This is a genomic window from Burkholderia sp. PAMC 26561, assembly GCF_001557535.2.
GTDB lineage: Bacteria > Pseudomonadota > Gammaproteobacteria > Burkholderiales > Burkholderiaceae > Caballeronia.
Map to the genome: position 1 here is coordinate 976,277 of NZ_CP014315.1, position 56,216 is coordinate 1,032,492.

A 56,216-nucleotide genomic window follows, 5' to 3' on the forward strand; every position below is an offset into this window, starting at 1 on the left:
ACCGTGTGCCCGCACTGGTATCGCAAGGCGCCTGCCGGCATGAGCGAAGCACAGTTCGTTTCATATTGTGTCGACGAACTCGAGAGGCTGATCGCGCGTGAAGGCGCCGATACCATCGCGGCGTTCATCGGCGAGCCGGTCATGGGGACGGGGGGCATCATTGCGCCGCCGGAAGGCTATTGGGCCGCGATCCAGCAGGTGCTGAAGAAACACGACATCCTGCTGATCTCCGACGAAGTGGTATGCGGCTTCGGCCGGATCGGCTCAAAGATGGGCGCGCAGCACTACGGCATGCAACCGGATTTGATTACCATCGCGAAGGGCCTGACGAGCGCATATGCGCCGCTCTCGGGTGTGATCGTGGGTGAACGGGTATGGGATGTCATCGAGAAGGGCTCCCAGGAACACGGTCCAATGGGTCACGGCTGGACCTATTCCGGCCATCCCATCTGCGCAGCGGCGGCCATCGCCAACCTGAACATCCTGGAGCGCGAAAATCTCACGAAGAATGCTGCAGACGTCGGTGCTTATCTCGGCGCTCAATTACATGCGGCGTTCGACCAGCATCCGCTGGTGGGCGAGGTGCGCAATACCGGCATGCTGGCGGCGCTCGAATTCATGGCCGATAAAGATGGCCGTAGGCCTTTCGAAGCCGCACTGAAAGTCGGCGTGAAAGTGTCGGCGGCGGCCTTGAAGCGCGGGGTGATCGCACGCGCGATGCCGCACGGTGACATCCTCGGGTTTGCGCCGCCGTTGATCACTACGCAGGCGGATGTCGATGAGATCGTGGGTATCGTGAAGCAGGCCGTCGACGAGGTCGCGACGCAGACGATCGCATAGTGAATGAAATTCGCCGGGTTCGCCCGGCGTTTTTTCCGCCGACGGTTTCAGGATTCCGGGTTGGCGATATCGCTCTTGACGATCAACTCACCATGGTCCGCGGCCGCTTCCTTGGCCTCCTGGCGGGACGGATAGGGCCCAAGGACCGGCGCGCCCTGGAACGGAAACAGCATGCGGCCATCGGTTTTCCGGACGACCTTCAGTGTTCCAACGAACAACCCACCCGCATTGATCTGATATGACGCATAGATCGCAAAATCCTCGGCGCTCATGGCGCCGCCTGGTGACCTGCTCTTGAGCTGGTTCATCGATAAAACGAGTTTCGGCTTCTTCATTGCGTGGGCTTTGATTTCAAACGGGGTTGTGGTTTGACGGCGTTCGCGTCGGGATCTGCTTATAGGTAGAACGCAGCAATCGTCAGTCCGAAAGCTTTCATGCATCATGATGCTTTCCAGCGGTTACATCGCGGTGAGGCGCGCAAGGCATGCCCTGTATGGGGTGGATATGGTCGCGACGTTCAAAATCCGGGGTTTATGGACGCCTGCAGCTATTCAGACGCTCCTTCGCCGCGCGAACATGCGCGGATCGCGTTAAACAACCGCGTAAGACGCACACGCAGACCCCTATCGAGTGACAGACAGCCAGCGCAGACAAGTAACCGGGCATTTTTACTGCTACCGGAAATTCGATTTTGCCGCGATGACAAAGGTAAAATAACGTCCAATAAACAGAGCTTTCAGATCTTTCGATTCTTGGTCATCCGAACCGCGAGTTTTCCGCGTCCGTTATTAAATACGTTGCCTCATGAACGACAGACAACCGACCGCCAGCCCCAGTCACGCCTTTCTCGCCGGAGGCGGGGAGGTCGCAAAAATCATTGCTTCGAAGGACTGGTCAGGCACGCCACTGGGTCCGATCGGCGGCTGGTCGACGACGCTCACGAACACGATCTCGCTGATCCTGCAGTCGCCCGTTCCCATCGTGACGTTGTGGGACGAGGAAGGCGTCATGCTCTATAACGACGCTTACTCCGTGTTCGCCGGCGGCCGGCACCCGCAATTGCTGGGATCGAACGTGCGCGAAGGCTGGTCGGAGATCGCCGATTTCAACGACAACGTCATGAAGGTCGGACTGTCCGGCCGGACGCTGCGTTACGAGGACCAGGAACTCACGCTGCACCGGCATGGCCGTGGCGAGCAGGTGTGGATGAACCTCGACTACTCGCCCATCCTCGGTGAAAACGGCGTCCCTGTCGGCGTCATTGCGATCGTGGTGGAGACGACCGCGAAGGTGCGTGCGGAGCGCTGGCTGAGCGGCGAGCGCGAACGCCTGCGCCGGATGTTCGAACAGGCGCCCGGCTTCATGGCGATGCTGACCGGTCCCGAGCACGTCTTCGAGTTGACGAACGCGGCTTTCACTCAGTTGGTCGGCGACCGCATCGTCATCGGCAAGACGGTGCAGGAAGGGTTGCCAGAACTCGAGAAGCAGGGCTTTGTGCAGATCATGGACCGCGTGTACGCCTCCGGCACGCCGGTATCCGGCAGCGCGCAAGCCATCGTGCTGAACCGGCTGCCCGGGGCGCCTGCCGAACAGCGCTATGTCGACTTCGTCTATCAGCCGGTTCGCAACGAAGCGGGCGAAGTGATCGGTATCTTCATTCAGGGAACCGATGTCACTGACCGGCTGATCGCGGAACGCGCGGTTCATGAAAGCGAAGAGAAATTCCGTACCTTTGCGCAGGCCATGCCGAATCAGGTCTGGGCCGCTCGCAGCGACGGCGAACTCGAGTGGTTCAACGACCGTGTCTATGAGTACAGCGGCGAGAAGCACGGCGATCTGGACGGCGGGGCGTGGGGCAGGATCGTGCATCCGGATGACGTCGAGTCGGCTGTTGCGTACTGGCGCGAGGCGGTGGCGTCGGGCACGACCTACGAGCGCGAGTTCCGGATTCGCCAGGCCGATGGTGTGTACCGCTGGCATCTGGCCCGCGCGCTTCCCATTCACGACAACGCCGGCTACATCGCGCGCTGGGTCGGAACCAACACGGATATCGAAGACCAGAAATCGGCATCGCGCGCACTCGAGCGTCTGAACAAATCGCTCGAGCAGCAGGTCGCCGAGAGCATCGCGGATCGCGACCGGATGTGGCGCCTTTCAACGGACATCATGCTGGTTGCGGATTTCGAGGCGAACATCGTGTCGGTGAATCCTGCGTGGAAGCAGCTTCTCGGCTGGGACGAAAAGGCCTTGCTCGGCCGCTCGTTTCTCGACTTCGTGCATCCGGAAGACCGCGCCCGCACGCTCAGCGAAGTGGGCGAGCTCGCCGAGGGCGTGCGTACATTCAAGTTCATCAATCGATACCAGCGGCGCGATGGTTCATACGTCACACTTTCGTGGACGGCGGTGCCGGACGAGCATTTCATTCATGCAGTCGGTCGCGATATCACCGCGGATCGCGAAGCAGCAGAAGCGCTGAAACGCACCGAACTGGCGCTCCAGCAAGCGCAGAAAATGGAGACCATCGGCAAGCTGACGGGCGGCGTGGCGCACGACTTCAACAACTTGCTGCAAGTCATCTCCGGCAATCTGCAACTGCTCGCAGCGGATGTCACCGGCAGCGAGCGCGCCGAGCGGCGCCTGGGTAACGCGATAGCCGGGGTCAACCGCGGCGCGAAGCTCGCCAGCCAGTTGCTGGCATTCGGCCGGCGGCAGGCGCTTGAACCTAAAACCGTCAAGATCGGGCGCCTTATCGCGGGCATGGAGGACATGCTGCGACGCAGCCTCGGTGAAGCGATCGAGATCGAGACGGTTGCGTCGGCGGGGCTGTGGAATACATTCGTCGATCCAACGCAGGTCGAGAACGCCATTCTCAATCTTGCGATCAACGCACGAGATGCCATGGACAACTCGGGCAAGCTGACTCTGGAAGTCGGCAACGCGCTGCTCGACGACACCTACGCCCGCGACCACACAGAAGTCACGCCGGGCCAGTACGTGATGCTCGCCGTCACCGACACCGGTTGCGGCATGACGCCCGAGGTCCTTGCACAAGCCTATGAACCGTTCTTCTCCACGAAGCCGGAAGGCAAGGGTTCGGGACTTGGGCTTTCTATGGTCTACGGCTTCGTCAAGCAGTCCGGCGGCCATGTGAAGATCTATAGCGAACCGGGTCATGGTACGACGGTGAAGCTCTATTTGCCGCGCACACACGACAAGGAAGACCTCGGCGTGGCTGCCGAGATGGCGCCGGTGCTCGGCGGCGAAGAGACCATCCTGGTTGCGGAGGACGACGAACAAGTTCGCGCGACAGTCGTTGAGATGCTCTCGGAGCTTGGGTATCGAGTGCTCAAGGCCAACGACGCAAGCAGCGCGCTTGCCATCATCGACAGCGGCATGCCTATCGACGTGTTGTTCACCGACGTGGTCATGCCCGGTCCGCTGCGCAGCCCGGAGCTTGCCCGCAAGGCGCGCGAACGGGTGCCCGGGATTGCTGTGCTGTTCACGTCGGGTTATACGGAGAACGCGATCGTGCATGGCGGCCGCCTGGATGCCGGCGTCGAATTACTGAGCAAGCCCTATACGCGCGAGGCGCTCGCGAGGAAGTTGAGGCACGTGCTGTCGAATCAGCGGCAGCGCGTAGTAAGCGCTTCTGCGGAAGCCGCCGGATCGGCGAGGGCGTTATCTGCCGTGGCGGCAGGTGCTGCAAGCTCGCCTCCCGTACGTGTGCGTCATATCCTGTTCGTTGAAGACGATGACCTCGTCCGCTCGATTACCGGCGAGCTGTTCGAAGCGCTCGGGCATGTCGTTCATCAGGCTGCCGACGGGCCCGCTGCGCTTGCGCTGCTGCAGAGCGAGCACATCGATGTACTAATCACCGATGTGGGGCTTCCCGGTATGTCGGGTGAAGAGCTGGCGCTTCGCGTGCGTGCGTTGCGCAGCAACCTGGATGTGGTCTTCGCAACGGGCGATCACAATCATGTATCGAAGGTGCCGGGGGCGACGTTCCTCACCAAGCCCTACGATACGGTCAGCATTGAAGCGATCCTGCGGCGGCTTGAGGACGCTTGATTCAGGGTTCGGCTCTGTTGATCGGACGCCGGTACCACAGTGCCGGCGTCGGCAATTAATGCAGCGCCAGCACCACGCTTTCAATCCTGATACATACAGTTCCGGGGATACTTACCGTTTGTGATCGGGCCCTGCCAAACCCGCCAAACATTGGCGGATGACGGCGATACTTTATCGCGTCCGCGCGCTCGTTCTGCACGTAGCCTCTCTGAACTCCGTTCGGGAATGCGCCATGAATGCAAGCTTGAATGTCAGCCCGATGTGCCGCCGTTGCGGCGACCCAGTCGATCTCGATGCGGAAATCTGCCCGTCTTGCGGGGCCATCGCTTCGCCCACGGCAGTTCGCGCGTCCGCATATTCAACGATGTCCGGCAGAACCAAGGGACTGATCGCCACCGCGTTTGTCTGCGTGCTTGGCCTGGCGGCATACACGTTGATGCCCGGCTCGATGCACACCGCTCCCGTCGATACCACCGCCAGCGACGTCGCTCGCACCTCCGGGGTGGAGGGCAACCGGGTGCGCGAACCGGCACTCGATAGCCGTCACGATGCAAGCATGTCCGCTGCGCTCGATGCGGTGCGCGAGAGCCTCCAGCGTCACGACATGGAGTCGGCGAAGGTGTTGCTCGCGGCAATCCTTGCGATGCATCGGGACAATCCCGACGCGCTTGAATTGCGCAATGAAGTGATGGCTGGCCAGAATCCGGACAAGCCGGCTGCGCCTGTCGCGCGTACGAGCATGCCTCCTACAAGACTAGCCGATACACGGCATACGTCGGCCGTCGTTGCGGCGACTTCCCGTCAGCCCAGGAGCAGGGCGGCCACACACGAACATGCAACGCGCACGTCGAAAAAGGCGCCGGTAGTGGCAAACAAGAAAGTCGCGACGCATAAAGTGGTAATGGCCAAAGCGACCACGCCGAAACCTTCGGCCGTGCACAAGCCACCGGTGCTGGTGCGTGAGGCGCAGGTCAAGGAGATCCGGTCCGAGACGCCAGCGTCGACGCACGGAGGCACCTCGAGGTCCGTGCAGACGGCGAGTGGCGCACCGCTCGTCTCGAGCGGTACTCAACAGGCGCCCTCGTCCGGACACCAAGACGAAGGCGGTGCTTTGCAATCTCAGCGCTGGCGTGATCGAGGTGGCATGCGTTGAGCCGTGACCGTTGAGCCGAAATCGTCAAGCCGTTCCGGACGATGTACCCGTGATCGCCTCGCTGTCTTCTTTCGTCGTCATTTTCAGGTAGGCTGCGGCCAGCCGCCTGAGTTCCTCTTCAGATGCATCCTCGATGCCGATCAGATGATTGTCCGCTTGCCGGTGAGAGGCGAGCAGTTCATTGAGCTTCAGATGCAGCGCTACGCTGTCCTTGTTCTGGCTTTGCTGAATAAGAAAGACCATCACGAATGTCACGATGGTCGTGCCCGTGTTGATCACGAGTTGCCAGTCTTCTGAGTAGTGGAACACGGGCCCGGTCACGGCCCAGACAACGATGCTGATGACCGCCATACCAAACGCCACAGGCGATCCTGCCCATCGTGTGACCGCGCTTGCGAACGTGTCGAACGCGCGGGTGAGCGGATGCCTTGCCGCGTAAGCGGGACTCGATGTATCAGGTACGGTGTCGAGTGTGTCCGTCGACGAGGGGAGCGTTTCCTTACGCATCGCTTTCTCCTTATGATCCGATATTGCTCCGACGCAAAGTCAGCAATTAACGTTCCGAGGTCGACGATTTCTGGACAGGAATCAGAGGCGTGGATAGTTTCAGTGTGGAGGTTTGTCGGGCGTGCGGCGGAGGGGAATTTGACGCTGTGGCGAGAGCGCAGAGGGGTAAGCTGTGTAACTTGACAAGGCACGTCACATGTCTTCAAGACCGTACAAGTGCTCAGTGATAGTCGTCTTCCAACTGATGACGCACGGCCAGGATCGTCACGGTATCGCTATCGTCTATTTCAAAAAGTGCGACGTACCCGGAGCCGCCAAAAGGAATAATCAGCTCACGCAAGAATGGCAACTGCGAGTGCGCTTTACGACAGGTGAACGGCGAGCTGCGCAGCGTCATGATCCCGGCGTGGACAGCGCTTAGCGCACGCTGGGCTAAAAGCAAATCTTGCGGATCACGGGTGAGAATGAACTCATAGAGCCGTTCGAGATCGTCTGCTGCACTACCTGTGAATCGTATTTCGAACGTCATCAACGCATCTTACCCCGCGCTTTAGCAGCATCGAGCCGCTTGCTCAAACGCGCGAGCACCTCTTCAGCCGGGACATAGTCGCCGCTTCGCTTAGCTTCGTCGCGCGAGGCTAGTCCTCGGGCCACGAACTCGCTATGGTTCTGGCGACGAAGGATGTTTTCGCGGATCGCCTGCTCGACAAATCCGGACAGGCTTTCGCCTTCCTGCAAGACGCTCTCCGCCGCCTCACGCAATTCCGGTTCAACTCGCACAGACGGAAACGTCGCTGTTTTCATTACCTTTCTCCATGCATCGCAATTGCAATGCATTGTGCGCGAGTTTCCGTCTCGGTGCAAGGGCGCAGATTGCGCCTGGCGTTGCGAAATTGCTTCAGCAGCGCACCACCTTACTTCCCGCTGGTCACCCCAAGTGCGGCAACCTTGCGAATCGTATCGGCGCACGCCGTCGCCGCTTCCACGCCCTTGACCACGAAATGCTCGCGGAAGAACTTGATATGTTCTTCGCCCGAATGAAAATGATGCGGCGTCAGCACCGCCGACAAAACCGGCGTACCGCTTTCCAGTTGTACCTGCATCAACCCGTTGATGACCGCTTGCGCCACGAATTCGTGACGATAAATTCCGCCATCCACGACCAGCCCCGCTGCGACAATCGCCGCATAGCCACCGCGCTGAGCAAGCAGCTTTGCGTGCAGCGGGATCTCAAATGCGCCGGCGACTTCATAGAGGTCGATGTCATCGCGTGCGAAGCCTTGCGCCTGGATTGCATCGAGGAACGAAGCCTTGCACTGGTCGACGATATCGCGATGCCAGCATGACTGGATAAACGCAATACGTGGACGGGGTTTGCCCGCGGCCTGAGCGACCGGCGTATTTTCGAGCGTGGTGGAGAGTGTCATGATTCAAATCCTGCCTGTTTGTGTGAACAGGGCGAAGGACGGCATGGACGAACGCGCGCGGGAAATCCCGCACGCATCCACACACGCCGTCCCGTTCTCTTTCATCCGGACTATGACCGTCGGCCCCGGAATCAAACCGGGTCTGCTGACCTTCGCGTTTCAGGCGGCCCGAAGCCAGACCCAAATCAAAAAGCGCTCGCGGGCTACGCGCTCAATCAAACCGCGCGATTACCGCCGGTGGGGAGTTGCACCCCGCCCCGAGAACTCGTTCGTATCGAACGGAACGTAAATTATCACGATTCCTGTTGCAGTGCACAGACCCCGCTTGGCTGATAGCGATATCTATCGCAAGCGCCTTTCGAACCAGCGGGTGAACCACGAGATCGGATAGCAGTAAGCGAAGAAAATGACGAGCGTCGCGACATACGTCAGCACGGTAAAGCTGCTGCGCGCAACGGTGCTGCTCGCGATTTGCGCGGTATCGAGCAAGTCGTGAATGCCGACCAGCGAAGACAAGGCCGTGCCCATGGTGATGATCGCGTACACGTTCATCCACGGCGGCAACATGCGACGCATGCATTGGGGCGCCACGATCTTCATCAGGATCTGCGTGCGCGAAAACGCCATGGAAGCCGCCGCTTCCCATTGCGCCGACGGTATCGAAGCAACGGCACCGCGAAAGACTTCCGCTATGTTTGCGCTCGCCGGCAGCGCGAGCCCCAGCGTCACCTTCAACCAGTCGGGAAACGGCACGGTAGTGCCGAATACATGGAGTTCGAACGGGAACACGTAGGTCGTGAAGTAGACGAGCACCAGCCAAGGTGCATTGCGAAACGCGGTGATCCAAATGCGTGCGAGCCGTCCGGCGAACGATCGGGATAACGCGACGGCGCCTGCAATCAGACCGATCACCGTGCCGATAAAAATCGCGCCGATGCTGATGAGCACATTCATTGCAAAGCCGTGCGCCAATGCGGGTGCCCATTCTGCGAGGCGTGCAAGCGTCTCGCCGCGTGATCCGCTTTCAGGCGCAAGCGACCAGAGCACCGCGCCTACGACAAGAACCCCGAGCACGCCATACACGCCCGGCGGTACGCGGGTGATATCGAACTTCCGGTGAGTGCCGAACGAGGCGCGCGTATCAGTAGCCATAACCGGGCACCTTGAAGCGTTGTTCGAGCCAGCGCCCCGCGAGCGTGACCATCCACGTCACGACGCCGAAGAACGACAGGATCAGCAGCATCAGCGCGAGCACGTTGTCACGCTGCGTCCAGATCATGATGGACTGGTAAGTTATGTCGCCTACTGCGATTGCGGACGCCACCGCCGACGCCTTCACGAGATCCACCATGTTGTCGAGGGTTGCATCGGCATGAGCGAGGAGGGATGTGGAGAGTGCCCACGCAATCGTGACCGCTGTCATCAAGCGGCGGATGTTCGTTATGGTCATAGCAAGGAGGCCACGCCGGAAATCCGGGAGCCTCAAAGAATAGACAAGCGTTGACACGCCGCCAAGGGAGCGAATCTGCTAAGCAAATGATGCATCGCGTGGAATGGAGTCAGGCACACGAATCAGGCAAGCTATAGCAAGCGGGATGCTATCGATTCTACGAATGCTTGGTTATGAAATAGGGAGGCTCTTCTTAGAATCTCCGTTCCTGCATGTTTTCGTGAGCCCTGGGAGACCCGTACGGGCCACGGGAATCCCAACAATGCCTGTGGAGGCAGCATGAATCGCCTTGCGCTTGCGGTTGATCTGCTTGAACATACGCCGCCTTCAGTTGACCGGGAGGTCAATGAAAGTGCCGACCCGGTATTGGTTTTTTTAAGCGACGTCCATCTCTCCTTTGGTGCTGCGCCGGTGCTCAACGGAATCAATCTGTCGGTGCGGCGCGGCGAAGCGGTATCGATCATCGGGCCGTCGGGATCGGGAAAATCGACCATCCTGCGTTGCATCAACGGACTGATCGCGCCACAGCGCGGAGAGATCCGCGTGGATGGAATCGATGTTCGCGCGCAGTACACCGATGCGCAGAAGATCGCGCTGCGCAAGCGCATTGGCTTTGTGTTCCAGCAGTACAACCTGTTCCCGCACCTGAGCGTGCTGGCGAACCTGACCATTGCGCCTGTGAGCGTGCTCGGCCGTAGCCGCGCTGAGGCAGAACACGACGCGCATGCATTGCTCAAGAAAGTGCGTCTCGCCGATAAAGCCCACGCTTACCCCGGAGAGTTATCTGGCGAACAGCAGCAGCGTGTCGCGATTGCACGCACGCTCGCCATGCGTCCGGACCTGATTCTCTTCGATGAAGTCACGTCCGCGCTCGATCCGGAGACCGTGGGCGAAGTGCTCAACGTGATCGGCGAACTCGTCGATGATGGCCAGACCTGCGTGCTCGTCACGCACGAGATGCGCTTCGCGGAGGACGTCAGCGACGAAGTGTTCTTCACCGAACGCGGTGTGATCGTCGAGCATGGCGAGCCATCGCAGATCTTTGGCGCACCCGACAACGACCGCACGCGGCTCTTCCTGCAACGCGCACGCGGCGAAGACCGCCGCGCATTGCGCAAACGCTCACGCAGCAACGCGGCACTTGCTCTCGCCACTCTTTGAACGAAATCACACCATGACAACCCTCTCCGCACCGCACCTCATCAGCGAACGCCAGACCGCCGTGACCGCATTGATCGACGACGTCCGCGCCATTCTCGCGACCGAAGGCGTGACGCGTACCGCGCTCGATGCAATCAGCCAGCGACTGCTCGCGCTTGCATCGAAGGATGCTGCGTTGTTTTCCGCCGATGACTTCCCGCCGCCGCAACCGGGCAGCGGCGATACCTCGACGCGTTACAGGCTGAACCCGGGGGAGGACGGTGTGGCCCTCTACCTGAACTCCTTGCTGCCGGGCAAGACGACCGTTCCGCACAACCATGACACGTGGGCGGTAATCGCGGCGCTGAAGGGCGAGGAATTGAACCGCGTGTATCGGCGTACCGATGACCGCTCGGACCCCGATCAGGCGTCGCTCGAACTGGAACGTGAAGTGGTGGTTCAGCCCGGGACGCCGATCGCTTTCCTTCCAGAAGATATCCATAGCATTCACGTCACGGGCGATTCGCCGACGTTGCATTTTCATCTCTACGGCCGTCCGCTCGAAACGCTGACCGGCCGCCTTGGTTACGAACTCGAAACGGGACGCGTGGTGCGCTACAACGCAACGCACATGCAGCGTGGTACGCAGGCGGTCGGCTGATGAGTCTGCCAGTGGCAGCAATTGCTGAAGTGGCATCGGCAGGATTCATCGAAGTGAACCTGGCAGTGCCCGACTTGCATGAAGCCGGGCACTCGACCACGCTTAGAACTTGGCGCGGATCCCGCTGAACACCGCAACCTGGCGATTCGTGGATGACGCCGTGCCCGCATCCGCAATCGCGGCAATCTTGCTGTAGCCGCTGCCGACCCGCGTGGAGGCGTCGCCGGAAGCAAGCTGATACACGCCCGAAAGATACAGCTCCGTACGCTTCGACAGCGCGTAGTCGAGACCCAGCGTGAACTGATGCCAGCGCGGCTTGAGCGACGCGCCTCCGGTTCCCGGCAAGTTGTTTGCGCGGCCATCGGTGAAGGTGTAGACGCCCAGTACCGTGACGGCGCTCGTCACGAGGTAGCGCAGGTTCGCATCGTAGTTATTGAACTTGCGCGACGAACCGTCGTTGTAGTCGAGTTGTGTATGGCTGAACGCGATGCCTGCCGTGGCTTTGCCGAGCACATAGTTTGCGCCCGCGACCGCGATCTGCTGGCGCAGCACACCGCCGTTAAGGCCATAGAAGAGGGCGCCGCTGTAGTCATCGCCGCTTGTTGTCGTGGCGCCACCCACCGCGCCGGCGGTGTTGGTCGTCGTATCGGGATGATTGAGCACCACGTACCCGCCGCCGGCTGACAACGGACCCGCGGTGTAGTTCGCCGAGACACCCCAAGCGCGGTTGTTGCTGAAGCCCTGGCCCGTGCCGTTGTTCGCCTGGTTGCTGAATGCGTACAGCGTGTCTAGCGTGAAGCCTGAAATGGTGTCGCTGCGAAACTTGATTGCGTTGTTGATACGGAACGTCTGGTTCAGGTTGTCGTTGTCGCCAACGTGCGTGGCCGGTGACCAGAATCCCGAGCCCGCGTATTGCGCGACCAGATCGGATAGCGGTTCGTATTGACGGCCGAGCGTGACCGTACCAATGCCTTTCTTGGCGATGCCCACGAACGCCTGCCGTCCAAACTCACGGCCGCCTTGTCCAAGCGTGCCATCGTTGGGACGAAAGCCGTTCTCCAGCGTGAAGACAGCGCTAAGACCGCCGCCCAGGTCCTCAACGCCCTTGAGACCCCAGCGGCTGCCGCTCAGCTTGCCGCTCGTCTGCTGGAAGTTCTTCGCGCCCTTCTGATTGTTCGTGTAGGTAAGCCCTGCATCGACTATCCCGTACAGCGTGACCGAGCTTTGCGCCTGCGCTAGTGCAGGGGCGATAACCATCATGCCGGTTGCGCCGGCCAGTACGACTCGTTTCATCGGTGTCCTCTTGTCAAAGTAGTTGTGTTGATCAAATTTGAGGATCCCGATCTTAGAGTTCTTGACCAACTGACAGAACGATGAAATTTAGCTTCGTAATACAGATGATCGTAATTTGTAAAGATGGGACAAAGTAATTTGAAAATGAAACCGGGCTGCACGGGATCTCATGCAATCCATAAAGTGCGTCGCCTGATAAACATATGGCAAACGAATCATTGTTAAGCGCGCAGTGCGTCGTTAGTCTTTTGCTTCTCGCACCATTCGCTACTTCTCACAACACGAGGGTCTTGCAGATCATGTCCGGTACTCCAAACTATGAACCGGCTTCGGATCGTTCCGGCACCGTGTTCACGCCTGCGCCCAAGGTTCGCGCGAAGACTGTTCGGGTTACTTCGGCGCAAGGTCGCAGCGCAACGCGACATGTCGTGCCTGCGGCGCTTGCTGCATCGGCATGGGTCGCAAGCGCGGCGCTCACGCAATGGTGGCCCGATGCTGACGAGTGGCCTTATACGCGCCACTTGCTGGTTATAAAACTGGCGCTTGCGGTAGTGGCTCTGTTGATCGGTGGGAGCGCGTATGCAAGCGTCTCGAATCGCCAGGCCGATGCCCCGCCGAGCCGCGCAGAACGCTGGCTTGCGGTCATGCCCTGGTTGGTCGCGCTTGCCATAGCCTTCACCGTCTGGGACGTGCTCACCGCGAAACTCGAAGTGCTGCCGCGCCCGTTCTTTGCGCCGCCGCAGGCGTTGATCGCAGTCTTCTTCGACGACTTCCCGCGCCTCGGTTCCAGCGTCGTGCACTCGTTCGGGTTGCTTGCGTACGGTTATGTGATCGGTGCTATCGCGGGCTTCGTGACGGGCGTGGGTATCGGCTGGTCGAAAGCCGTTGGGTACTGGCTGCATCCGGTGTTGAGGCTGATCGGGCCGTTGCCCGCTACCGCTTGGCTGCCGCTTGCATTCTTTTTCTTCCCGTCGAGCTTCAGCGCAAGCGTGTTTCTCATTGCGCTTGCCACGGGTTTTCCGGTCGCGGTGCTGACATGGTCGGGCGTAGCCGGTGTGAACAGCACGTTCTACGACGTGGCGCGCACGCTCGGTGCAAGACCCGGCTTCCTGATTCTCAAGGTCGCTGTCCCGGCCGCGTTGCCGTCGGTGTTCGTCGGGCTTTTCATGGGACTGGGGGCATCGTTTTCCGTACTTATCGTGGCTGAGATGATGGGCGTGAAAGCGGGCCTCGGCTGGTATCTGCAATGGGCGCAGGGATGGGCCGCGTACGCGAACATGTACGCCGCGCTGCTCGTCATGGCGCTGATGTGCTCGGGTCTCATCACGTTGCTGTTCCGCTTCCGCGATCGTTTGTTGGCCTGGCAAAAAGGATTGTTGAAATGGTAAGCACGCAACTCAGTCAGTCCACGCGGGGCGCACGTATCGATGTGAACGAAGTCAGTCACCGGTTTTCATTGCATGGCGCAGCCTTGCCCGTGCTCGATGACGTCAGTTTCTCCGTGGACCCGGGCGAGTTTGTCGCGTTGCTTGGGCCAAGCGGTTGCGGCAAATCGACGTTGCTCAGGCTCGTGGCCGGCCTCGATTCGCCGGCGCAGGGCTCGGTGTCCTCCAATGGCGTAAGCATCGGCGGTCCGGACCCGTCGCGCGTTGTCGTGTTCCAGGACCCGACCTTGTATCCGTGGCGCACGGTGCGCGCAAACGTGGGGCTTGGACCGGAAGCGCAGCGAGACGGTCTGCGGTTTCCGTGGAGCAAGCGCAAGGCAGCGTGTTCGTTGCCCGAAGGCGCTCGCTCGGCTGAACAGCGTATCGATGCCGCGTTGCAACTCGTTGGCCTGACCGAGTTCGCCGCGGCTTATCCGCATCAACTGTCGGGCGGCATGGCGCAGCGCGTCGCGTTGGCGCGCGCCCTCGTGAACGACCCGGAGTTGCTCGTACTCGATGAACCCTTCGGCAAGCTCGATTCACTCACACGCCTGCGGATGCAAAGCGAGCTCGTTAAATTATGGCGTGACGCGCGCTTCTCGGTGCTGCTCGTGACCCACGATGTCGAAGAAGCCTTGTTCCTTGCAAACCGCGTCATCGTATTCAGTGAACGGCCCGCGAGAATCACGGCAGAAGTGCGCAACGATGCGCCTTATCCGCGGCATCGTGACGATCCAAAGCTGGTCGAACTGCGCCGTGAAGTGCTCGCGCTGCTCGGCCTGGTCGCGTAAGTAGAAATAGAAAACGCCAGCAAAACCTATAACCAACGACCTGTGGAGAATTACCGATGAACCGTTCAGATTCCGGCGCCGGCGAAAGCGCCTCGACGCCGGAGAGCATTTCACGCCGGGCATGGTTGCGCAAGACTGCATGGTCAGCCGGCGCCGCTGCGTTGGGCGGCGCGACCTTCGGTCTGGCCGGCTTGCCCGCCCGCGCCGACGACGCCAGGTTGAAGCCGCTCAAGTTGTCGTGGAATGCAAGTGCGATTTGCACGGCCCCGGTACCAGTCGGCATCAAGCAGGGGTTCTTCGCCAAGCATGGACTGGATGTCGAACTCATCAACTTCGCGGGTTCGACTGACCAGTTGCTCGAAGCAATCGCCACGGGAAAGTCGGATGCGGGCGTTGGCATGGCGCTGCGCTGGATCAAGCCGCTCGAGCAGGGCTTCGATGTCAAGCTCACCGCCGGCATTCACGGCGGCTGCATGCGCTTACTTGCAACGCGAACATCAGGCATCGTTGATTTGCCGGGACTCAAGGGCAAGACCGTGGGTGTCAGCGACATGGCGAGTCCCGCGAAGAACTTCTTCGCGATCACGTTGAAGAAGATTGGCATCGATCCGGATAACGATGTTCGCTGGCGCCAGTATCCCGCCAACCTGCTTGGCGAAGCATTGAAGAAGGGCGAGGTTCACGCCATTGCGGACGGCGATCCAACCATCTGGACGCTGCGCGAATCCGACCACCTGTACGAGGTGTCGAACAACTTGTGCGGCGAATACCAGACCCGTGTCTGCTGCGTGCTCGGCGTGCGCGGCAGTTTGATAAGAAAGGATCGTGCGACCGCGCAAGCGCTCACGCAGGCCTTGCTGGAAGCGACGGAATGGACGGCGAACAATCCTGCAGAGGCCGCGGCAATCTTCTCCGTTCACGCACCGCAAGCGGACGTCGCACAGCTTACGGCCATGCTGAAGAGCCACACGGACCATCATCATCCGGTTGGCGATGCGTTCAAGAAAGAGATTTCTCTTTACGCCGATGACCTCAAGACAGTTGGCGTGTTGAACAGCGGTACGGACTCGACACGTTTCGCCAACAAGGTGTTTTCCGACGTACTGGCTTGACGTCTACAACGCCAGCTTGTAACCCTCATGGCTGGCGATAAAACCGAGTTTGTCGTAGAAACGGTGGGCATCGGCGCGAGTCTTGTCTGTCGTGAGCTGCACCAGATTGCAGCCACGCGCCCTGCATTGCGCGATCGCCCATTCGAACATCTTCTGCCCCAGGCCTGAATCGCGGCGGTGCGCGGCTATGCGCACCGCCTCTATCTGTCCCCGCCATGCGCCCATGCGCGCAATGCCTGGAATAAACGTAAGTTGCAACGTGCCGATCACTTCGTCGTTACCCGTGACGACCATGAGGTGCTGATTGGCGTCGGAGTCTATGGCTTCGAATGCAGCGACGTACCGCCCGTCGAGCGGCGTGCCGACTATCTCGCGCTGGCTGCCGAGCGGGTCATCGGCGAGCATTGCAACGATCGCGGAGATGTCGGCCAAGCGCGCCGACCTGAATTCGATGTGTTCCATTGAGCTTCCTTCAATACTTGCCGAGCGATGAACCTGGCTCGCGTCGAATGCGGCCGTCGATTTGCCGACCGGGCTAGCGAGACCTTCGATAGTCCGCCTCTTCCCGATCATGCCGAGTATCCGTCGGGCCGGACGCACTGGAAAGCACCATTGCATTCTACGGACGAATTCAGGGAGAATCGTGCGAAATGGCGCCTCCGGATCGACGAGACAGGAACGGATGTCGCGGTGACGGGGCTGATTGTTGAGTACTATAAGGCGGCCAGGAACAGATAGTCCCGGGCGTTCGCGGTGAAGCAGAAGCATCTCTGACGGGTTCTCATGAAAAAATATCGCCCGCGTCTTCCGCAAGACCATTCGCACGTGGCATGGCGGGAGCTTTCACTGACATCGTTGCCGATCGCGCTGGTGTTCGTCGCGCTGGTCGGGCTGGCTGTCTGGGTTGCCGATCCCGCACCGCCGAAAACCATCACCATCAGCGCAGGTCCGCTCGACAGCTCGCTGCTGAACACCGCGAACACGTATAAAAAGATCCTGGCGCGCAATGGCATCACCCTCAACGTGCTTCAATCCGATGGTTCCGTACAGAACCTGCAGCGGCTGATGGATCCCAAGCAGCACGTCGATATCGCGCTCGTGCAAGGCGGCGTCTCCGATGAAGCCGCGAGGGCTTCGCTGATGTCGCTGGGAAGCATCTTTTATATTCCCATCGTGGTGTTTTATCGCGGCAAAGGCCTGACGCAACTCTCGCAACTCGATGGCAAGCGCATCGCAATCGGGCGCGAGGGCAGCGGCACGAGGATGTTGTCGCTCAAGCTGCTGGAGGCGAACGGCATCTCCTCCCACGGTGACACGCAACTCGTGCCGGTCGACGGCATGCAGGCGGCCGAGCAACTCGTGGCAGGCAAGGTCGACGCCGCCATGCTCAGCGGCGATTCGACCACGCGCACGCTGATGCTGCGGCTGCTTGGAATCCCGGGCATCTCCGTCATGGATTTTGCGGAAGCGAGCGCTTATACGCGGCTCTTTCCCTATCTCAATCAAATCGATCTACCCGCCGGCGTTCTCGATCTTCGCAGAAAATGGCCGCCCGATACGCTCCACCTGATTGGTCCGACCGTTGAAATCGTGGCGCGGCCAAATCTGCATCCGGCCATATCGGATCTGCTGATCGAGGCGGCGCAGGAGATCCACGGCGCGGCTGGTCTGCTGCAGCGCGCGGGCGATTTTCCGAGCACGACTGCGCACGAATACCGGATCAGCGAAGACGCGACGCGCTATTACAAGTCGGGCAAAAGCTTTTTGTATCGCGTGTTGCCGTTCTGGGTCGCGAGCATCACGGACCGGATCCTGGTGCTTTTGTTGCCCGTGGCCGTGCTGCTGTTTCCGGCATTGCGGCTGATTCCCGCGCTTTACGGATGGCGCGTGCGTTCGCGGATTTATCGATACTACGGTGCGCTGATCGCGATCGAACGCGGTGCGCTGAGCACGTCGACGGAGGAGCAGCGCATGGCGCTGCTTGTGGAACTCGATGAAATCGAGGCGTCGCTCAATACGCTGCGCATGCCGCTCGCTTATGCCGATGCCTTTTATGTGCTGCGCGAGCATGTCGGATTCGTGCGGATGCATCTGACCGCAACGCAGCGTGAACCTGCGCACGTGTGACAAAAAATACCCCTGCGAAAGCAGGGGTACGGTGTGCAATTGCGAGGTCAGCAGTAACAGGTTCAGGCCGGCAGGCAGGCCGGCTCCGGCTCTCGCAGTACTTCCGCTTCGCCAGCCGCCTTGCTGCCGCCCGACGAGTTGACGTAGGCGAGCACGTCCATGGTCGTCTGGTACGCCCAGATTGCGAAGCTCGCGATCAGCTCGGCTGCCAGCGTTGCACCGGCTGTAGCCGCGCCGCCCAGCACCTTCGTGAGAATGGTGACGATGGCAAGAGAAAGACCCCACCAGCCGGCGAGACTCAGCACCAGCCGTACAAGCGGCATGAAAACGCCGGCATCGTAGACGCCTTTCAGCACGACCAGCAGTGCACCGGCCGTAGCTGCACGATTGGTCCGGATGGCGGTGACAAGCGTATTGATCCGGCTCATCACGCTCGGATAACCCTGCAGCAGACGATACACCCCCGGGCCGAGTTTCTCGGCGTTGCCAATCAGCGGTCCAAGGCCGATGGCGAGAAAACAGCCGCCTGTGAGATCCCAGATCACCTTGACGAGAAGCGGATCGATATCGACGTTTTCGGCTTCCGGCGGCGCGAAGGCCATCATGTGATTATCGAGTCCCGTCTGCGTGGGGTTGAACAGCAGATTGAAACAAGTCGAGAAGTCGGCGTTGTAGGTTCCGTTGACGGCGATTGCGCCGGCCGGGTTGACCGCCATGAAGGGTGCGCCGGAGCTGCCGACGAGCCCGAGATTGATGGTCCCGTTCGATTGCAGCGACGGGATCAGCTTCGCCGCGTTTTGTGCCGTGCCGCCTGAATGCAGCGTGCCGTCGCCGCCGACGACCACAAAGCTGCCATCGTGACATTGCAGGGTAATGGCCGCCGAGCCCGCTGCTCCTGGAACGCCAATGGTGAACGATTCCGCTGCATCGCTCGACGTCCCGCTGGTCGTGATCTGACCGCCCGCCGATACCGCCCAGTAACCGCCCGCGCCCGTTTGCAGTTTCATCTGGTCGCCGCTGCCGAAGAGTCCGGCCATCGATACAAAATTCTGGTCAGTCGGGAACAGCGGTTCCAGCGCCGATACCGCGACAGGCTGATTTTCAGCCACGACCAGACTCGATACCGCCGCCGATCCCCATGTGTAGACCATGGAGAACGACTTGATGTGGTTGATCCAGGAATCGCTGAAGGTGGCATTGTTGGCCGTGATGTTCAACGACTGGTTCGCGATCAGCGAGGCCACCTTGCTGGTCACGTCCGCACGGCAATATGCCGCGGCGATGACGTTGAGCGCACTGGCATCGACGGGTGGCTGGTACGGCGGCACGGTCGCGTCGTAGTCCACCGTCAGCGTGCTTCCCTCGGTTGCGATCGCCTGTTGCGGCTTGCACTCGGCGTATTGATAGACCACGTTGAGGGTCTTGTTAATGCCTGGCCAGCCGTCGCCAAAAACTGAATTCGATGCCGCGATGCTCAGGTTGCGCCGGCTCACGTTGGCCTGGACTACGGCCGTCACATCGCTCATGCCCCAGAACGCGCTCAGGACCTGCAGATGGGGGCGGTACTTGAGCGAATACGGGCTGCCTTCCACCACGATATCCGTGAACGGAACCTGGCCGGTGTAGCTCGCCACGATCACGAAGGCCTTGCGGTGGTTGACCCATGTATCGGTGAAGGTCGCGTTGTTCGCGGTCAGGTTCAGCGTCTGGCCGGAAGGCACCATTCCCTGTACCTGTTGACTGACGTTTTTCGGGCCGTAACTCGCGCCCCACACAGTCAGGGCCGGCTGGGTGTTGTTCAAAGCCGAAGCTGCGGAGGAAAGTTCGAACTCATGCGCGCCAATCGTCAGTGTCTGGTTTTCCATTGCGGTTGCGGTTTGCGGCAACCCGCCGTCGTAGCTATAAACCACGGTCAGGGTTTTACTGACACCCGGCCAGGTATCGGTGAATACCGAATTACTCGCCTGAACTGAGAGTGTTTCGGGAGTGGTCTGCCGGTTCACCAGTAACGTGACTTGCCCGGTAACCTGCTTTAGCCCGTAAGCCGCGCCGATGATTGTGAGAACGCCCGTATTTGCGGTTGGCATGCTGATCCTTCTATTGAGTGATTAAGCAGCGTGGATGTAATGAAGCGTAAGGCTGGCGTATAGGTCGATACGGCCGAAGCCCTTTGCCAGCAGTGATGCGAGCATGTGTCGCATCTCTCTCAGACCTGTTGGCGGAGAGACGATATCACGCGTTAAAGCCATGAAACAGTTTGCTCATACAAATAAAATTTCCGGCTGTTTTTCTGCAGTTTGATTGGAATTAAGTCGCTCTGGAATCGGTACCCACGATTCATTTAATTGTTTGAATCTGATTATTCAGAGCGTTTTCGCCATGATGTTTTAATCAGAATTTAAATTAGTCGATATGTGTGAAAAATTGTCATAAGAACGTGTTCGGGGATTTATTTTGTGATTAACGAGATAACCGGACCAAGCCTGAGTCCAATGATCATGTCCTAGTCTCTTCGCATGTTTTTGGCTCTGTAAGACCGCGTCGTAACGGGCTATCGTGAATTCCTCTTTGAAGGAATCCCATGATCCATTCCACCGCGTTTCAACATCTCGAAGGTCCCGCCGAACTGACAGAAGCCTTCAGCGTGATGCAGGAATTGCGTCCGCATCTCACCACTTCGGATGCCTTTGCGAGGCAGGTCAATCGGCAGTTTGCGCAGGGTTATCGGCTGCTTGCGGCGAACCATGGCGAAGCACCCGTCGGACTTGCGGGTTACCGGTTCGTGGAGAACCTGATCTATGGGCGGTTCGTTTATGTCGATGACCTCGTCGTGACTTCGCGTCTGCAACGCTCAGGCGTGGGCGGCGAGTTGCTGGCGCAGGTCCGCCGGATCGCGCAAGAGGCGGGTTGCGATCACTTCGTACTCGATACCGGCCTGCACATGGCGCTCGCGCAGCGCTTTTATTATCGGCAAGGGCTGTTGGCGAAAGGCATGCATTTCGTCGAATCACTGGAGCCCGCTTTGCCGTCATCACCGGCGAGGACACGCTGATGCGCGCGCTCTTGTTGAACAGCAGCCCGCATGGCGAAGCCAGCCACGCGTATCGCCTTGCACGGGAAATGGTCGGCACGCTCGGGGCACACGACCAGCAGATCACTGAACGGGATCTGGTCGCTGATCCGCTGCCGCCGATCGGCCGTGATTATGCAACGGCGGTGACATCGGGAAACTCGCAGGACGCTGCCTTCGGCTGGTCCGAGCGCGTCATTCGAGAAGTCGAGGACACCGACCTTCTGATCATCACCACGCCCATGCACAACTTTACGGTCCCGGCCGCGCTGAAACTCTGGATAGATCACGTCTTGCGGATCAACCGGACGTTCACATCGACGCCGGACGGCAAGGTCGGACTGATGCGGGACCGGCCGACTTTCGTGCTGGTGGGCTCAGGTGGTTTTCATAGTGGCGAACGCGCCCGGCAGCCGGATTTCCTCACGCCTTATCTTCGGTACGCACTGGAATCCATCGGCATTCGCAGCGTGAATTTCGTTCTGATGCAAGGCCTGGTTGGCGGCGATGTTGCGGTGTCCAAAGCATTATTGGAGGCTCGCAACGCTTTGCTGATGCATGCGCCGTTCAACACGGTCGCGTCGGTTTCCGCATAGATCTACGCGTCGGCTGCACGCTTCAGTTCGTGCGCGCGGCGCATCGCCTGATCTTCGTCGACGATGTTGGCAAACCCCAGCACCAAACCGCTTTGCGACGGCACGCCCATATACCAGCGCGATAACGCCTGTTCGCCAAAGCCCTTGGGATTGGCGCGGCCGGCCACCGCTACGTCGTCCGTGCCGTCGACGAAATGCGCCGCCATCTGCAAGCCTCCCGGCGGGAGATCGATGGCGAGGCGCTCGCCGAACACTTCGGCAAGGGCGCGCGCGGTGATTTCCCGGCGATGCGCGTATAGCAAACGCATCTTCTTCAGATGCCGCGCAAAGTGGCCTTCCGCCATGAAGTCGGTCACGCTTGCTTGCAGGAGATAGGGGGACCCCGCGTTCATGCTTGCGCAGACTTCGTGAAAACGCTGCGTTGCGCTGACCGGCGCGACCACATACGCGAGCCGCAATCCAGGGAACATCACCTTGCTGAACGTGCCGCTATAAATCACGCGGTCGTGCTGATCCAGGCTTTTCAGCGCGGGAAGTGGTCGGCCCGCATAACGGAACTCGCTGTCGTAATCGTCTTCGATCACCCAGCTTCCGTTGGCTTTCGCCCAGTCGAGCAATGCCATCCTGCGTTCCAGCGATAACGTCACGCCCGTCGGACTTTGATGCGATGGCGTGACTACCGCGAAGCGCGCATTCGCGTTGAGGGCGAGGCCGCGTTCGACCGAGATGCCGTGTGCATCGACGGGAACGGGCACGAGCCGCGCATTCACTTCGAGCAGGAAACGGCGGGCGAGAATGTAGCCGGGGTCCTCGAACCAGAAGGCATCGTCGGGCGAGGCGAGACTGCGCAATACGAGTTCGAGCGTCGCACGATAACCCGTCGTGACGAAGACCTGCTCGGGCACGCATTCGACTCCGCGCGACAACCCCAGGTAAGTGGCGATCCGTTCGCGCAATGGCCAGAAGCCGGCAGGATCAGGGTACGCAAACGCGGTTGCGTCGCCGCTGCGCAGCCGATGCGCGACCAGCCGGTTCCAGACCTTGCGCGGGAATGCATCGATTGCGGGCAAGCCCAGTTGATACGGCCGAGGTGCGCCGCTGCCATAGGGCGACAACGCAGGCGCCGCTGCCGGCAAAGGTTTGCCCGCTGCACGCCGGGTGCCGCTTGCCGAAACTGGCAGCGCTGGCGAAACAATGGTTCCTGCCGCGCCGCGAACCTGCAGATACCCTTCATCGGCGAGGATCCGGTAGGCCATCTCCACCGTTCCGCGCGCCACGTTCAGTTCCATCGCGAGGCCGCGCACCGCAGGCACGCGATCACCGGAGCGCAGATGCCCTTGCGCGATCGCGGTCTTGAATCGCGTGCAGATCTGCAGATAAACCGGCACGGAAAGCGCACGATCGATATCCAGCTCGAGCTTCGGTAACGCGGGCTTCATGGACTAGTCATTGTGATGATTCTTGGCTCTTCTAGGCAGGCCATGATTTTCGCATACTACTTCTGTGGCCCGATACAGCGATACCCGCGCCAGCAAAATCAATCACGAATGACTGACTTTTCCCAGGAGCGTTTCATGACTTCCCGTCTTGATTTCTACAAATCCAATCCCGCCGACATCAAAGCCTTGATGGGCGTTGAAGAACAGATCAACAAGAGCCCGCTCGAACAGATCCTGAAGGAACTGGTGCGCTTGCGTGCATCGCAGATCAATGGCTGTGCTTTTTGCCTGGATATGCACGTGGCCGACGCGCGCAAGGCTGGAGAATCCGAACGCCGTCTGGCGACGGTCTCGGCATGGCGCGAAACGCCGTTCTTCACCGAGCGCGAACGCGCTGCGCTGGAGTGGACCGAAGCGCTGACGCTGGTCGCGCAGAATCACGTGCCGGATTCTGTCTGGGAAGCCGTCCGCCCGCATTTCGACGACAAGGAATTGACCGACCTGACGTTGCTGATCACGTCGATCAACAGTTGGAACCGCTTTGCGATCGCGTTTCGCAAGATGCCTGAATAACGTCGTGTCAGCGTTTTAAGCTTCCGCGCGTGCGTCCAGCAACAAGGCCACGCGCGTGCGGGCGAAGGCGGGGTCGATGGGTTCATCGTCGAAAAGCAGCCGGTACATGATCGGCGCGACCACGCTGTCCATTACATCGTGCAACGCCGGCGGCACTTCGCCGCGTTCGACCGCGCGCTCCAGGATCATCTGAACCTGCGAGCGCGTAATAGCCGCACACTGGCACGCAGGGCCGCTGCCGTCGGCGTTCATTCCCGCGAGCACGTCGCGGGTCATCGCACGGCCCGGCGCCGATGACATCTCGTCCTGGTATCCCTGCGCCCACGTTGCGAGATCGCTTTGCAGCGAACCGGTATCGGCGGGACCGTTGTCGGGGTAGAAACGCTGCACGGCGACATCGGCGAGAAGGGTTTGCAGGTCGCCCCAACGCCGGTAAATGGTCGACGGCGTCACGCCCGCCCGCACCGCAATCTGCGGCACGGTGATCGCGTCGCGCGGCATTTCCGCCAGCAAGCCGTTGACCGCCCGGTGGACCGACTCCTGAACCCGCGCGCTTCTGCCGCCGGGCCGCAAACCTTCTCGTGCTGCCATGTGCTCCACTCCTGCTGCGAACCAGCGTTAAAGCTAAAACGTTGCATTAACGCCGGACAACGCGCACAATCCGCTAAAGCAATTATTTTGCGTTTATTCGACGGAGTGTGCAATGGCTATCGATACCAGTCCGAGTTCGTCCCGTTCGTCGTCCCAGGCGCTGGGGCTCTATGCGTTCGCCTCGGCCACCTTTTTCGCGGCATCCAGCGCCCCTACGCCGCTTTACAGGGTGTACCAGGAGGCGTGGGGATTTTCGTCCGCCATGGTCACGCTCGTGTTCGCCAGTTATGCGTTCAGTTTGCTGGCCGCGCTGCTGACAACGGGCGCGCTGTCGGATCACATTGGCCGGCGTCCGGTGATCATCGGCGGGATCGCGCTGGAAGTCGTGGCGATGCTTGTTTTCACCGATGCCCACAGCGTCGGCATCCTGATCCTCGCGCGCGTGCTGCAGGGCTTCGCGACCGGCGCGGCGACAAGCGCGCTGGGCGCCGCGATCCTCGATGCAAGCCCTACGCGCGGCTCCCTGGTCAATACCTTGTCGCCGCTCTTCGGCATGGGCGTGGGTGCGCTCGGATCGAGCATGCTGGTGGAATATGCGCCGGCGCCCATGCGGCTGGTCTATCTGGTGCTGGTTGCATTGTTCGTGGTGCAGGCGGCCTGGGTGCTGGTGCTGCCCGAAACCGTGAGCAGGCTTCCGGGCACGCTCGCGTCACTGGTTCCGCGTGTGCGGGTTCCACTGGCGGCGCGCGGGGCGTTGCTGCGCATTGCGCCGGTCAACGTTGCGGTGTGGGCGCTCGGTGGTTTCTATTTGTCGCTCGGACCATCGCTTGCGCGCGCTGTCACCGGCGCCGACGATGCCACCACAGGCGGCTGGGTCGTGTTCGCGCTGACCACCGGGGGTCTCGCCGCCGTCATGCTCTTGCGCTCCATGAGCACGTTGCGCTTGCTGCTGACCGGCGCAATCGTGCTGGCGGCTGGCTTGCTTATCACCCTGACCGGCGTGCACACGGGCAACGCGGGAATCTTCTTTGTCGGGACGATCATTGCGGGGATGGGTTTTGGCGCGGCGTTCCAGGGCGCGTTGCGCTCGGTATTACCACTCGCAGAGGCGCATGAACGCGCAGGGCTGATGGCGGCGCTGTACGTGCTGAGTTATCTGGCCTTCAGTGTGCCGGCAATCCTCGCAGGTACGATGGCCCATGTGGTCGGCTTGCGGCTGACGACCGACGTGTACGGCACCGCGCTCGTCGTGCTCGCCGCAATGACTGTGGTTGCGAGCGGCCTAAACAAGGGCGCGAGGATGGCGCGTGAGGGGAGCTAACCGCTCTTACGCGCCGCAGGCCCCGTCGGGCCGGGCCCCGTTGGGCTGAACCAGTAAGCAATCGCGCCGATCACGAGCGGCACGGCCGTGACCAGAAACAAGCGCGAAAACAAGTCCGCGCTCGATAACCCCGCATGACGCGCATGCTCCGCGATCATTCCGAAGATGCTGCTTGCCAGCGCCACGCCCAGGAACACGAGGCTGTTCAGCAACCCGAGACCAAGCCCGAGTTTCGCGGGCGCGATGATGCCGCGCGCTTGCGACATCACGAGCGGATGAATCGCGCCTACTGACAGCAGCAGGCAGATCGCGCCGACACTGATGACCGGGCTTTGCGCAGGTGTCGATGCCAGCACGAGCGCGGCACACACGCCGGCCGCAAGCCATCCGAGCGTCAGCGTTTTCGGCGCCATTCGCCGCACGAGCAGCGGAATGGAGAAGGACGCTGCGATCCCCGCAACACTCGTGATGGTCATGGCATTGCCCCGGGCGATGACGTCGAAGCCGAATACATCGGCGAGATAGGGGCCGCCCCATGACGTACGAAACGTCGCGCCCACCGACATGGCAAGACATACGGGCATCAAGGTCCACATGCCTTTCTTGTTGCCCGATGCTGCCGCTGCTCCGGCCGCGCGAACCGCGTAGGAAGCGCTATGTTCACGACGACGCACGAAAAACATGATGCCGAGCGTCGCGATCAGCATGAACATCGCCGATAACCCCATCACCGGCCGCCATCCATAAACCGATGTTGCGCGGCTCAGCGGAAACGCCGCCAGCAAGCCGCCGATCATGCCGATTGCACTCGCTGTAGTAACCGCGGTAACCGCGCGAACGCTGCGCGGACTGCCGCCTTCGCTATTGCGCAGCACGTGGTTCAGCAAACCCATGAAGACCGGCGCGCATCCGAGCCCGATTCCCGCCTGTGCGACGATCGCGAGAACGGGATCCTCGGTCACGGATAACAAAGCGACGCTCACCGTACCTATGCTCATCAGCACGGCCGTCGGATAACGCACTCCGAAGCGGTCGAAGAGTATGCCGACGGGAATCTGCGCCGCCGCGAAGACGAGAAAAAACGCGCCCGAGAACCAGCCGAACATTTGCGGCGTGAAGTGAAAATCACCGATGAGCTGCGTCGAGATCACCGCCACATAGCTGCGGAAAAACTGGCTGAGCACGTAACTGAAGGTGAGCGCCCACAGGCCGAAATCGGCGTTGTACGCGGATGTCGATGCGCGGGATGTGTTCTCGATATCGCTCATTCGCAAATGGTCATGCTTCCCCGCGAGCCTTCGCGATTTCGCGCGGCGTGAGTCCAAGCAGACGGTTCATCCAGTGCGCCATATGGCTTTGATGCGCGAACCCCGTATCGAGCGCGATCTGGCTGGTGCTGAGTTTGCCTTGCATCAGCAGCGCCTTTGCTCGTTCCACGCGCCGTTCAATGACATATCGATGCACGGGCAAACCGAGCGTTTCACGAAACAAGACCTTGAAATGCGGAACGCTGAGCTGCGCGAGCGCGGCGAGGTCACCCAGCGTCAGGCGCTGATCCAGATTGTCTTCAATGAACTCGACGATCCTCGCCGTCGTTTTCGGCGCCAGTGTGCGGCGCTTGTTTTCGAGCGCTGCGCTCGTCACGCCGCCATCGACAAGACGCACGACCATCGCGGTGCAGAGGCTTTCGGCATACAACGGGTCGGAGCAATCGTCGGCTTCGAGTTCGGCGCGCAACGCCCAGGCGAGATGCTGGAAACGTGGATCGCGCATCTGAAGCTGCGGACGAATCTGCGCACGGCTCGGGCGCAGGTCGAGTTGTTCCAGCGTTCTGCCGGCAAACGGCTCGCTTATCCAGATGCTCAGGATCGTGCAGTCGGATTCGTCCGTCCATTGACCTTCGAGTCCTGCCGGGATCACGTCGGCATCGCCGTGCGCCTGCACGCGCGAAAGCCGGTATTCGCTCGTGACGCAACGCGCCACGACCGGTGGCCCGACATGGACGCCGACCCTGTGATGCGGCATCGCGGGAATCCGATGCACACCTGCCGATACACCGAGCAACGCCGCGCCAAAACCAGTCCAGCCGTGGTCTTTGCTGGAGCGCAGATTGACCCGCGAACTATTGGGTTGCGGCGTTGCTGTGTTCATGACGACTCCTTCAGCGAGAGGCAGGCTGCATTGTGCGTGGTTTTCCGCGGGTTCGCTTGATAGTCGAAGCCATGATGCAAGGCACAAAACAATCATCCGGTTCTGCGCATTGTCATCCATGCGTGCGCGCCATGAGTGCCGTTCTTTCCTACGATGCCAGCATTCAGGCAAACAAACGGAGCGGCGCATGATCGTGATTTTTGGAGCATCGGGAAACGTGGGAAAGGCGACGGCGGCTGCATTGCGCGGCGCGGGGCATGCGGTCCGGGCGGTGGTCAGGAACGAGCAACAGGGCGCGGATCTGGCGCAACTCGGATGTGAAATTGCACTCGCAGACTTGCTGGACCGAGCGTCGGTTTCGAACGTGCTTCGCGGCGCCGACGCGGTGCAGATCCTTTGCCCGGTGCCAGTCGGCGACCCGCATCCGGCCGCTTCCATGCATCGCATGATCGACATGACCGTCGAGGCCTTGCGCGCCAATCCACCGTCGCGGGTCCTTGCGTTGTCCGACTACGGCGCAGAGCTGGAAAGCGGCACGGGCATCACCATGCTTTTTCACGCGCTGGAAAACCAGTTGAAGCCGGTGATGCAAAACCTGACGCTGTTGCGTGCCGCCGAGCACATGCAGAACTGGGCGCGGGTGCTGCCGGTGGTTTTATCGACGGGGATCTTGCCTTCATTGCATCATCCGCTGAGCAAACGCTTTCCGACGGTCGCCGCTCAGGACGTCGGGCGGCTTGCGGCGCAACTGCTGCTCGATCACGGCTACGCCGACGGGCTGCGCACGGTGAGCGTGGAAGGTCCCCAACGCGTCAGCGCACTCGATGTCGCCTGCACGCTGAGCGAAGTCATCGGCCGGGAGATCAAAGCGCACGAGCTGCCGCGGGAACAATGGACGCCAACGCTGCATCGCGCTGGCTTGAGCGCGGACCACGCAACGCTCATAACGGAGCTGTACGACACGCACAATGCGGGCCATATTGACGTCGAGGCGCACAGCGAACGGCGTTTCGGTACGACGGAATTAGCCGAAGTGCTGGCTTCGATCCTGCCTTCGAACGCAACGGCAGCGCGTTAAATGTGCAAGCAATCCATGCTTGCACGCATGTGCCTCGCCCTTGTGATCGTGCTTGCCGGATGGTTCGGCGGCCGCCGGTTGCAGCAAGTGATCGACGCCATTCCTGATAGCAACGATGACTTCATCTTCTTTTGATGCGGCCGCGTCCCGATGAAAGGCGAGCCACGGGTTTTAGCGCGGCGTCTTTTCCACACGCATCGCGCGCGGTGAATTTGTCATGACCGCATCGATTCCCAGATTCGTCGCCGTTGCGTATGCTTCGGCCGAGTCCACGCCGAACACCACGATCTTCACATCCCCGTTCGTCCTGAAGCATTTCACGGCGGCGGGCGTCCACCATTTGGCGTAGACCCTTGACACGCCGGTCCCAAGCGCAAAGCGCTCGACTATCTCGACCTGTCTGCGCAACTCGATACCCACCCAGCTTCCGGCGGGCGGCGGGTTGTCGCAGGTACCGCCCAGCGAGAGGTTGAGCAGACGGTCTCGCGTCGCATCGCGCGTTTCGAACACTTGCGCGTTCGGGTAAGACCTCATTTTCTGGATGGCTTCTGCGTCGGTGGAATAAAGGCGCACGCGCGACCACGCGTTGGACTCCTCAAGAATTCGTGCGACGGCGATCACGAGGGGCGCGACCGGCGTTTGTTTCATGTCGAGCATGATCGGCACGGACGCAGGAACAGTTTTCAACGCTTCTTGCAGAGTGGGGATACGCAGCGGCGTGTGACGATATGGGTAAGTGATCTTGCCCGACGCGTCTTTCGACTCGAAGGAATAACCCGCGTTGAGTTTTTTTATCTTGCCTAGTGTGATGTCGTCAATATGCCCACGCCCATCCGTCAGTTCGCGAAGATCGCCGGGGCGGTACAGCACTGGAACGCCGTCTCTCGTCACCTGCACGGTCATCCACAATACATCCGCGCCGTTATCGAGCGCTGCGTGAAATGCCTGAAGCGTATTCTCAGGCATGTCGCCAGCACCGCCCCGATGCGCGACGATCAAAGGGGCCGCGAGCGCCACCGTTGCCGGCAGTGCGGTCAATACAAAAAGTGCGGCTGCGTTCATGAGTTTGAAAGTGACTGGTTTCATTATTTTGTCGTCCGAACAAATAAATTGATTTGTTATCCAGAACAAATATTTCAGATGAGCCAAGGACACTATAGTCCTTTCACTGTGAAGCAAGGGCTGATTGTCAAGACTTTATATTGAGATGGAAAATGCGGTTTTCGATTCGCAACTTCTGGCTGCCAGAGCATTTTTCCAAGGGTGCGCAATAATGTAGGCGGAGAAACCTCTTGGCGGACTTGACCCATGACAACGTTGTTAGCCCTCGATCCCGATTTCTGCAAGTTGCTCGTCAGCAGCCATCTTCGCGTTGTCGGTACACCTTTGATCGATCAGAATGCATTGCAGGAAGATGCCGCTCGGTGGCTATACGAAGACGCGCCGTTTTGCGTCGTCGCACATGACACCGACGCGGACCCGCGCTTCGTGTACGCAAATCGCGCGGCACAAAAGTGCTTCGAGTACTCATGGAGCGAATTTACAGCGTTGCGTTCGCGTTTGTCGGCTGAACATCCTGATCGCGACGAGCGCGACGCCTTGCTGGAATCGGTACGCACCAAGGGCTATGCAAGCGGTTACCGCGGCCTCCGCATTGCAAAGTCGGGCAGGCGGTTCTGGATCGAGAACGTGACGGTCTGGAACCTGATCGATGATGACGGTGTGTATCGCGGGCAGGCGGCGACCTATCGTCAATGGAAGGACGTTTGACTGGGCGGCGAGGCCAACTTGGCAGGCGTTGATCTGAAATTGGCAATGGCAGTCTTGCACTCGCCAGCAACAGCCGACGAGCACAAGCGGCGGATATTACCTGCTAGTTCCGCCAACCGACCGCTTCGGCAAAGCGCGATCGGTTCGCAAGATGTTTGGTCGCCGAGTGCCGTAAGGACGCGTCGCATGTCGGTGTTGCGCCGGCCGCATCTCGCGCGCATCAAAGTATTCCGGGCATTGGCTGGGCGCTAAGCCTTGGCACACGACGAGCAGGTTTTCTCCTTGAGCCACGCGCGAAGCTTTTCGATGGATATGCCGATGCCGTCGGGTTTCTCAAGCAAGCCCACGACCGCAGTATCCCCGACCGGATCGACTTCGACCCAGGCGTTGCAGGAAATGACATGGGCATTGCCTTCTTCAAGACGGACGCAAACGCGAGGCCATAAATCCATGAGCCAGTCGAGCGAAGGATCGCGATACGTCAAACGCACCGCGCCGTGCACTGCAACGAGCTGCGTTCCCGCGCGTTGACGGCTGGCGTGGATCTCACCGGAATGCAAATGGACGGTCTTCATGACATAAGCTCGCTAAAGGCTTGAACACCTTCGAGCTTATTGGCCGGCACGCTTGTGCGACAGACTCAGCGCGGTAGAATCTGTTGCGCAACAGATCATGATTCGTTGATCTGTATCCGTCAATAATTGGCGCGTCTGTATCTGGCGCACGCACTCGCGCACCGGCAGCATGAGCACATGACCACGTCTTCAGACATTCTGCCGCGCGACCTTCCAATGGCAGGCGAGCCGCTCTACGAGCGCCTTGCCGAGCATTATCGCCGGGTCATCACGTCCGGAACGCTGGCGCCGGGCGATCGCATGCCTTCGGTGCGGGTGCTGATGACACGGCATCACGTCAGTCTCTCAACGGCGCTTCAAGTGTTCCGTCGGCTCGAGGACGCGGGCTGGCTGCAAGCGAAACCGCGTTCAGGGTATTTCGTGCGAAGGCGCACGAGTCCGTCCTTACCTTGCGTGGATGAACCGGCTAATACCGCATCACCCGGCGAGGCGCACTTTGTCGGGTTGCATGAATCCATATCGAAGGTCATTGCGTTGGCGCAGCAATATCCTGACGCGTTGAATCTGGGTGGGGCGACTGCCGCGGCCGCGCTTTATCCCACAGCGCGCCTGCAAGCACTCACCATCAAACTCCTGCGCCAGAAACCGACGCTGCTCACCGAGTCCGGGCGTGATTCCGGCGGCGCGTCATTCAGGCAAGCCGTTGCCAGGAGAGCGCTTTCTTCCGGGGTGGTGGTGTCGCCGGAAGAGGTGGTCGTCACCAACGGCGGTGTGGAAGCGGTGAATCTCGCGCTGCGCGCGGTCACGCAGGCCGGCGATACGGTTGCCATCGAATCACCGGCGTTCTTCGGTGTCTTGCAGATTATCGAGAGTCTTGGGCTCCGGGCGCTTGAAATATCTACCAGCCCGTCCACGGGGATATCCATCGAAGCGCTGGAAATGGCATTTCGTGCTTATGGAAATATCAAGGCGCTGGTCGTCGTGCCGCATTTGCAAAATCCGCTTGGCTGCAATATGCCCGATGACCGCAAGGTCGAGCTTGTGCGACTCTGCGCTCAGCACAAGGTCGCACTGATCGAGGACGATCCCTACCGCGAACTGCTCGATGAACCCGACCAGCACAAACCCCTTAAAGCGTGGGACAAAAGCGGCGGGGTGATTCATTGCGTGTCGCTGAACAAGGTGCTGGCGCCCGGCATGCGGCTGGGATGGATGTCTGCCGGCCGATGGCACGAACGCGTAAAGATGCTTAAGTTTTCGCAAAGCCGGAACAATGAAGCCTTGTCCCAGTTGGTCGCTGCCGAGTTCATGGGTTCAGGGGCCTATGACCGGCATCTGTTTCAACTGCGTGAGCGCCTCGTGACTCAACGGATTGCGACCGCGGAAGCCATTGCGCGGTATTTTCCATCCGGTACACGGCTGAGCGCGCCGGCGGGCGGCGTTTTGCTATGGGTGGAATTGCCTTCGGGTACGGACTCGGAACGTCTTTTCGAAGCTGCGCTCGCGGAAGGGATTCGCATCGCGCCAGGGACCATATTCTCGAACTCGCGGCGCTTTGCCTCCTTCATTCGCTTGAGTTGCCCGCAACCCTTCGATCAGACCCTGGACGACGCGTTCCAGCGTCTCGGACGACTGGCCCTGGAAGCGCATTAGCTGTCGCGCTTCTCGCGTGTTTCGCCATTCGACCGCAGGCCTGGAATTTCCTTGGGGCCTCACAATCAAGGTTGACGTGCCGCTTCGCGGCTGCCTAAAATCCGGGCATCGTAAAAATTGGGGCTGACGCCTTGGACACTTGCAGTAATCGACCTTCGAAGTATCTCGCTGCCTGACCGGCAGGACCCACGCTTTTATCTCGAGCCGCCGTCCTGCCAGCAGGCAGACGGTGCGCGTCTTCATACCTCGCCCGTGTACTTTCTATCTGCGCGTTTATTTGGCGCAGTGATCAGCCACGTTCCGGGCATTGGTTTGCCCGCTGTCATTTGACTGTCATACGCAGTCAATACGGTGGCGCTGGGTCCGCGTTGCCGCGGACCGGGAATACCCGCGCGACAATACAAGTTAAAGAATCGCTCATGTTGGATTATCTTCTCCCTCTCCTCGCGGCATTGGCCTGTGGCATCGGCATTGGTCTTGAAAGACAAATGCGCCAGCGCACCGCCGGACTTCGCACCATCACGCTCGTCACGTGCGGTGCGTGCCTGTTCGTGCTGCTCGGCGCGATGACCGGTAACGGCACGACCACCCTTACGCAGATCGCGGCGTACGTGGTGTCCGGTGTCGGCTTCCTTGGTGGCGGCGTCATCATGCGCGAGCAGGGTGCTATCCAGGGCATCAATACGGCGGCTACGTTATGGTGTTCCGCTGCGGTGGGCGTGCTGTGCGGCGCGGGACACTATGGTCCTGCGCTTGCGGGAACGGCGGTGATCCTTTTCATCAATACCGTGCTGCGAGAAGTGGGGCGTGCCATCAATACCGCGCCGGTCGCGTCCGCCGATCTTTTGCGCAAGTACGTGCTGACCGTCGTCTGCCGTGAGCAGGACGAGGTGAATGTCCGCGCGCTCATCACCAATTCCATGGTGTCTGCACCGTTCTCGTTTCAGGGGCTGAGCAGCCGCGATATCGACGATGAATCCAGACGCGTCGAGGTCATTGCCACGCTTGAAACGCACCCCAAGTTTCAATCGAAAGTCGAAGCGGTTGCGAGCCGGCTCAGCATGGACAAAGGGGTCTCGAGTGTGAGCTGGGCAGGGCTCGATACGGTTCCGGTGACCGACTGACTCCAGCGGATAGACCACGGCATGCGTTTTGAAAGAATGAATCGGTAGTATCAGTCCGACGATGTCGCCATTGGTGCGTGACATCCGGGCGCAGACTTTTTCGAGCGCCGCCTCACATTCTTCAAGGTTGCGGATGAGCACTTACGTGTTGTTGGCTTGCGGGTTTGGAATCGGACTGTCGATAGCAATCTGGGGCATCTTCGACGCGCGCAAACACTCGCGGCGTGAATCGGCAGACGATAAGCGCTGACGCGTTGATCGCCCCGCGCTGAGCGCTGCACCGCGATTACAGATCCCTTGTTTCAAGCCTTCATCTGCCGCAACATGGCGTCCTTGTCATTTTGGCGTCAGCATCAGGTCAGCGTGAGTCCCTCAGAATCGAGTCATGGTCATCGCGGGTTGAACAGCGCATGACCATGGGCTTCTTTCACGCCGAGCGAAGCCGCACGTTTCATTCGCATAGAGGCAGACCATCATGAAAACACTTATCTACGCAACGCTGGCCGTTGCATTGGCCACGCCAGTTGTGTCGTTTGCGCAAACGGCCGAGCCGGTTACCCGTGCGGAAGTACGCGCAGATCTGGTCCAGCTTGAAAGCGCGGGGTATCGGCCGGTTTCGCAGGACGCTACTTACCCGTCGGATATCCAGGCCGCTGAAGCGCGTGTACACGCCGGTAATGGCGCAAGCGCCTATGGCGGTGTATCGGACACGGGAACATCCGTGTCTCCGGTCAGCAGCCCCGCCGGCAATCAGTGACCGGCATTGATTGAATTGGCGCCAAACGGATCGACGTTCGGCGCCAGATCCTCAGACCGCCGAGGACACGCTCAAGTGCGTTGTCCTTGAGCGGCAGCATTGTCGCGTTTTTCCAGGGGCATCGCTTTCGCCTTTGTTCTGGCCGGCAGGAAGGGATAGATAAGCAACTGATAAGCCCCGCCGCCAATCACACCGCCAAGCAAGGGCGCAGCCACCGGAATCCACCAGTAGTTGTCGGGCGACGGCAGCGCCGACGATCCCCAGCCTGCAAAGTAGGCGAACAGTCGCGGACCGAGATCGCGTGCGGGGTTCATGGCCCATGCTTCGAGATATCCCATCGATGAACCCAGGATCGCTACCAGCAGGCCGATCATGAGCGCGCCCGAATTGGCTTGCGGCGCCATTTCGTTGAACTGCTCGGTAATCGCGAAGATGCCGAAGAGCAGCAGCGCAGTGAGAATGACCTCGTTGGAGAACGCGTGCATGGGCGTGACCGCCAGGCCCGGATGCGTAAAGAACACCCCGGCGGCCCCGCCTTCCGCCCTCGTCAGATGATGCGTCAGGTTGTAATGGTCGATGACCGGTCCGAACAATGCATACACGATCACCGCGCCAAGAATGCCGCCAAGCAGTTGCGCCGCCCAGTAAGGCACGACCTTCTTCCACGAAAAGCCGCGGAACAAGGCAAGCGCAAGCGTGACTGCCGGATTTGCATGCGTGCCGGATATCGACCCCGTGACATAGATGGCAAGCGTGACCGCCAGTCCCCAAGAAATGCAGACGCCCCAATATGCGTTCGCGTAAGGGCTCGGGTCATAGAGGGTGTACATGCACGCGACGGAATCACCAAACGCGATGACGATGAAAACCGCGACCGCCTCGGAAATTAGTTCTCCGATGCATTGTTTTTTCGTGAAGGGTATTGCGGTAGAGGACACTAGAGATTGCTCCGGGAAAGATTAATGCAGTGGCTGTCATCCGGGCGATCCGCTCACCCGGATGAAGGCAGGGTCAGGACGCGTCAGCCCAGACCTTGGCGGCGTCCACCGCGCGGTGCCACCCCTGCATGTGACGCCTGACGTCTTCGGCAGGAAGGGCCGCCGAGAAACGCCGGTCGAGCTTCCACTGGCTCTGCAACTCATCCACATCTTTCCAGTACCCCACGGCGAGCCCGGCAAGATAGGCCGCGCCGAGTGCGGTCGTCTCGCTGATTTGCGGGCGCACCACATCGACACCGAGGATATCGGCTTGGAATTGCATCAGCAGGTCATTGGCCACGGCTCCCCCGTCCACGCGCAATTCCCCGATGCGCATGCCGGAGTCGGCTTCCATGGCCTTCAATACATCGATTGACTGATACGCGATGCTCTCCAGCGCCGCGCGCGCAAGGTGTGCAGAGGTCGTGCCGCGTGTCACGCCGAACAACGTGCCGCGTGCGTGGGCGTTCCAGTGCGGCGCGCCAAGGCCGGCGAATGCGGGCACGAGATACACGCCGTCGCTGTGCGGGACGCTGCGCGCGAGCGTTTCGATTTCCTTCGCAGTCTTGATGATGCCCAGGCCGTCGCGCAGCCACTGCACCACCGCGCCACCGATGAAAATGCTGCCTTCCAGCGCGTAGTCGACCTTGTCGCCGATCTGCCACGCAATGGTCGTGACGAGGTTGTTGCTCGATTCGATGGGTTTGTCGCCCGTGTTCATCACGAGGAAACAGCCTGTGCCGTAAGTGTTCTTCACCATGCCGGACTGCGTACACATCTGGCCGAAGAGGGCAGCGTGCTGGTCCCCGGCAATGCCGGCCAGCGGAATCTTCGAGGCAAACACCGTTGTCTTCGTCGGCCCATAGACTTCCGACGATGACCGCACCTCCGGCAACATGCTGCGCGGAATATCAAGTGCATCGAGCAGCTCGTCGTCCCACTTGAGCGTATGGATGTTGAACAGCATGGTGCGCGATGCGTTCGTCACATCGGTGATATGCAGCGCGTGTTTGGTGAAGTTCCAGACGAGCCAGCTATCCACCGTGCCAAACGCCAGACGTCCGTTCCGGGCTTTCTCGCGCGCGCCTTCCACGTTGTCGAGGATCCAGCGGATCTTGGTCGCCGAGAAATATGAATCGATCGGCAGTCCGGTCTTTGCGCGAACCTTTTCTTCGAGACCCTGCGCCTTGAGCTGATCGCAGAGATCGGCGGTGCGGCGATCCTGCCATACGATCGCGTTATAGATCGGATGACCCGTTTCGCGGTCCCAGACAATGGTCGTCTCGCGCTGATTGGTGATGCCGATAGACGCAATCGACGCCCCGTTGAGCCCTGCACGCGTCACGGCCTCCGCGGCAACGCCTGCCTGCGTGGACCAGATTTCCTGCGGATCGTGTTCGACCCAGCCCGGCTGGGGATAGATCTGCGCGAATTCCTTTTGCGCGACTGAAACCACGCTTCCCTGGCGATCGAACACCATGGCGCGTGAGCTTGTCGTGCCCTGATCGAGCGCGAGGATGTATTGCTCCTGCATTGTCTTCTCCACTTTCCTGGACGAATCGCCTAGTCTTCCCGGCGATATTAACGGCCTCTTGTTTTAACCATCGGTTCGGGGCGGACTGCGTTCCGACACCGTGGTTTCCCAGTATCTGTCAATAAAAGAAAACTTATCGAACCGATAATGTTCGAATTCGAATGCTAATGAACAGATTCGAAAATGTAAAGGCACATTTGGTGACGTCGCTCAAGCACAGACGCCAAAAAACAGAACGCCGGCCACATGAGCATGCGGGCCGGCGTATGCGGCGAGTACTGTCGGGTTAAAAGCTATTCAGGCACGTTCGGCTTCGACCTCAACTGTCGACGCTGCGTGCACGCGCGTTTTCATTTTCGTTTCGAGCAGCCGGTTGACTGCGATCGAACCGGCGACAGCGCATAGCATCGGCACGATGAAATCGTGATCGATGCGCGTGAATTCGACCATGAGGACGAGGGCGGTGATCGGCATGTTCATCGATGAAGCCAGGAAGGCCGTCGCACCCACCAACGCAAATGCGCCCATGGGGGTGCCGGGCCACATGAGCGTCCATGCACCGCCCAGCACGATGGCGAGCAACGCCCCGTTGGACATGCCCGGCGTCAGCAGACCGCCTTGAGCGCCTGCCCTCAGGCTGCTCGTGGTGATGGCCACCTTGATCAACAGCAGCGTCGCAGCGAGTCCGATGGTCAGCTCACTGCTGAACCCCAGTTGCGCGGGCGTCTTGCCGTTGCCGAGAATCTGCGGAAACAAGACTGCCAGCAGGCCGATGACAAGAAAGTTGGCTATCGATAAAACGGGCAACGTCCATCCCTTCGGCGCGGCCGCGCGTGCACGGCCGGTCAACTGGACGAAGGCGAACGCAGCGACGCCGAACACCGGTCCCATCACGATGGACCATATGACCAAATTCGCGCTCAGCGCGAAATGCGGGACGATGTATTGCGACTCGTCGCCCAGTCCCAGCCACGCGACAACGGCGGCAATGACGGACGAGGCCAGCGCGGGAATGACCACGCGCAACTCGAACGAACGGAGCAGGACTTCGAGCACGAAGATCGCGCCGCCAAGCGGCACGTTATAGACCGCGGCAAGCCCGGCGCCTGCGCCGCAAGCCACCATCAGGCGCGTTTGTTCCAAGCTCAGGCCGGCGTAATGCGACAGCCAGCCTGCTATCAGCGAACCGATCTCGCGCGGCGCGACTTCACGTCCGAGCGGCGAGCCGAGCGCCACGGTAACGATCTGCAAAAGCGCATGCGCGGTGGTGGTCACGGGCGGCATAAGCGGATCTCCGGACGTGATCGCCTTCTTGATGCTGACGAGCGGCCGGCCGTATCGGTACACCACGAGCCAGCCGAATCCCGCGATCGCGCCGCATGCAAGCAACACGGCAATGCGCCGCTCGGCCGATGCCGCGGCCACGCCTTCATAGAAGCTTTCGTGTCCGACCAGATGCGCGATGCTGTATCCGTACGCCAGATGCTGGATGAGGTGGAGCAGAAGGGCGAGTGCCATGCCGCCCAGTCCGGCGCCGATGCCGGTGAGCACGGTGACCGTTGCAAGCCGGAAGAGCGGGATTGCCGGGGCAGGGCGGGAGGATGGAGCGTGCATCGAAAGAGCCGTGAATTCGAGACATGCGGCCGCCGCAAAGTTGCAAAGCCGGCTGCATCCGCACTAATCGAAAAATAACAATTAGCATGAACCCGAATCTACCGGCTCAGAAGTAAGTCGTCAAATTCATTTGTTGTATCGATTGATGTGTCAAACGCATGATGTCCATGGGCCGCAATCATGGCCGGGCGCCAGCGCGAGTGGCAGATCAAGTCAGGCTCGCGATCGTCCGACAAACGCAGCGAGCGCCAGGCCGGCGCCTAGCGCGGCATAGATCGGCAAGAACGAGCGCTGCGGGACATGCGCTTCAAAGCCGGGCGTCACGCGCTCCGGCACGACGTGATAGTCGACTACGTACGCAAGCGCAGCCGTCGCTGCAGCGGTCCCGACGATGCGTGCCGGCGAAGCCTTGCGTCCGAGCAATACCTCGAATGCCAGGCCCCAGAATACGCCGCTTCCCCAGTGGATAAAAACGCCTGCGCCGGTGAGGCGAAAACTTGGCCGCTCGTCGAGCATTGCTTCACCGGGCCATATGCAATGCGCAACCGCGTTGATGGGTGCGATCGCGCTCGACCCATTATTGACGGCCTCGCGCGACACGACGACAGCAGACAGGGCCGCGGCCATTGAACCGGACCAGAATGCCCGGCGGACAATTGAAAAGATGTTCATGGTTTCCTGTTGGCGAACGTGTCCTGTCCGCAGATTGGTTCTGTTATTAAAAGGCTCAAAAAGAACGGCCCGAAGGACATCTGCAAGATCACTCCCGGTCATCCTCACGTCCACTTCCGGTTCTTCCTGTACCGCGGCGTCTGGTTCTTATCGGCTTGCACACCGTTTGGGACAAGAGCAGACGCCGAAGCGATCAGATGTCCCGTCCGTGCAATGCAGGTGCGTCCGGTCTTTGAGCAAACGCTATGCCGCGGATGGATTGCGTCGCATGCTTTTGGTGAGAAGAGGGTCCCGGGCAAAGACCTCCCGCGCCGGTGCTGGTGATGGGATGTATCGGCGGAAGTTTCAGACCTTCCGATCCCGGCGCAGGGTTGTCGCGTCGCGTGTTCAGTCGTGACGCGTCAGCCGTAATGCGTAGGTGAACCGGTCGGCGGGAAATACACTGATGGTCGCCTCGAACACCAACTCGCGCTGATCGACGTAATGACGCACGATCTCGAGCGCGTGCGAATCCGCCGCGACGGCAAGCGTTCCGGCAACCCTTTCGGGCACGCCGACCGCACGAATCTCCTGGCGCACTTCGCGGACCGCGCGTCCACAGCGTTCCTCGACCATCTCGCAGATCAACCCGGTGTTCTTGCGTAACTCGCGCCTGATCGCAGCACCGGCGACCGGATCCAGATAGACCTCGGTCCAGCAGATCGGCTGCTCCGGTTTGGCGGGGTCGACCCGCAACATTTCGATGCGCAACCATCGCGAGCCCACTTCCACACCGATATGCGCGGCAAGCGAAGGACTTGCCGAGATCTCGCCGATAGACTGGACGTGCCGCTCAGTAAGCACCGCAAACTGCATCAGGTCTTCGACATTCGACATCGACTGTTCGAACGCCACGCGCGGCTTCGAAGCTTCGACGCGAATACCCGCGCGCTTGCGTCGCGAGATGAGACCGAGATCCTGCACCTTCTGCAGCGCCGAGCGCACGGTCGCGCGGCTGACGCCGTACTGCGCGGAGAGGTCCATTTCACTCGGTAACGCCGCGCCGACCGCGAACGTCCCATTGCCGATCGCTTCGATCAATTGATCTGCCAGTTCGACATAGCGCGGTTTCATAAACCTTTCCTGTAATTACTATTGTTCAAAGCATGGCCTGGGGAAGCCGAGCGCGACATCGTATCTTGGTGCGCGGCGGGTTGCCAAGGCAGCGCAGTTGAGAACGCACAGATCCGGACGGTCATTCGCGTAAACCCGAAATTGACGTGTTTCCACTTACGCCAATATAGTCCGTACATATTGAAAATGTACGGACTTATAAGCGGATCGTCCGGATATGTTCAAGCGCCACGATCCTCACGAAAAAACGGAGACCGAAATGGCTGTTCAAACGAATGTGTCGCACCCCACGGACAGTGAGGCCGCGAGCGCGAAACCTCGTCAGCCGTTCTATGCGCGGCTGGGGTTTCAGATTGTCGTGGGGATCGTGCTTGGTCTCGCGCTGGGTTTTATCGCGCCGCATCTCGCCGTGCAGATGAAAATCCTCGGCGATATCTTCCTGCGGCTCATCAAGATGATCGTTGCGCCGCTCGTGTTTCTGAACGTCGTGCTCGGCATTGCGGCGGCCGGCGACCTGAAGAACGTCGGACGGATCGGTTTGCGTGCACTGATCTACTTCGAGATTGTCTCGACCATCGCGCTCATCATCAGCATGGTGATTGCGAATCTCTCCGGTGTCGGCGCGGGCATGCATCTCGTGCAGAGCCCGGAAGCTGCAGCGGCCGCGCACGAGACGTATGGCAAGGCTGCACACGTGTCGTTCGAGCATTTCCTGTTGACGCTCTTCCCCGACAACTTCGTCGGCGCGTTTGCCAACGGTTCGCTGCTGCAAGTCCTGGTGATCTCCATTGGCTTTGGCGCCGCCGTGCTCATGCTGAACACCGAGCAGCGCGCAAGCGTTGAGCATGCGTTATCGCGGATGTCCGACTGCTTTTTCAAGTTCGTCGATGTGATCATGAAGTTCGCCCCGCTCGGCGCATTCGGTTCGATCGCGTTTGCGATCGGCAGCAGCGGCATGAGCGCGGTGATCTCGCTCGGCTATTTGCTGATCGTGATGTATCTGTCGCTCGCGTTTTTCGTGGTCGTCGTGCTCGGCCTCGTGTTGCGGCTGTACGGCTTCAACGTGTTCCGTTTCCTGCGTTACTTCAAGGAAGAGATCTTTTTGTTATTCGCCACGGCTTCTTCAGAAAGCGCATTGCCGCGGCTCTTCGAAAAACTCGAGAAACTCGGTTGTTCGCGCCAGTCGGTCGGACTGGTCTTGCCGACAGGTTACGCGTTCAATCTCGACGGCACGGCCGTGTACATGTCGCTATGCGTGATGTTCCTCGCGAATGCGTATGGCGTGCCGCTCGACCTGCACCAGCAGTTCGGGTTGCTGTTGCTGATGTTGCTGACATCCAAGGGGGCGGCGACCGTTTCGGGCGGCACGTTCATCGTGTTTGCAGCGACGGTCACCGCATCGGGCCTCTTGCCTATAGAAGGATTGCCCATCCTGTTCGGGATCAACCGGTTCACATCGCAAGCGGTTTCGATCTGCAACTCAATGGGCAACAGCGTGGCGACGCTCGTCGTTGCAAAGTCCACGGGCGAATTCGATGAAAGCGCTGCGCGCAGCGAGTACACGCGCGTGTTTGGATCGAGCGCCGGCAAGGTTATCTGAAGCTAAATCGAGGAAACATTCATGCGCATTACCGCGATAAGGGAAATCTCCGTCCCGCTGGAAGGAAACGTAGCGAATGCGCTCGTCAGCTTCGCCGAGCACGACGTGTCGCTGGTCGCGCTGGAAACGGATGTGATCCGTAATGGCCGGCCGGTCACCGGCTACGCATTCGATTCCATCGGCCGATACGCGCAAGGTGGCATCCTGCGCGACCGGATGATCCCGCGCCTGAAGACAGCAGCGGCTGCGGCGCCCGAGTCCCTGCTCGACGCCACAGGCGAGCGCTTCGATGCCGCCAGGGTCCTGCAAACCATCCTCCGCAACGAGAAGCCCGGAGGACACGGTGACCGCGCGGCGGCCGCCGGTGCGATCGAACTGGCGGTGTGGGACTTGAACGCCAAGCTCGCCGATGAACCCGCGTATGTCACCATCGCGCGGCATTTCGGGCGGCAAGGCAAGCGTGAAGGCGTGAATGTGTACGCGGCGGGCGGTTACTACTACCCGGAAGAAAGCACGCAGCGTCTCGCCGATGAATTCCGCGGTTATCGCGAACTCGGTTTCGATGCATTCAAGATGAAGATAGGCGGTGCGACGCTTGCTCAGGACATGGTTCGCATAGAGGCCGCATTGACGGTCGCGGGGGAGGGACAACGTCTTGCAGTCGATGCCAACGGACGCTTCGATCTCGACACGGCGCTCGCATATGCAAAGGCCATCGCGCCGTACGATTTGCGCTGGTACGAAGAGATCGGCGATCCGCTCGACTACGAATTGAACAGTCAAGTTGCGCAGGTCTATGAAGGACGTATCGCGACTGGCGAGAATCTGTTTTCCGTGCCGGACGTGCGGAACCTGCTGCGTTTTGGCGGCATGCGAAAGGGCAAGGACATCTTTCAGATGGATCCCGGGCTTGCTTATGGACTGACTGAATACGCACGCATGATCGAAGTGATGGAGAGCCATGGATTTGACCGCGCTGAAGCGTTCCCGCATGGCGGTCACCTGATCAACTTGCACATTGCAGTGGGGCTCGAGCTCGGCGGATGCGAAGCGTACCCCGGCGTATTCCAGCCGTTTGGCGGATATCCGGCGGGCTGCGGCGTGGGCGGCGGACTCGTGCGCCCCACTGACGCAGCCGGCTTCGGACTCGAAGAAAAAGAAGCGCTGCGACCGTGGCTCGCGCGCCTGGACCATTAAAAGGAACCCTGATGTCTACCACCGTATTCGACTCCGCTCTCTTTCGCGACATGTTCGGCACGCCGGAAATGCGCGACGTGTTTTCGGACACCGCGTACCTTGCGCGTTGTATCGATGCTGAAACGGCGCTTGCTCGTGCGCAGGCCAGAGCCGGCCTGATTCCCGCAGAAGCCGCGCGAGACATTACTGCGCGCGCCGACTTTTCACGGCTTGATCTGGAAGCGTTGCGCCACGAAACGGAGATCGTCGGATACCCGATCCTGCCGCTCGTCAAGCAAGTCAGTGAAATGTGCGGTGACGCGGGCGGTTATCTGCATTGGGGCGCGACCACGCAGGACATCATGGACACCGCGACCATGCTGCAATGCGCGCAAGGCGTGGCCATCATTGAACGTCAGCTCGGCGAAGTGCGCGGCGCATTGCGCGATCTCGCGAACGAGCATGCCGAAACGGTGACGGCCGGCCGCACGCATCTGCAACATGCCCTGCCTGTCACCTTCGGCTTTCGCGCAGCGGTATGGCTGTCGGCATTGAACCGTCACGCCGAGCGTCTTGCGCAAGCAAAACCGCGGGCGCTGATGGTGCAGTTCGGCGGCGCGGCGGGCACGCTGGCATCGCTTAACGATCCCGAGCGGGCGCTCGATACCCGCCGCTTGTTTGCGGCCGAATTGAATCTTCGCGATCCGGAGATCACCTGGCATGTCGCACGCGATGGCTTGTGCGAACTGGTATCGCTGCTCGCGAGCATTGGTGGATCGCTCGGAAAGATCGCGCTCGACGTGATGATGATGGCCGCGTCCGAATTCGGCGAAGTGGCCGAACCCTTCGTGCCGGGACGCGGTGCAAGTTCAACCATGCCGCAAAAGCGCAACCCCATATCCAGCGAGTTGATGTTCGCGGCCGCAAAGATGCTGCGTGAACGCGCCGCGTTGATGCTTGACGGCATGATGCACGACTTCGAACGCGCAACCGGTCCGTGGCATCTCGAATGGAGCGCGGTACCCGAAAGTTTCCTGCTTTGCGCCAGCGCTTTGCATCAGGCGAACTTCATGTTGCGTGGACTGGTGGTCGATGCCGCGAAGATGCGAAAGAACCTGGACCTGACGGGCGGTTTGATCGTGGCGGAAGCGGTGATGATGGGCCTCGCGCCAAGCATTGGCCGGCAGCATGCGCACGACGTGGTGTACGACGCGTGCCGCATCGCGATTGAAAACAACCGCACGCTTTTTGATGTGCTGATGGAGGACTCCGGGATACGCGGTGCATTCGGCGAAGCGCGCCTGCGTGAACTCACGGACCCGGCGAATTACCTTGGCGCTGCGGCGATCATGGCCCGTTCGGTGGCCAATGCCACAAGCGTGTAATGTTGTGTGAGATACGTCCGGAATAATAAAGCGCGGTCGCCCGTTTGATCCATGTAAGCCCGGCACGAGCAGCATTCGCCAAAGCGTCATCGAGGCGCTTGCGGAGCTGCGCGTTACCCGCCGGGATCATTGCTGGAGACAACGATCATGCGTAAAGCGTTTTGCCGCAGGATGGTTCATGCTGTATTCGTGTGCACGGGTTTTGCGGCGTCGGCGCCGCTCTTTGCGCAAGGTTACGACGACTCGATTTCGTCCGATGCGCAATCCAACTGCCGCGCCATCGCCGGGCAGGCGGAGATAGACGGCACGATGCAGCAAATCGTCGGAAGGGCATGTCTGCAAAGCGATGGCACGTGGCGCATTGTCCAGAGCGATGACGGAAGCGTGCTGACCTACCCGATAGCTGATTATCCTTACGCGGACCCGTGGTATTTGGGGCCACCCTTGTTTATCGGTGTGGGCGTCGGCTTTATTTTTGTTGACCGTTTCCACCATGTCCATCGATACAGCCATTTCAACCAGATGAACCACTATCACGTACGCGGTGGTTACGCCGGTGGTTTTCACGGCGGCGGTCATATGTATGGACATGGAGGAACGGGACATCGTTGAGCACGTGCCATGTTCTCGGCGCTTGCGATGCGCTATTTTCCTGTATTGGGGAATAGCGCATTCTCTTTAGTAAAGAGCCTTTAATAATTCCACGCCGCGAAGGGTATTGCGTTGCCGCCATCGCAGCGCGTCGAGATTGGGGATGCGCAAATCCGGCAGCCGAGAGACAAGCGTGCCCAGCCCAATTTCCAGTTCGAGCGTAGCGAGTCTTGCGCCGAGACAGTGATGAATACCCGCGGCGAACGACAGCAACTTGCCTTGAAGCGGACGCTCTATATCCAGTCGATCAGGGTCGCTGTACTGGCCGGGATCACGATTGGCGGAACCCACCATCATGAACACGATGGTGCCGCGTGCAAGCGCTACCCCTTCCACTTCCACGTCTTCAAGCGCAGTACGCACGATCATCTGCACCGAACTGTCGAAGCGCAGGCATTCGCTGACAGCCCTGGAAACCAGCGATGGATCGCGTTGCAGCAACTCAAGCTGCTGCGGCTGACGATGCAGCGCAATCAACGCATTTCCCAGCATGTTCGATGTCGTCTCGTGCCCGGCCACAAAAAGCAGCAACACGTTCGATATGATTTCATCGTCGTTGAGGGATTCACCTGCTTCCTCTGCACGGACCAGTGCGGAGATGAGGTCGCCGCCCGGTTTCAAGCGCCTTTGTTCGACCACGCCCGCGAAATAGCGCTGCAGGGTGAGGGTCGCTTCGTTTGCCGCGGCGAGGCGCTCGGCGTCCATGGGCGCGCTGTCTAGCGCATTGCCCAGGTGACTCGCCGCTGAGCCCAGCCTCACGCCGTCTTGCACGGGTACGTCGAGCAGGCGGCAAATGATATTCACGGGCAGCGGCAACAGATAATCGCTGACCAGATCGAATTCCACACCGGGCTTGAGCGCGGCGACCAGATTATCCGCCGTGCTTTGCGCGATCTCTCGCAGCAGGTCGATCTGGCGTGCGTTGAAAGCTTTCAGCAACAGGCTGCGCAGGCGCGTGTGCATGGGCGGATTCATCATCAGGAACATGCGGCTGAGCGCCTGGAACACGGGCTGGTCGCGTCCACTTTCGCCGTATCGTGCAGCAACGCTCTGCATATAGGTCTTGCCCATGCGCCGGTCGTGAAGCAGCGCTTCGATGATCGCGAAGCGGCCCGTCAGCACCACGTTGGGCGCAAGCGGAACGAGCGCGCCTTCGGCGCGAAGCTGCTCGTAGAACGGGTAAGGATTCTCGAAGAAAGCGGGGGAGGACAGGTCGCTGAATTTCATGTGGGGCGTTCGTCAGAGTGTTGGGAAGGCGTACCCCCTTGATAACACCCGTGACACGGACTTATTCCTTCAACGCAAGCGAAGACCGCGCGCCGCCCAACGTGGCGAGATGCTTGAACAAGCGTTGTCGTGGACCCGCTGTGACTACGCGTCAGCCCGTTTTATTCTGGGCCGACGCGCTGTGACGCCCTGACGAGACGCGACAGGTGCATCGTCCATTTTTGCTGCATCGGACCGGCGCATCCGCGCTTCGTTCTGAAGGTTCTCGACAAGCGCTCGCGTCGTCGCCCGCTCCATCACGGCTTTCCTCACCAGCAGGCCGAGCTTGCGGCTTACCGGCTGGCCCGGGAGCGTCAGGCGCTGCACTGAAGACATACCTCGGAGCATCAGCAAATCACCCGGCACGACGGACCAGCCCAAACCTTCCGCAACCATCTGCGCAATCACCGCAGGTTCATCGAGTTCGATTCCCTCTCGCACCATCAGTTTTTGTCGCCGCAAGAACGTATTGACGAGGCCGCCGCCATAGGAGCGTCGGTCGTAGCGAATAAACGGCAGATCGAGCGCCCACTCTCTTAGCGATCCCATGGCCGCCTTTGGCGCTACGGCAACGTAGACATCGTCCAGTAATGGAATCCAGACAAGGTTGGCGGGAATGCCGAAGTTCGGCTTGATCATGGCCGCGATGTCGAGTTCGCCCGCGTCGACTTGCGCCAGCAATTGAATGGACGTGCCCGGAGTGATCTGAATCTGCGTCGCCGGGCAACTCTCAAAAAAGCCTCCCAAGGCCTTGGGAAGCAGGCCGGATTGAACGGTGGAAATGGCGCCGAGATTGATTGTCGATACCTGTGGCGCCGCGCCCGCCTTCATGTCGTCATAGCGCGCAACCAGGTCGCGTGCGTGACTAACGAGCGCCCGCCCACGTTCACTCAATTGCACCGCTTTCCCGCTGCGCTCGAACAGCAGGCACCCGAGATCTGATTCCAGCCGCTTGATCTGCATGCTGACCGCCGATTGCGTCAGGCCCAGCCGTTCGCCGGCACTGGAAAACGAGCCTGTTTCGGCGGCGGTGAGGAAGGTGGCGAGGTAGCGCAGCATGATGAAAATAATTGATGCTTAGACCTTAAAATATGCGTTTCTCATTCGATATTCTTTATCTTAGCATCATCAACATTGCTCAAGTTCTGAATAACCACCCCCAAGGCGTTCAATGACCACAACCGCGTTGTTCCACCTCGCATTCCCCGTCAACAGTATCTCGAAGGCCCGGGAGTTCTACGGCGAATTGCTGGGCTGCCCCGAAGGGCGGAGCTCGGAGAGCTGGGTAGACTTCGATTTCTACGGGCATCAGATCGTCGCGCATCTTTCGCCGGAAGAGACCGGCCACAAGTCAACGAGCGAAGTCGATGGCCACGACGTGCCCGTCCGCCATTTCGGCGCCATCTTGCCAATGCGCGAATGGAAGGCGCTGGCCGAGCGGCTTCGCGCGCAGGACGTCAAGTTCATCATTGAACCGCAGATCCGTTTCCAGGGTTTGCCCGGCGAACAGGCCACCATGTTTTTCCTCGATCCATGCGGGGGAAACGCGCTGGAATTCAAGGCGTTTGAAGATCAGGGCCAGGTGTTCGCAAAATAAGCATTCGCGTATCAAGCGCGTTTTATTTTCGCCAAAACCCGCGTTTTCGCATTAATTTTCGATTTATTTAGCGGGCACCATGGGGTCGCCAAGCGGGCTGGGGCACGCGGCGCACCCTATGGAACGATGACAACAGTCGCAAGAAGGCCATTGATTCCCGCGTTGACCGGCGTTCGCTTTCTCGCGGCATTGAGTGTTGCGCTGTACCACTTGTCGGATAGGGTGGCCGCGACCTCGGGAATCCCGACCCTGCATTTTTATGAAAATGCGGGCGATCCCGTGGAGCTGTTCTTTATCCTTTCGGGATTCATCCTGACCTACACGCACCCTGAAGTGAACGGTGCGGAACGACCTGCCATCCGGCAATTCTATTTTTCCCGGTTCGCGAAAATTTATCCGATCTATTTGCTGGGCTGGATCGTGTTCGCGCCGCTGATCTATTCGAATCTCGTCGCGCTGCATGGACACGGTTCGGGCACTTATGTCCGGCTGGCGTTTTACGGCGTCATGTCGCTTACGCTCCTGCAAGCGTGGACCACCAACACAGCCAATGCATGGAATACGCCGGGATGGTCGCTGTCCGCGGAGGCCGTGTTTTACGCGGCTTTTCCGTTCCTCTTCACCTATCTAAAGAACCGGCGTCTTGCAGCGCTTTCGGCAATGATCGCCGTATGCTGGGCGGGTTCGGTGATGCCGACGATGGCGCTTTCATTCTTGCCGCCTTCGTTGAAAAACGAGTTCTGGCCACGAGAACTGGTCAATTTTTTGCCGATACTGCGGATAGGAGAATTTATCGCGGGAATTTGTCTTGCGCGACTTTTCCTGAGCAGCACAAAGGAGAAATCGCTGCGCTTTGATCTTGGCGCGCTCGGCGCTTTGTTTGCGGCGATTACCGTGATCATCGTAGCGAATCATCTGAGTGCGAAGGTGCTGCTTTTCCCCGCCTTCATACTGCTGCTCTATTGCCTGGCATGCGCCAAGGGACCGCTCAGCGGGCTGCTGGGCAGCAAGCCCATGGTCTTGCTGGGCGAAGCGAGCTTCGCGTTCTACATACTGCACGTACCGATGTTCAGATACGCGAAGATGGTGTTCCCCAACATCGCGACTTCGCCTGCACAATTCGCGGCGTTTCTGGCTGGCCTGGCTGCTGTATCGATTGTTTGTTTCCTGACCATAGAAAAGCCGCTGTGCGCTTATTTGCGTAACACGTATAAGCGCGCTCGTTCGCCGCGTGCGATAGGCCAGCCTGAACACGCATAGCGGTGTCAGGCGGCCACTCGGTTCCAGTCGATCAGGGCAGCGTCACCGGAACAGGACGCGTCAGCAGGTCGACGTAAAGGCTGAAGAACCGGTTGTTGTCGAACTGCGTCACGTATGCGATCTTTTGCGGAGATGCGCCTGTGGTCGGGGTCTGGTAGACCTTGACCTGACCTTGCGTCTCGCCGTTGCTTGTATCGATGTCGAGGTAGGCGCTCTTCGTCTGCGTCGCGTAAGTCGGGTCCGTGAAATAAGCGATCGTCAGGGTATCGAAGATATCCGTGTTCGTGCTGAACGCGTTTGCATTGGCGATTGCATAGGCCTTCGTCACGGCGGTCTGCTTGCTCGGATTGTTGGCGATCTGGTCGTAGACGCTTTCCGTGAGCGGAACGGTATTGGTGACATCCAGCGGAATCACCGTTTGCGGAATCGTCGTCTGCAATACCGTGCGCACCGCGAGCGGATCGAACCACCAGTTCAATTCGCCTACCGCGTTGGCGTTGCCCGCTACGGCCATCGCGCCACCCATATAGACGATCTGCTTGATCAACGGCGCGATCTCCGGCGCCTTCTGCAATGCAAGCGCAAGATTGGTCGGCGGTCCCACTTCGAGAATGGTGACTTGATTCGGATACTTCTTGATCGTATCGATCATGAAGTCGGACGCGTTTTCCGCTTGCAGCTTCGTGCTGGTTGCGAAGCCGTCCGGTGGCGCGACCAACTGCGAAGCCTGAGTGGGCTCCGCTCGCATCCACGCGCCGAAGTAACCATTCGGATTTGCCGCCTGTTGGGCGCGAATGCTCGCTACGTTGTACTGCAGCGGATAGTCCGCGCCTGCGTACACGCCTACGGTGTTTTGCACGCCCATGCGTTCGACTGCCTTGAGTGCATCGGCCTGTTCCTGAAGCAGCCAGTCGTTGCCCGTGACGACCGTCAGGCCCAGCAGGTTGACCTTGCCTTGCGCCATCAATTGCGTGGTCATGGCGAAAAGCTGGCCGTCGTCGCCCATGGTGTTGAAATCCGAATCCATGATGACCTTGGGCGCATTGGCCAAGGCTGACGAGTTGGAATTGCTGTCGCTGCCGCCGCACGCGGCGAGGACCATGGAGCTCATGAGGATTGCTATAGATCTTGAGTGCATTGCTGTTCCCATTCGAGTTGGTGGATAACGAACAACGACTGCAACATGGCGCCATGCGGCAGCTTTGCGTGGGCCGCCCGCGAAAGCAGGCGGGACGCTTCCGGCTGTGACCACAGCCGGAAAAAATCAGGCCGCGCTATCGACTTCCTGGCGCGTGGGGATCGACGGTTGCGCGCCTGCGCGCGTTACCGAAATGGCAGCGGCGCGCTGGGCAAGATCGATCGCAGCTTCCAGCGGCTGACGCGCTGCAAGCTGCGCGGCGAACACGCCAATAAAGGTATCGCCTGCGGCGGTCGTGTCGACTGCGTCGACCTTGGGCGCGGAGAAGTGCGTACCTTCGCCGCCTTCGGGCAACAAGTACGCACCTTGCGAACCCAGCGTCACGATCACGTTGCGAGCACCCGCGCGCTGCAATTCCTTGGCCGCGCGCCGTGCGCCGCTTTGCGATTCGACCGGCAAGCCGGCAAGGATCGCGGCTTCGACCTCGTTCGGAACCAGATAATCGACGAGCGGCAGCCAGTCGGCGGGCAGCGGGCCGGTTGCGGGCGCCGGATTCAACACCGTCAGCTTGCCGAAGCGCTTGGCCGTCACCAGCGTTGCATACACCGAGTCCCAGGGGATCTCGAGCTGGCAGACCACGACGTCGGCTGATTTGATGACTGCTTCGTGCCGCTTGACCATCTCGGGCGTCACCTGCCCGTTGCTGCCGGCCACGACCACGATGGTGTTCTGGCCATCGTCGGCTACGGTCACCATGGCTACACCGGTCGGCAGCGACGGGTCGATCTCGATCGCACTGCAATCGATGCCTTCCACTTCGAGCCCAGCAAGCCGGACTTTGCCGTTGCCATCGGCGCCAACGCAACCGGCCATCGCAACGCGTCCGCCGATGCGAGCGGCCGCGACCGCCTGGTTGCCGCCTTTGCCGCCGGAGTGCTCGGAGAATTCGTGTCCGCCGATGGTTTCGCCCGGACGTGGCAGGTGAGGGGAGCGTGCGACCAGATCGGTATTGATGCTGCCGACAATCAGGACCAGGCCTTGTTTCGTATCTTTGGACATGTCTTTCTCCTGCTGGTGTATGCGTGGCGGCGTCTTTGAGACGCCTGACATTTGCACGCATACGCCCGTAATAATGAAGCGTTCAGCGCTTGCTCACCGAAGCGTTTTTTTAATCAAGCCGGGTTCAGATGACGCGGCGCTTGCTGCGGTACGTATCCAGCACGACAGCGACGACAATCACCGCGCCGGTGATGATCCGCTTGGTCGGTTCGTTCGCGCCGATCTGCGCCAGACCCGCGGCAAGCACGGAAATGATCAGGACGCCAAAGAACGTGCTGATGACCGAACCGCGGCCACCCATCAAGCTCGTTCCGCCGATAACCACCGCCGCGATCACTTGCAGTTCGATACCCGATCCCGCGTTAGGATCGGCGGCTTCGAGGCGCGAGATCTGGAACAGGGCGGCCAGGCCGGACAGCAGTCCCATCAACCCAAACACGATGACCTTGTAGGGCCGCGGATTGACACCTGCAAGCCGCACCGCTTCTTCGTTCGTACCGATCCCGACCAGATATCGGCCGAACACGGTGCGCGTCAACACGAGTTGCGCGACGATCATCACGGCGATCGCAATCAGGAACGACGGCGAAATGCCGAAAGCGATCGGATTGGACAGGAAGTCGAACGCATCGCCAATGTAGGCCGTACGCGAGTTTGTCAATTGGTAGGCAAGACCGCGCGCCGCTTCGAGCACGCCGAGCGACACGATGAACGACGGAATGCGCCAGCCCACCGTCACCGCGCCGGTCACGCAGCCGGTCAGCGTTGCGCCTGCCATGCCGAGCAGGGCGGCAGGCAGCGCAGGCCAGTGCCATTGCAGCGCGGCGACGCTGGTCAGCGCAGCGCCGAGCGCAAGCACCGATCCCACCGACAGGTCGATGCCCGCAATGATCAGCACGAAGGTCATGCCCACCGACATCACCACGAGATCGGGAATCTGGTTCGCGATCGTGCTGAAGGTATCGTAGGTGAGAAAGTGCGAGCTCAGCACGGAGAACAGCGCGATCATCGCGATCAACGCGCCGAGCAGGCCCAGGTAATTCGAGAACCCGAGCCGCGTGCCGATCGGCTTTGCGCTTTTTGGCGGCTCCGTCTGCGTCTTCGGGGTAGTGGTTTGAGTTGTCATCCTAGTGCTCCGTGATATGTGCGTCTGGCTTTCTTGTGTCTGGTACGTGCGTGTCCGGCTCGGCAGGTTCGCTGAGAATCTTATCGCGGCCGGCATAGCCCGCGAACGCTGCCGCGAGCAGCGCATCCTGCGACCAGTTATCGCGTTCGAAGACGCCCGTCATGCGTCCCGCCGACATTACACCGATGCGGTCGCAAATGAGCATTAATTCGCGCAAATCGCTCGATACCACGACCAGCGCGCGGCCTTCGCGGGCTTGCGCGCCCATCAATGCATAAATGTCGAACTTAGCCCCGACGTCGATACCGCGTGTGGGTTCGTCGAAGAGCAGCACCGTGCAGTCGCGTGCGAGCCAGCGCCCGATCACAACCTTCTGCTGATTGCCGCCCGAGAGTTCCGACACGGGCTGCGCCGCACTCGATGTACGGATGCGCATCGCGGTGATCTGTTTTTGCGCCAGTGCGTTTTCGCGTTTTGCGTCGACCACGCCGTGCCTGGATACCGCGCCGATATTGCCAAGCGAGATATTCGCGGCGATAGGTTGGGGCAGCAACAGGCCTTCGCCCTTGCGGTCTTCGGTGATCAGTGCGATACCCTGGTTCACGGCATCGGACGGCGACTTGACGTTGACTTTCGCGAGCGTGCCGCCGTGGCGTGCAACGAAAACCTCGCCGCTATCCGCCCGATCCGCGCCATAGATCAGGCGCATGAGTTCGGTGCGTCCCGCGCCGATCAGCCCGCTGATGCCAAAAATCTCGCCGGCCTTCACTTCAAACGATACGTCGCGCACTGCGTGGCCGCGCGTCATGCCTTGTACCTTGAACGCGGTCGTACCGATACGGCGTTCGCCGAGATCGATGCGCTCGCCAATATCGCGTCCGACCATCAGCGTGACGATCTTGTCGCTGCTCAGATTGTGCATTGCGTCAACATGCACGAGTCGGCCGTCGCGCAAGATCGCTGCACGTTCGGCCACACGCGCGAGTTCTTCCAGCCGATGCGAGATATACACGAGCGCCACACCGCGCGCTTTCAGGCGGTCGACTTGCTCGAACAACAGGTCGACTTCACGCGCTGTCAGCATGGCGGTGGGTTCATCGAGGATCAGGACGCGGCAATCGCCAATCAGGTTGCGCGCGATCTCGACCATCTGCTGATGACCGATACCCAGCTCGCCCACGAGCGTGTCCGGATCGATTGCATCGAGACCGACCTGCGCCATGGCGTGATGTGCGTCCTCACGCAGCTTCGCGCGATCAATCCAGCCGAGGCCACGTTGAGGCAAGCGATTCAGGAACAGGTTTTCTGCGACCGACAGCGTGGGCAGCAGGTTCAGCTCCTGCATGACCATGCGCACGCCGAGCGCTTCGGCGTCACTACGGCTTGCCGGTGCGTACGCAGCGCCCGCAAGCTGCATGGAGCCGGTGGTCGGCGTGGCGAGACCGCTGATGATCTTCGACAACGTGCTTTTGCCCGCGCCGTTCTCGCCGGTCAGCGCGAGCGCTTCGCCGGGACGCAGATGCAGCGACACATCCATGAGCACCGGCTCGACATAAGTCTTGCCAATGCCGTGTATGGTCAGCACCGGAGGCGCATCGGCGGAAGGGACGATTGGACTTGGCATCGTTTTAGAAAGACTGGAAGGTGTTTGATGGTGAATCCGGAGCGCGGTGCGTCGGGACAGTTAAGGCGTGGAGTCGTGCCGCAGGACACACGTTTGTCCTGCGGCTCGCCATGATGGCGATGACTCGTGAAGCGTGACGCGAGCGTTACTTCTTGCCTGTGACCAGGTCGACAGGCGTCTCGACAACGCTCGACAAGTCCGACTGCTTCTGATGCGTCGACAGCGCCTTCAGCGCAGTATCGATACCGAATACCGCTTGTTTTGCAGCGTATTGGTCGGCTGTGGCGAGCACGCGGCCATCGGCAAGCATCGGCTTGATGGCGTTGATGTTGTCGTAACCCACGACCTGCACCTTGCCTGCCTTGCCCGCTGCGCGCACGGCCGATACCGCGCCGATCGCCATGTTGTCGTTGCCGCACAGCAGCGCTTTCACATTCGGGTTCGCGTTCAGGATTTGCGATGCAACCGCATTGCCTTTATCGATTTCCCAGTCGCCCGATTGCAATGCAACGACCTTCACGCCCGCAGCTTGCATGGCTTGCTTGAAACCTGCCGTGCGCTGCTGCGCATTCGTGGTGGTCGAAACGCCTTCGATGATGCCGACTTCATCGCCCGACTTGAGCTTCTGCTTGGCCAGGTATTCACCCACCTGACGCGCGCCCTTGGCGTTGTCCGGACCCACGAACGGCACGTTCAGATTCTTTGACTTGAGCACGTCGGTGTCAAGCTTGTTGTCGATGTTCACCACGATGATCCCGGCGTCGACCGCTTTCTTGATCACCGGAACCAGCGCTTTCGAGTCCGCCGGCGCGATCACGAGGGCATCGACTTTCGACACGATCATCTGCTCGACAATCCGGATCTGATTGGCGGTATCGGTTTCGTCCTTGATGCCGTTCGTGATCAGCGTGAACTTGTCGGTGTTGTGGGCTTGATAGTCCTTGGCACCGGTTTCCATCGTCAGGAAAAACTCGTTCGCGAGCGACTTCATCACGAGTGCGACGGTGGGTTTTTTGGCTGCTTGAGCGAATGCCGATGAAACGGGCAAGAGCGAGGCGGCGGCAAACACCGCGGTTGCGGCGAGTACGCGGCGTCGAGCTTGATTGTGCTTGCGGGTCATAAAGTCTCCGGAGTCCGCTCTTCGGTCTACCGGGTGGCAGCCGCGAGTCGTTTGGTCATTGCGTAGTTGAAACGCGCGAGATTGACGAATTAATCAATCTGAAAGGAAAGTCCTGATGACGGTTCCTCTGGCGTGGAGTATCTGAAAGACCGCTCCCGGTGCTTGTTTAGTTCAAGCGAGGGTGGTCTATCGAGGTCTAATGCTATCCTCGCGAATAGCGATATGCTACCTCTAAAATTGAAAGCGGGCGTTTCGAATATGGAACACGTCGACTGGGACGATCTGCGCATTTTGCTGGCCATCGCGCGTGAAGGCACCATGCGGGCTGCGGCTTTGGCGTGCGATCTGAGCGCCGCGACGCTCTCGCGCCGGCTGACCGAACTCGAAAGAAGACTAGGTGAACCCCTGATTGACCGCGTGCCTTCCGGCTGTACGGTGACCGTGTTCGGGCAACAGGTCCTGACATGGGCCGAGCAAATGGAAATCCTCGCGCATCAGATCGAGCGCGCCGGCGACGTCACCGGTTCTCATGGTCTTGAGGGCACGGTCAGGATCAACGCCGTCGAATGGATGTCCTACATCCTGATGAAGCTGCTCGGCTCCTTCCAGGAAA

General features: G+C 60.1%; 53 protein-coding genes, 1 pseudogene and 1 riboswitch (2 of these 55 running past the window's edge). Of the genes and pseudogenes, 26 read left to right on the plus strand and 28 right to left on the minus strand.

What is annotated here, in order from left to right; genetic code table 11:
- Positions 1-840, plus strand: the 3' portion of a protein-coding gene (locus tag AXG89_RS39025; RefSeq protein ID WP_075358359.1) for an aspartate aminotransferase family protein. It extends 546 nt beyond the left edge of the window; only the last 840 of its 1,386 coding nucleotides appear in the window; its start codon lies off the left edge, out of view; it ends in the stop codon at positions 838-840.
- 47 nt (positions 841-887) lie between these two features.
- Here AXG89_RS39025 and AXG89_RS39030 read toward each other — a convergent pair whose 3' ends face one another.
- Complete coding sequence (locus AXG89_RS39030) at positions 888-1,175, minus strand: DUF6723 family protein (RefSeq protein ID WP_075358360.1); 288 nt, start codon at positions 1,173-1,175, stop codon at positions 888-890.
- 469 nt (positions 1,176-1,644) lie between these two features.
- Here AXG89_RS39030 and AXG89_RS39035 point away from each other — a divergent pair, with 469 nt between their 5' ends.
- Together AXG89_RS39035 and AXG89_RS39040 are read left to right on the plus strand one after the other, a co-directional pair.
- On the plus strand, positions 1,645-4,908 hold the full coding sequence (locus AXG89_RS39035) for a hybrid sensor histidine kinase/response regulator (RefSeq protein WP_119024823.1): 3,264 nt from the start codon (positions 1,645-1,647) through the stop codon (positions 4,906-4,908).
- 364 nt (positions 4,909-5,272) lie between these two features.
- Complete coding sequence (locus tag AXG89_RS39040; RefSeq protein WP_075358362.1) at positions 5,273-6,061, plus strand: hypothetical protein; 789 nt, start codon at positions 5,273-5,275, stop codon at positions 6,059-6,061.
- A gap of 24 nt (positions 6,062-6,085) precedes the next feature.
- Here AXG89_RS39040 and AXG89_RS39045 read toward each other — a convergent pair whose 3' ends face one another.
- From AXG89_RS39045 to AXG89_RS39070, 6 genes and pseudogenes are all read right to left on the minus strand, one after another.
- Positions 6,086-6,568 carry a low affinity iron permease family protein gene (locus AXG89_RS39045; protein ID WP_062002077.1) on the minus strand — a complete coding sequence of 161 codons (483 nt, stop codon included), beginning with the start codon at positions 6,566-6,568 and terminating at the stop codon, positions 6,086-6,088.
- A 220-nt stretch (positions 6,569-6,788) separates the two neighbouring features.
- Entirely contained in the window at positions 6,789-7,097 is a 309-nt protein-coding gene (locus AXG89_RS39050; RefSeq protein ID WP_075358363.1) for a type II toxin-antitoxin system RelE/ParE family toxin, read from the minus strand.
- Positions 7,097-7,372 carry a YlcI/YnfO family protein gene (locus tag AXG89_RS39055; protein ID WP_075358364.1) on the minus strand — a complete coding sequence of 92 codons (276 nt, stop codon included), beginning with the start codon at positions 7,370-7,372 and terminating at the stop codon, positions 7,097-7,099. Before AXG89_RS39055 ends, AXG89_RS39050 begins: the two co-directional genes overlap by 1 nt.
- A gap of 110 nt (positions 7,373-7,482) precedes the next feature.
- Positions 7,483-7,995 (minus strand): 6,7-dimethyl-8-ribityllumazine synthase, encoded by a 513-nt coding sequence (locus AXG89_RS39060; RefSeq protein WP_062002074.1) that lies wholly within the window; start codon positions 7,993-7,995, stop codon positions 7,483-7,485.
- 89 nt (positions 7,996-8,084) lie between these two features.
- Positions 8,085-8,264, minus strand: a riboswitch (FMN riboswitch).
- Positions 8,265-8,337: 73 nt separating this feature from the next.
- Entirely contained in the window at positions 8,338-9,147 is an 810-nt protein-coding gene (locus AXG89_RS39065) for an amino acid ABC transporter permease (protein ID WP_075358365.1), read from the minus strand.
- Positions 9,137-9,349: pseudogene (locus tag AXG89_RS39070) on the minus strand (amino acid ABC transporter permease); the annotation flags it as partial. The pseudogene AXG89_RS39070 and the gene AXG89_RS39065, both read right to left, overlap by 11 nt.
- Before the next feature lie 375 nt (positions 9,350-9,724).
- Here AXG89_RS39070 and AXG89_RS39075 point away from each other — a divergent pair.
- On the plus strand, positions 9,725-10,606 hold the full coding sequence (locus tag AXG89_RS39075; protein WP_083637859.1) for an amino acid ABC transporter ATP-binding protein: 882 nt from the start codon (positions 9,725-9,727) through the stop codon (positions 10,604-10,606).
- Between the two features lie 13 nt (positions 10,607-10,619).
- A complete protein-coding gene (locus AXG89_RS39080) occupies positions 10,620-11,246 on the plus strand; it encodes a cysteine dioxygenase family protein (protein WP_075358366.1) in 627 nt (208 codons plus the stop codon).
- Positions 11,247-11,348: 102 nt separating this feature from the next.
- On the opposite strand, the gene AXG89_RS39085 is transcribed toward AXG89_RS39080, so the two are convergent.
- Positions 11,349-12,539: a porin gene (locus AXG89_RS39085; RefSeq protein WP_075358367.1), complete on the minus strand. Its 1,191-nt coding sequence runs from the start codon at positions 12,537-12,539 to the stop codon at positions 11,349-11,351.
- 299 nt (positions 12,540-12,838) lie between these two features.
- On the opposite strand from AXG89_RS39085, the gene AXG89_RS39090 reads away from it, so the two are divergent.
- The 3 genes from AXG89_RS39090 to AXG89_RS39100 are packed head-to-tail and all read left to right on the plus strand — an operon-like array spanning position 12,839 to position 15,866.
- Positions 12,839-13,927: an ABC transporter permease gene (locus AXG89_RS39090; RefSeq protein WP_083637862.1), complete on the plus strand. Its 1,089-nt coding sequence runs from the start codon at positions 12,839-12,841 to the stop codon at positions 13,925-13,927.
- On the plus strand, positions 13,921-14,754 hold the full coding sequence (locus AXG89_RS39095; RefSeq protein ID WP_075358368.1) for an ABC transporter ATP-binding protein: 834 nt from the start codon (positions 13,921-13,923) through the stop codon (positions 14,752-14,754). Before AXG89_RS39090 ends, AXG89_RS39095 begins: the two co-directional genes overlap by 7 nt.
- Before the next feature lie 56 nt (positions 14,755-14,810).
- Positions 14,811-15,866 carry an ABC transporter substrate-binding protein gene (locus tag AXG89_RS39100; protein WP_075358369.1) on the plus strand — a complete coding sequence of 352 codons (1,056 nt, stop codon included), beginning with the start codon at positions 14,811-14,813 and terminating at the stop codon, positions 15,864-15,866.
- A gap of 3 nt (positions 15,867-15,869) precedes the next feature.
- On the opposite strand, the gene AXG89_RS39105 is transcribed toward AXG89_RS39100, so the two are convergent.
- Entirely contained in the window at positions 15,870-16,328 is a 459-nt protein-coding gene (locus tag AXG89_RS39105) for a GNAT family N-acetyltransferase (RefSeq protein ID WP_075358370.1), read from the minus strand.
- A gap of 321 nt (positions 16,329-16,649) precedes the next feature.
- Between AXG89_RS39105 and AXG89_RS39110 the strand changes: the two genes are divergently transcribed.
- Positions 16,650-17,993, plus strand: a complete 1,344-nt coding sequence (locus tag AXG89_RS39110; protein WP_075358372.1) for a TAXI family TRAP transporter solute-binding subunit — start codon at positions 16,650-16,652, stop codon at positions 17,991-17,993.
- Positions 17,994-18,055: 62 nt separating this feature from the next.
- Here the strand turns inward: AXG89_RS39110 and AXG89_RS39115 are convergent, their stop codons facing one another.
- Positions 18,056-20,080 carry a hypothetical protein gene (locus AXG89_RS39115; RefSeq protein WP_205583108.1) on the minus strand — a complete coding sequence of 675 codons (2,025 nt, stop codon included), beginning with the start codon at positions 20,078-20,080 and terminating at the stop codon, positions 18,056-18,058.
- A 494-nt stretch (positions 20,081-20,574) separates the two neighbouring features.
- On the opposite strand from AXG89_RS39115, the gene AXG89_RS39120 reads away from it, so the two are divergent.
- Together AXG89_RS39120 and AXG89_RS39125 are read left to right on the plus strand one after the other, a co-directional pair.
- Positions 20,575-21,045, plus strand: a complete 471-nt coding sequence (locus tag AXG89_RS39120) for a GNAT family N-acetyltransferase (protein ID WP_075358374.1) — start codon at positions 20,575-20,577, stop codon at positions 21,043-21,045.
- Complete coding sequence (locus AXG89_RS39125; RefSeq protein WP_075358375.1) at positions 21,045-21,659, plus strand: FMN-dependent NADH-azoreductase; 615 nt, start codon at positions 21,045-21,047, stop codon at positions 21,657-21,659. The genes AXG89_RS39120 and AXG89_RS39125 overlap by 1 nt, the downstream gene beginning before the upstream one ends.
- Positions 21,660-21,661: 2 nt before the next feature.
- On the opposite strand, the gene pdxR is transcribed toward AXG89_RS39125, so the two are convergent.
- Positions 21,662-23,098 (minus strand): MocR-like pyridoxine biosynthesis transcription factor PdxR, encoded by a 1,437-nt coding sequence (gene pdxR / locus AXG89_RS39130; RefSeq protein ID WP_075358376.1) that lies wholly within the window; start codon positions 23,096-23,098, stop codon positions 21,662-21,664.
- A gap of 135 nt (positions 23,099-23,233) precedes the next feature.
- Between pdxR and AXG89_RS39135 the strand changes: the two genes are divergently transcribed.
- Complete coding sequence (locus tag AXG89_RS39135; protein ID WP_062002061.1) at positions 23,234-23,671, plus strand: carboxymuconolactone decarboxylase family protein; 438 nt, start codon at positions 23,234-23,236, stop codon at positions 23,669-23,671.
- Between the two features lie 15 nt (positions 23,672-23,686).
- On the opposite strand, the gene AXG89_RS39140 is transcribed toward AXG89_RS39135, so the two are convergent.
- A complete protein-coding gene (locus AXG89_RS39140) occupies positions 23,687-24,262 on the minus strand; it encodes a TetR/AcrR family transcriptional regulator (RefSeq protein ID WP_075358377.1) in 576 nt (191 codons plus the stop codon).
- 112 nt (positions 24,263-24,374) lie between these two features.
- Here AXG89_RS39140 and AXG89_RS39145 point away from each other — a divergent pair, with 112 nt between their 5' ends.
- Positions 24,375-25,583 carry an MFS transporter gene (locus AXG89_RS39145; RefSeq protein WP_083637866.1) on the plus strand — a complete coding sequence of 403 codons (1,209 nt, stop codon included), beginning with the start codon at positions 24,375-24,377 and terminating at the stop codon, positions 25,581-25,583.
- Here the strand turns inward: AXG89_RS39145 and AXG89_RS39150 are convergent.
- Positions 25,580-26,851, minus strand: coding sequence for an MFS transporter (locus AXG89_RS39150; protein WP_075358378.1), 1,272 nt, complete (start codon positions 26,849-26,851; stop codon positions 25,580-25,582). The genes AXG89_RS39145 and AXG89_RS39150 overlap by 4 nt on opposite strands.
- A gap of 10 nt (positions 26,852-26,861) precedes the next feature.
- The gene (locus tag AXG89_RS39155) at positions 26,862-27,734 is read right to left on the minus strand and encodes an AraC family transcriptional regulator (protein ID WP_075358460.1); all 873 of its coding nucleotides are present in this window, start codon (positions 27,732-27,734) and stop codon (positions 26,862-26,864) included.
- A 187-nt stretch (positions 27,735-27,921) separates the two neighbouring features.
- Here AXG89_RS39155 and AXG89_RS39160 point away from each other — a divergent pair, with 187 nt between their 5' ends.
- Positions 27,922-28,812, plus strand: coding sequence for an NmrA family NAD(P)-binding protein (locus tag AXG89_RS39160; protein ID WP_075358379.1), 891 nt, complete (start codon positions 27,922-27,924; stop codon positions 28,810-28,812).
- Entirely contained in the window at positions 28,813-28,947 is a 135-nt protein-coding gene (locus AXG89_RS44230) for a hypothetical protein (protein WP_256701103.1), read from the plus strand.
- 36 nt (positions 28,948-28,983) lie between these two features.
- On the opposite strand, the gene AXG89_RS39165 is transcribed toward AXG89_RS44230, so the two are convergent.
- A complete protein-coding gene (locus AXG89_RS39165) occupies positions 28,984-29,898 on the minus strand; it encodes a glycerophosphodiester phosphodiesterase family protein (protein WP_236873626.1) in 915 nt (304 codons plus the stop codon).
- 222 nt (positions 29,899-30,120) lie between these two features.
- Here AXG89_RS39165 and AXG89_RS39170 point away from each other — a divergent pair, with 222 nt between their 5' ends.
- Positions 30,121-30,582, plus strand: coding sequence for an MEKHLA domain-containing protein (locus AXG89_RS39170; RefSeq protein ID WP_075358380.1), 462 nt, complete (start codon positions 30,121-30,123; stop codon positions 30,580-30,582).
- 248 nt (positions 30,583-30,830) lie between these two features.
- Here the strand turns inward: AXG89_RS39170 and AXG89_RS39175 are convergent, their stop codons facing one another.
- Positions 30,831-31,157 carry a hypothetical protein gene (locus AXG89_RS39175; RefSeq protein WP_075358381.1) on the minus strand — a complete coding sequence of 109 codons (327 nt, stop codon included), beginning with the start codon at positions 31,155-31,157 and terminating at the stop codon, positions 30,831-30,833.
- Positions 31,158-31,334: 177 nt separating this feature from the next.
- On the opposite strand from AXG89_RS39175, the gene AXG89_RS39180 reads away from it, so the two are divergent.
- The 3 genes from AXG89_RS39180 (at position 31,335) to AXG89_RS39190 (ending at position 34,691) form a co-directional block, all read left to right on the plus strand.
- Positions 31,335-32,810 (plus strand): aminotransferase-like domain-containing protein, encoded by a 1,476-nt coding sequence (locus AXG89_RS39180; RefSeq protein WP_236873627.1) that lies wholly within the window; start codon positions 31,335-31,337, stop codon positions 32,808-32,810.
- A 419-nt stretch (positions 32,811-33,229) separates the two neighbouring features.
- Complete coding sequence (locus AXG89_RS39185; protein ID WP_075358382.1) at positions 33,230-33,934, plus strand: MgtC/SapB family protein; 705 nt, start codon at positions 33,230-33,232, stop codon at positions 33,932-33,934.
- Positions 33,935-34,409: 475 nt separating this feature from the next.
- Positions 34,410-34,691, plus strand: a complete 282-nt coding sequence (locus tag AXG89_RS39190) for a DUF4148 domain-containing protein (protein ID WP_075358383.1) — start codon at positions 34,410-34,412, stop codon at positions 34,689-34,691.
- Between the two features lie 71 nt (positions 34,692-34,762).
- Here AXG89_RS39190 and AXG89_RS39195 read toward each other — a convergent pair whose 3' ends face one another.
- The 5 genes from AXG89_RS39195 to AXG89_RS39215 form a co-directional block, all read right to left on the minus strand.
- Complete coding sequence (locus AXG89_RS39195) at positions 34,763-35,629, minus strand: MIP/aquaporin family protein (RefSeq protein WP_197672666.1); 867 nt, start codon at positions 35,627-35,629, stop codon at positions 34,763-34,765.
- A gap of 73 nt (positions 35,630-35,702) precedes the next feature.
- Entirely contained in the window at positions 35,703-37,202 is a 1,500-nt protein-coding gene (gene glpK / locus AXG89_RS39200) for a glycerol kinase GlpK (RefSeq protein WP_062002053.1), read from the minus strand.
- Positions 37,203-37,499: 297 nt separating this feature from the next.
- Positions 37,500-38,816: a chloride channel protein gene (locus AXG89_RS39205; protein ID WP_075358384.1), complete on the minus strand. Its 1,317-nt coding sequence runs from the start codon at positions 38,814-38,816 to the stop codon at positions 37,500-37,502.
- Between the two features lie 213 nt (positions 38,817-39,029).
- Complete coding sequence (locus AXG89_RS39210; protein ID WP_075358385.1) at positions 39,030-39,488, minus strand: hypothetical protein; 459 nt, start codon at positions 39,486-39,488, stop codon at positions 39,030-39,032.
- Positions 39,489-39,875: 387 nt separating this feature from the next.
- Positions 39,876-40,601 (minus strand): GntR family transcriptional regulator, encoded by a 726-nt coding sequence (locus AXG89_RS39215; RefSeq protein ID WP_075358386.1) that lies wholly within the window; start codon positions 40,599-40,601, stop codon positions 39,876-39,878.
- A gap of 259 nt (positions 40,602-40,860) precedes the next feature.
- Here AXG89_RS39215 and AXG89_RS39220 point away from each other — a divergent pair, with 259 nt between their 5' ends.
- From AXG89_RS39220 to AXG89_RS39235, 4 genes are all read left to right on the plus strand, one after another.
- Positions 40,861-42,201, plus strand: a complete 1,341-nt coding sequence (locus AXG89_RS39220) for a cation:dicarboxylate symporter family transporter (RefSeq protein WP_075358463.1) — start codon at positions 40,861-40,863, stop codon at positions 42,199-42,201.
- A 21-nt stretch (positions 42,202-42,222) separates the two neighbouring features.
- Entirely contained in the window at positions 42,223-43,398 is a 1,176-nt protein-coding gene (locus AXG89_RS39225; protein WP_075358387.1) for a mandelate racemase/muconate lactonizing enzyme family protein, read from the plus strand.
- An 11-nt stretch (positions 43,399-43,409) separates the two neighbouring features.
- Complete coding sequence (locus AXG89_RS39230; RefSeq protein WP_075358388.1) at positions 43,410-44,762, plus strand: class-II fumarase/aspartase family protein; 1,353 nt, start codon at positions 43,410-43,412, stop codon at positions 44,760-44,762.
- Between the two features lie 147 nt (positions 44,763-44,909).
- Positions 44,910-45,374 carry a hypothetical protein gene (locus AXG89_RS39235; protein WP_119024825.1) on the plus strand — a complete coding sequence of 155 codons (465 nt, stop codon included), beginning with the start codon at positions 44,910-44,912 and terminating at the stop codon, positions 45,372-45,374.
- Positions 45,375-45,440: 66 nt separating this feature from the next.
- Here the strand turns inward: AXG89_RS39235 and AXG89_RS39240 are convergent, their stop codons facing one another.
- Together AXG89_RS39240 and AXG89_RS39245 are read right to left on the minus strand one after the other, a co-directional pair.
- Positions 45,441-46,640 (minus strand): cytochrome P450, encoded by a 1,200-nt coding sequence (locus AXG89_RS39240; protein WP_075358390.1) that lies wholly within the window; start codon positions 46,638-46,640, stop codon positions 45,441-45,443.
- Positions 46,641-46,784: 144 nt separating this feature from the next.
- Positions 46,785-47,738, minus strand: coding sequence for a LysR family transcriptional regulator (locus AXG89_RS39245; protein WP_075358391.1), 954 nt, complete (start codon positions 47,736-47,738; stop codon positions 46,785-46,787).
- 112 nt (positions 47,739-47,850) lie between these two features.
- Here AXG89_RS39245 and AXG89_RS39250 point away from each other — a divergent pair, with 112 nt between their 5' ends.
- Both AXG89_RS39250 and AXG89_RS39255 read left to right on the plus strand, forming a co-directional pair.
- Complete coding sequence (locus tag AXG89_RS39250) at positions 47,851-48,276, plus strand: VOC family protein (RefSeq protein ID WP_062002046.1); 426 nt, start codon at positions 47,851-47,853, stop codon at positions 48,274-48,276.
- A gap of 126 nt (positions 48,277-48,402) precedes the next feature.
- Positions 48,403-49,536 (plus strand): acyltransferase family protein, encoded by a 1,134-nt coding sequence (locus AXG89_RS39255; protein WP_083637871.1) that lies wholly within the window; start codon positions 48,403-48,405, stop codon positions 49,534-49,536.
- A 31-nt stretch (positions 49,537-49,567) separates the two neighbouring features.
- On the opposite strand, the gene AXG89_RS39260 is transcribed toward AXG89_RS39255, so the two are convergent.
- From AXG89_RS39260 to AXG89_RS39280, 5 genes are all read right to left on the minus strand, one after another.
- Positions 49,568-50,647 carry a nucleoside hydrolase gene (locus AXG89_RS39260; protein WP_236873628.1) on the minus strand — a complete coding sequence of 360 codons (1,080 nt, stop codon included), beginning with the start codon at positions 50,645-50,647 and terminating at the stop codon, positions 49,568-49,570.
- Positions 50,648-50,800: 153 nt separating this feature from the next.
- Positions 50,801-51,733 (minus strand): ribokinase, encoded by a 933-nt coding sequence (gene rbsK / locus AXG89_RS39265; protein ID WP_075358464.1) that lies wholly within the window; start codon positions 51,731-51,733, stop codon positions 50,801-50,803.
- A gap of 124 nt (positions 51,734-51,857) precedes the next feature.
- Entirely contained in the window at positions 51,858-52,859 is a 1,002-nt protein-coding gene (locus AXG89_RS39270) for an ABC transporter permease (RefSeq protein ID WP_062002043.1), read from the minus strand.
- Between the two features lies 1 nt (position 52,860).
- Complete coding sequence (locus AXG89_RS39275; RefSeq protein WP_075358394.1) at positions 52,861-54,483, minus strand: sugar ABC transporter ATP-binding protein; 1,623 nt, start codon at positions 54,481-54,483, stop codon at positions 52,861-52,863.
- Positions 54,484-54,628: 145 nt separating this feature from the next.
- Positions 54,629-55,603 (minus strand): sugar ABC transporter substrate-binding protein, encoded by a 975-nt coding sequence (locus AXG89_RS39280; protein WP_062002041.1) that lies wholly within the window; start codon positions 55,601-55,603, stop codon positions 54,629-54,631.
- 258 nt (positions 55,604-55,861) lie between these two features.
- On the opposite strand from AXG89_RS39280, the gene AXG89_RS39285 reads away from it, so the two are divergent.
- Positions 55,862-56,216: the beginning of a LysR family transcriptional regulator gene (locus tag AXG89_RS39285; RefSeq protein ID WP_062002040.1), read on the plus strand. 518 nt of this gene lie beyond the right edge of the window; 355 of the gene's 873 nt are visible here — the first part of the coding sequence; the start codon lies at positions 55,862-55,864; its stop codon lies off the right edge, out of view.

What these genes read in the sequence shown, in the direction of transcription:
- AXG89_RS39030 (WP_075358360.1), bottom strand. Translation starts at nt 1,175, where the DNA reads ATGAAGAAGCCGAAACTCGTTTTATCGATGAACCAGCTCAAGAGCAGG.
- AXG89_RS39035 (WP_119024823.1), top strand. Translation starts at nt 1,645, where the DNA reads ATGAACGACAGACAACCGACCGCCAGCCCCAGTCACGCCTTTCTCGCC.
- AXG89_RS39040 (WP_075358362.1), top strand. Translation starts at nt 5,273, where the DNA reads ATGTCCGGCAGAACCAAGGGACTGATCGCCACCGCGTTTGTCTGCGTG.
- AXG89_RS39045 (WP_062002077.1), bottom strand. Translation starts at nt 6,568, where the DNA reads ATGCGTAAGGAAACGCTCCCCTCGTCGACGGACACACTCGACACCGTA.
- AXG89_RS39050 (WP_075358363.1), bottom strand. Translation starts at nt 7,097, where the DNA reads ATGACGTTCGAAATACGATTCACAGGTAGTGCAGCAGACGATCTCGAA.
- AXG89_RS39055 (WP_075358364.1), bottom strand. Translation starts at nt 7,372, where the DNA reads ATGAAAACAGCGACGTTTCCGTCTGTGCGAGTTGAACCGGAATTGCGT.
- AXG89_RS39060 (WP_062002074.1), bottom strand. Translation starts at nt 7,995, where the DNA reads ATGACACTCTCCACCACGCTCGAAAATACGCCGGTCGCTCAGGCCGCG.
- AXG89_RS39065 (WP_075358365.1), bottom strand. Translation starts at nt 9,147, where the DNA reads ATGGCTACTGATACGCGCGCCTCGTTCGGCACTCACCGGAAGTTCGAT.
- AXG89_RS39075 (WP_083637859.1), top strand. Translation starts at nt 9,725, where the DNA reads ATGAATCGCCTTGCGCTTGCGGTTGATCTGCTTGAACATACGCCGCCT.
- AXG89_RS39080 (WP_075358366.1), top strand. Translation starts at nt 10,620, where the DNA reads ATGACAACCCTCTCCGCACCGCACCTCATCAGCGAACGCCAGACCGCC.
- AXG89_RS39085 (WP_075358367.1), bottom strand. Translation starts at nt 12,539, where the DNA reads ATGAAACGAGTCGTACTGGCCGGCGCAACCGGCATGATGGTTATCGCC.
- AXG89_RS39090 (WP_083637862.1), top strand. Translation starts at nt 12,839, where the DNA reads ATGTCCGGTACTCCAAACTATGAACCGGCTTCGGATCGTTCCGGCACC.
- AXG89_RS39095 (WP_075358368.1), top strand. Translation starts at nt 13,921, where the DNA reads ATGGTAAGCACGCAACTCAGTCAGTCCACGCGGGGCGCACGTATCGAT.
- AXG89_RS39100 (WP_075358369.1), top strand. Translation starts at nt 14,811, where the DNA reads ATGAACCGTTCAGATTCCGGCGCCGGCGAAAGCGCCTCGACGCCGGAG.
- AXG89_RS39105 (WP_075358370.1), bottom strand. Translation starts at nt 16,328, where the DNA reads ATGGAACACATCGAATTCAGGTCGGCGCGCTTGGCCGACATCTCCGCG.
- AXG89_RS39110 (WP_075358372.1), top strand. Translation starts at nt 16,650, where the DNA reads ATGAAAAAATATCGCCCGCGTCTTCCGCAAGACCATTCGCACGTGGCA.
- AXG89_RS39115 (WP_205583108.1), bottom strand. Translation starts at nt 20,080, where the DNA reads ATGCCAACCGCAAATACGGGCGTTCTCACAATCATCGGCGCGGCTTAC.
- AXG89_RS39120 (WP_075358374.1), top strand. Translation starts at nt 20,575, where the DNA reads ATGATCCATTCCACCGCGTTTCAACATCTCGAAGGTCCCGCCGAACTG.
- AXG89_RS39125 (WP_075358375.1), top strand. Translation starts at nt 21,045, where the DNA reads ATGCGCGCGCTCTTGTTGAACAGCAGCCCGCATGGCGAAGCCAGCCAC.
- pdxR (WP_075358376.1), bottom strand. Translation starts at nt 23,098, where the DNA reads ATGAAGCCCGCGTTACCGAAGCTCGAGCTGGATATCGATCGTGCGCTT.
- AXG89_RS39135 (WP_062002061.1), top strand. Translation starts at nt 23,234, where the DNA reads ATGACTTCCCGTCTTGATTTCTACAAATCCAATCCCGCCGACATCAAA.
- AXG89_RS39140 (WP_075358377.1), bottom strand. Translation starts at nt 24,262, where the DNA reads ATGGCAGCACGAGAAGGTTTGCGGCCCGGCGGCAGAAGCGCGCGGGTT.
- AXG89_RS39145 (WP_083637866.1), top strand. Translation starts at nt 24,375, where the DNA reads ATGGCTATCGATACCAGTCCGAGTTCGTCCCGTTCGTCGTCCCAGGCG.
- AXG89_RS39150 (WP_075358378.1), bottom strand. Translation starts at nt 26,851, where the DNA reads ATGAGCGATATCGAGAACACATCCCGCGCATCGACATCCGCGTACAAC.
- AXG89_RS39155 (WP_075358460.1), bottom strand. Translation starts at nt 27,734, where the DNA reads ATGAACACAGCAACGCCGCAACCCAATAGTTCGCGGGTCAATCTGCGC.
- AXG89_RS39160 (WP_075358379.1), top strand. Translation starts at nt 27,922, where the DNA reads ATGATCGTGATTTTTGGAGCATCGGGAAACGTGGGAAAGGCGACGGCG.
- AXG89_RS44230 (WP_256701103.1), top strand. Translation starts at nt 28,813, where the DNA reads ATGTGCAAGCAATCCATGCTTGCACGCATGTGCCTCGCCCTTGTGATC.
- AXG89_RS39165 (WP_236873626.1), bottom strand. Translation starts at nt 29,898, where the DNA reads ATGAAACCAGTCACTTTCAAACTCATGAACGCAGCCGCACTTTTTGTA.
- AXG89_RS39170 (WP_075358380.1), top strand. Translation starts at nt 30,121, where the DNA reads ATGACAACGTTGTTAGCCCTCGATCCCGATTTCTGCAAGTTGCTCGTC.
- AXG89_RS39175 (WP_075358381.1), bottom strand. Translation starts at nt 31,157, where the DNA reads ATGAAGACCGTCCATTTGCATTCCGGTGAGATCCACGCCAGCCGTCAA.
- AXG89_RS39180 (WP_236873627.1), top strand. Translation starts at nt 31,335, where the DNA reads ATGACCACGTCTTCAGACATTCTGCCGCGCGACCTTCCAATGGCAGGC.
- AXG89_RS39185 (WP_075358382.1), top strand. Translation starts at nt 33,230, where the DNA reads ATGTTGGATTATCTTCTCCCTCTCCTCGCGGCATTGGCCTGTGGCATC.
- AXG89_RS39190 (WP_075358383.1), top strand. Translation starts at nt 34,410, where the DNA reads ATGAAAACACTTATCTACGCAACGCTGGCCGTTGCATTGGCCACGCCA.
- glpK (WP_062002053.1), bottom strand. Translation starts at nt 37,202, where the DNA reads ATGCAGGAGCAATACATCCTCGCGCTCGATCAGGGCACGACAAGCTCA.
- AXG89_RS39205 (WP_075358384.1), bottom strand. Translation starts at nt 38,816, where the DNA reads ATGCACGCTCCATCCTCCCGCCCTGCCCCGGCAATCCCGCTCTTCCGG.
- AXG89_RS39210 (WP_075358385.1), bottom strand. Translation starts at nt 39,488, where the DNA reads ATGAACATCTTTTCAATTGTCCGCCGGGCATTCTGGTCCGGTTCAATG.
- AXG89_RS39215 (WP_075358386.1), bottom strand. Translation starts at nt 40,601, where the DNA reads ATGAAACCGCGCTATGTCGAACTGGCAGATCAATTGATCGAAGCGATC.
- AXG89_RS39220 (WP_075358463.1), top strand. Translation starts at nt 40,861, where the DNA reads ATGGCTGTTCAAACGAATGTGTCGCACCCCACGGACAGTGAGGCCGCG.
- AXG89_RS39225 (WP_075358387.1), top strand. Translation starts at nt 42,223, where the DNA reads ATGCGCATTACCGCGATAAGGGAAATCTCCGTCCCGCTGGAAGGAAAC.
- AXG89_RS39230 (WP_075358388.1), top strand. Translation starts at nt 43,410, where the DNA reads ATGTCTACCACCGTATTCGACTCCGCTCTCTTTCGCGACATGTTCGGC.
- AXG89_RS39235 (WP_119024825.1), top strand. Translation starts at nt 44,910, where the DNA reads ATGCGTAAAGCGTTTTGCCGCAGGATGGTTCATGCTGTATTCGTGTGC.
- AXG89_RS39240 (WP_075358390.1), bottom strand. Translation starts at nt 46,640, where the DNA reads ATGAAATTCAGCGACCTGTCCTCCCCCGCTTTCTTCGAGAATCCTTAC.
- AXG89_RS39245 (WP_075358391.1), bottom strand. Translation starts at nt 47,738, where the DNA reads ATGCTGCGCTACCTCGCCACCTTCCTCACCGCCGCCGAAACAGGCTCG.
- AXG89_RS39250 (WP_062002046.1), top strand. Translation starts at nt 47,851, where the DNA reads ATGACCACAACCGCGTTGTTCCACCTCGCATTCCCCGTCAACAGTATC.
- AXG89_RS39255 (WP_083637871.1), top strand. Translation starts at nt 48,403, where the DNA reads ATGACAACAGTCGCAAGAAGGCCATTGATTCCCGCGTTGACCGGCGTT.
- AXG89_RS39260 (WP_236873628.1), bottom strand. Translation starts at nt 50,647, where the DNA reads ATGAGCTCCATGGTCCTCGCCGCGTGCGGCGGCAGCGACAGCAATTCC.
- rbsK (WP_075358464.1), bottom strand. Translation starts at nt 51,733, where the DNA reads ATGTCCAAAGATACGAAACAAGGCCTGGTCCTGATTGTCGGCAGCATC.
- AXG89_RS39270 (WP_062002043.1), bottom strand. Translation starts at nt 52,859, where the DNA reads ATGACAACTCAAACCACTACCCCGAAGACGCAGACGGAGCCGCCAAAA.
- AXG89_RS39275 (WP_075358394.1), bottom strand. Translation starts at nt 54,483, where the DNA reads ATGCCAAGTCCAATCGTCCCTTCCGCCGATGCGCCTCCGGTGCTGACC.
- AXG89_RS39280 (WP_062002041.1), bottom strand. Translation starts at nt 55,603, where the DNA reads ATGACCCGCAAGCACAATCAAGCTCGACGCCGCGTACTCGCCGCAACC.